A 57,671-nucleotide genomic window follows, 5' to 3' on the forward strand; every position below is an offset into this window, starting at 1 on the left:
TAGGTATATGCATTTGCAAGAGTGTGGTCATCTATTGTTTTACTATTTTCAGCTTTTTTTACAGCATCTTTTGCATAAGTTAACGCAAATTTAATATTATTAAGATTCAGGTGACAAGAAGAAATAGATTGTAAAATATAAGACTTATTAAATTCACATTGATAGATATCTACTAAATATAAAGCTTTTTTATAGTAAGATAGTGCTTCCTTTATATCAAGATTTGAGTCATAATACTCTCCTACATTACAAAATGCCTTAATTTCTTCAGAACTTTTTTTGAGAAATTTATTACACACTTTTAAGGCTTTTCTAGCAAATTTATATGAGTATTCATAATCAGCATTATTAAGATAAGTTTTAGAGATTTTATTATAACATCTTGCAACCCCCTCCCAATAGGTCACTGATTGGTATTCTTCTTGTGCTTTTTTATAAAAATCAATGGCTTCTATGTATTGATAGCTGTCGTCAAGTTCTTCTGCTTGTTTATAGAATTTATAGGCAGCGAGCGTATCAATAGCAGGTTTTTTATTTGCAGATAGGGTGGTGCAAATCATAAAAACCAAACCTAAAAATAAAAATGCTTTCTTTTGCTTCATAGATTAATAATGCATTTCTTATTTAATTAGTAACAAAGAAAGTAAAATTGTTACTTTTATACCTGTTAAAATATAAAATTCGAATTGTAGTGTAACGTTTACTTGCTACAACACATTAATTCATGAAGGGATATACCGAAGAAGAAATAATTATTGGTATTAAAAATGGGGATGATCGTATTCTACGAATGTTTTATGACCGTAATTACAAGACAATTCGGAAATTTATTAGTTATAATTCAGGTAAAGAAGAAGATGTAGAAGATATTTTTCAAGATGCATTAGTATTAATTTTTCAAAAAATTACAAATGATAGTCTTGTTATCAATTGTTCAATACATACTTACTTCTATGCTATTTGTAAAAATCTTTGGTGGAATAAATTAAGGAGGTTAAATAAAGTAATTTATGATGAACATAAAATTATAACTTCAGTCGATACGGAAGATGTGAGTAGCTCTTTTAATTATGATGAAAAAATAAGAGAAGGTTTATACCGAAAACATTTTTTAAAATTAAATGAGGGTTGTAGAAAAATTCTTACTTTAATTTTTGAAGGGAAAAGTACCAAAGAGATTGAGCGTATAAGTGGATATACTGAAGGAAATATAAGAAAGAAAAAATTTGATTGTAAAAAGAAACTTATAGAGGCTATTGAAAAAGATCCTTTATATAAAGAGTTTGCATATCCCCAAAATGAAACATAATTGTATGGAACATATATCATCATTATATGAGCAAATAGAACGGTATCTATCCGGTGCAATGAATACTTCGGAAGAATTAGAATTTGAAAAGCAAATTCAAAATAATATGTTACTCCAGAAAGAAATTGAGAAGCATAGCCTATTACACAAGATACTCAAAGATAAAAAGTCGCTTGACTTTAAAGAAAAATTAGTTAAAATTAATAAGGATTATAAAAAAGATATTAGCACTTCAAATAATAAATATTTTGTACTAAAGATTGCTGCTTCCTTATTACTTATTGTTGGTTTAGGTATTATCTTTTGGCAATCTTCTTATAGTAAGGATAGTTATGATGATGTGTATCAATTATTTTATACACCATATGCTAATGATTTTGTTACCCGAGGAGAAACAAATTCTGCTAATTATATTCTAGATCAATATCAGAACAAAAATTATCAAGATGTTTTGTCTGGATTAAAAAAGGTTGTGGATACTGCAAAAAGTAAGAAGTGGAGGATTTATTTGGCTAATGCTTATTTAAATACAAACAATGTAGATAAAGCTATACTTCTATTAAATGATATATCTACTGAAGATGTACATTATGAAGTGTCAAAGTGGTACTTATCTTTAGCCTACATAAAAGAAAAAAATAAAGAAAAAGCTACTCAAGCCCTTACTGAAGTTATTGCGTATAACGGAATTTACAAGGAAAAAGCTGATGAAATTCTAAAAAGAGTTTCCTTATTATAAGCGCTACATTTTTTTATAACAAACCGGTAAAATCTCATTAGGATTTAAGCAGTAACGAGTGACTTCTTTGGGGGATAAATTGGAGGCGAGGTGTACTTCTTTTACTGTGAAACCAACAGCTCTTAATTTATCAAAATAATCTCTTCCGTAGATCCTGACATGGTCGTACTGGCCAAAAATCTTTGCTCTTTCTTTAGGGTCTATAATGGAGTCATCCTGGAACGTAATTTCTAAACTTAAATCTTGCGGGATCTGAAGAATAGCCCATCCTCCTGGTTTTAAAACCCGGTACAACTCCTGCATTGCCTTCTGATCATCCGGAATATGTTCTAATACGTGGTTACAAAAAATGATGTCATACGTATTGTCTGCAAAAGGTAAATTACAGATATCTGCCTTTACGTCTGCTAGGGGAGAGTTTAAATCTGTAGTGGTATAATCTAAATGGTTAAGTTTTTTAAAGCATTTATGGAATGCTTGTTCGGGGGCGAAGTGTAGTAATTTTGCCGGGGTGGTAAAGAAATCTGTTTCTCTTTGTAAGTATAACCATAGTAACCTATGCCGTTCTAGGGATAAGGTAGAAGGGGACAACACATTCTCGCGTTGTTTTTCGTATCCGTAAGGCAAAAACTTTGAGAAACTTTTACCATCAATCGGATCGGTATAGGTTTTACCTCTTAAAAACCAGGCAAGAATAGGTCGAACTAAATAACTAATTCGAATCAAAAAAGTACGCGGAACACTATTAAGAACAATTTTGAAGAGTTTCTTCATGAAAGGAGGTTGTTTACAAACCAGGTTTTGTTGAATTAAAAAATGGCTAAGTACTATTTAGAATAAACTCAGGCGTTAAATCACTAAAGCCTCTGTGCGGAACGCATCTTCTTCATCAGTTTCAATACCTAAAACTTCGTTTACATATTTAAAAGTAGATAAGATTTCGGGTTTACCGTCGATAATGGCAACATCATGTTCAAAGTGAGCACTAGGCTTTCCGTCTGCGGTTAAGATCGTCCAGCCGTCACGTAATTGCTTGATACGCCGGGTTCCCATATTAATCATAGGTTCGATGGCAACGACCATACCTTCTACAAATTTTTTACCTCTTCCTCGTTTTCCGTAATTCGGCATTTCGGGGTCTTCATGCATTTTTTGTCCCAAACCATGACCTACTAGTTCTCGTACAACTCCGTATCCATGGGCTTCGGTGTAATTCTGGATGGCAAAGCCTACGTCTCCCACTCGATTTCCTACTTTTAATTCTGCTATTCCTTTATATAAAGATGCTTTGGTAACCTCTAATAGTTTTTTAATATCATCGTCAATTTCGCCAACGGCAAAAGTATAAGCATGATCCCCGTAATACCCATTTTTATAAGCACCACAGTCGATAGAAATAATATCTCCTTCTTCAAGAGGAGTTAGGTTAGGGATCCCATGTACTACCTGTGCATTCGGACTCATACATAAACTATTAGGAAAATCATACAGACCTAAAAATGCGGGTTCTGCTCCATGGTCCCTCAGAAAAGTTTCAGCTAATTTATCTAGATGAAGGGTAGTGACCCCTGGTTTTACTTCGGCAGCTAACATGCCTAAAGTTTTAGATACCAGTAAGGCACTATGCCTCATTAATTCAATTTCTTCCCGTGTTTTAGTAACAATCATACAATCTGCTTAACGTTGTAAATTTACAAATAAATGATTAGCTAGATAAATATTCAAAAACCTGAATCTTTGCGTTAGAAAGCCTTGTTTTAATATTTGATTCTTATAAAAAGCACTTGTCACACTTTTACGATCAACATAGGTTCTCATAAACCCCTAATCTTCATAAGAATGCTTATAAGGTTCACCGGAAAGGATCGCTAACATATCTTCTTCAAGACTTTTACGGGCGTATTCTACATAACGTCCAACTTCTTTACCATTTTTATAAAAGATAAACGTAGGAACTCTTTCTATTTGTAATCCTTTTTCCAAACCTTCCGGAGTATCTTTATTTCTGGTTACTGTAACCAGTTCAAGATTATCACTATCATAGTCAGTAGCATCCAGTATTTTATAAAAGGTAGGGGTTTCTCGTTGACTATCACTACACCAGGTTCCCATAAAAGCTTTAATTTGCGTATTCTTTAATAAAGGGGTTAGTTGTGTTATTACATCTGACTTAGGTTTATAGTTTGTATAATTGGACGTAAACCAGTTGCTATACGGCGCAACGGTAAAGGCTTCTCTGGTTTGTACTCCAATTAAGACATCAGCTTCTTTTTTGGCTAATTTCGAATCTGAAACTTCAGGTACGCTCTCAGGGGTAGTGGTAGAAACCTTGCCTGAAGTTCCGCAGGATATCCATAACATACCGGAAATAATAATTAGTATTATATTTTTCATTGCATGTGTTTAAGTGTATAGAATTTTAGTCGAAATTTTTAAGGTTTTCTTACTATTAACGGATCATACCAATAATGAATCCCGGGTCATTGCTTTAGGTTTTGTTACTCCGATTAATTCTAAAATGGTTGGGGCCATATCACCTAAAATTCCATCTTTAATCTTTAACTGATCGGAATTGATAAAAATACAAGGTACGGGGTTTGTAGTATGAGCGGTATTAGGGGAGCCATCCGGATTAATCATGGTCTCACAATTACCATGATCTGCAATAAGTAAGGTGTCATAACCATTTTCCAGTCCGGTTGTAACTACTTCTTTTACACAGGTATCTACGGTTTCACATGCCTTAATAGCTGCCTGCATGTCTCCGGTATGACCTACCATATCTCCATTTGCAAAATTCAGGCATACAAAATCCACTTCTCTCTTTTGCAATTCAGGTAGTAAGGCTTCGGTTAACTCATGAGCACTCATCTCTGGCTTTAAATCGTAGGTAGCTACTTTCGGAGAATTTTTTAAGATTCGAATTTCACCTTCAAAGGGTGTTTCCTGCCCCCCGGAAAAGAAGAAAGTAACATGCGGATATTTCTCGGTTTCAGCAATCCGAATTTGTTTTTTTCCGGCTTTGGCCAGAACCTCGCCTATGGTTTCTGTTAAGTTATCTTTATCGTATACTACCTTTATATTTTTAAAATTATCATCATAATTAGTCATAGTGACATAATACAAATCCAGCTTACGGGTATTGTACTCAGGGAAATCCATCTGTGAAAGCATTTCTGTTAACTCACGACCCCGATCTGTTCTAAAGTTGAAAAACAATACAACATCCCCTTCTTTAATGGTAGCAACATCAATACCATCTTTTTGTATTGCCACCGGTTTGATAAATTCATCGGTAATATCTTCATCATAGCTTTTTTGTATACTATCCTGAGCGCTTATACTTTTCTCTCCATTACCGTTTACTAATAAGTGATAGGCTTGTTGTACCCGTTCCCAGCGTTGATCCCTATCCATCGCATAATACCTGCCGATTACGGAAGCAACCTGTCCGGTAGTTTTTTTCATGTGAGATTCTATTTCTTCAATAAAAGCTTTTCCGGATTTTGGGTCCACATCCCTACCATCAGTAATAGCATGTAGGTACACATTATTTAAACTATTAGCATGTGCTGCATCGAGCAATCCTTTTAAGTGGTTGATATGCGAGTGTACACCACCATCACTAACCAGTCCAATAAGATGAATACTCTTTCCATTTTCTTTAGCATATGAGAAGGAATCCTTAATTACTTCTTCATCTTTAAGCGTATTGTTTTGTATGGCAAGATTTATTTTTGTCAAATCCTGATAAACAATACGGCCGGCACCCAAGTTCATATGTCCAACTTCACTGTTTCCCATTTGCCCTTCGGGTAAACCCACGTGTAATCCGTCTGTCCGTAAGGTAGCATTTGAGTATTTGTGATATAAAGAATCAATAAAAGGAGTGTTGGCATTATCAATTGCAGATACTTTAGGATCCGGCGATAAGCCCCAACCGTCTAGGATCATGAGAATGACTTTTCTATTCATAGGTCTGACAAAGTTTATGTGGTTGTTTTTATTTGAACGATTTCAAAAATACATATTTAAGCGGGTTCAGACCAGGTGATTTTAGCATAAATTAGAAAACATTAAAAAATCTGCTATCTAAGGTGTTAGGGCAGTACAAACAATTTTTTAATAGCATTATTTCTACTAGCCGTATTACTTTTTACGAATCTTATTCTAGTTATAAGAAAATGTGATTTTAACTTTAATATGTGTAGATAGGAATTGCTTATAAAATCATAAATTTTGAAACCTACCTTAATAAACGATTATCAAATTTATTGTAGTTTTTTAAAAGCAGTAAAGAAAATCTTTGAAATAGAGAGATACACCTAATATTTTCTGTTAAAATAAGTGGTTTAGTTGAATTTTGATTTTCTGTGTCTAAATCGAATTTTTATTAATTATTTAACCAAATGATTATTTGAAGGTTAATTTTTGGTTATTCTTATAAATATATGTTTTTAAATACGAATATATTAATGATCTTTGTATCGCCTTAAATTAATAAGTGGGTAAAATAACCTTTTTAAAAATCAATAAAAATGAAAAAATTATTTACAGTATTTGTTGTTTTTGCTATTAGTATGACTACAATGGCAAACACTTCTTTTGAAGATTTATTACCATACAAAGTTGCCAAAACAGGTATTACTAATGTATCTCCATTATGTATAGCAATTGCAAAGGGTGACTATGATATGGTCAAAGGAATGATCGAATTAGGCTCTGATGTTAATGAGATTTCTAATAAAATGACTCCATTAATGTTTGCTGCCCGGTATAATCAGACAGAAATTATTAAATTATTAGTGGCAAATGGTGCAATTGTTAACAAAAAAGACAATAACGGAAAAACTGCTTTAAATTATGCAAAGAATTCAAATGCAAAAGATGCTATGGTTCTTCTTGAAGAATTAAAATAACATATTTGAATTAGTCAATTTCACTTTTATAAATGCCATGATTACTTCTGTTTTCATGGCATTTTTTATGTTGATTTAGCTATTTTATAAAAAGAAGTTCTACCCTATGCTTATTTAGTACTGACCTTCGGCAGTAGCACCATAGGTTTCGATTGCTTCTTCAATTTTTTCAATACGGTTATCAGGATCAGGATGGGTACTTTGGAATTCTGGAGTTCGATTGGGTCCGGCAGCTTCTTTTAGAATTTTCATGACTCCAATCATTTCTTCAGGGTTGTAACCTGCATTAATCATAAATAGTACGCCCAGGTTATCACTTTCTAATTCATCTTCCCTTCCGTTACCTAGTAGTACATTTTGTCCGATCCCATTGACCAATCCACCTGCATCTGCACCTACTGAGGCTCCTGCAGAAATGGTTTTCCAGAAATCGTGCTCTGCGATACGTTCGGCGGAATGCCGTCCTAATACATGACCTATCTCATGACCTAGCACTCCGGCCAATTGGTCTTCGTTTTCTAATTTAGAAAGTAAAGCGTAGGTTATAAATACCTGTCCGCCCGGTAGGGCAAAAGCATTAATGGTATTGGCATCTGCAAGCAGGTGAAATTCAAAACGGTATGGAGATTCCCTGGCCATTGTTGCATTGACCAATTTGTTCCCTACCATATCTACGTATTTTTGTAGCTTTTCATCCGGATATAACCCACCATGCTGTTGTGCTATTTGCGGGGCACTTTGCAGGCCTATGGCAATTTCCTCTTCGCTAGTCATGCTGATATTTTGTACTCTATCCGTATAAGGATTATGTGTTTTATTTGCACATTTCTTAAAGAAAGCAAAAGCAACAATAGCTAATCCGATCAATATTCGAATTTTTAAACCACCTCTTCTCAACATAACAGAATCCTTATTTATTAGTGTGGTAAAGTACTAATTAATTGTACATACGGATGTATCTAAATAAGATTAATACTAACTGAACCGTAATAAGTTGATATGAAAAAGGTAATGTAAGTAACTTATTTTTTAAGGAAAATTTGGGTATAGTAGTATCTGCCGTTACTGTCTCTTATTGCAGCTATGCCAGTATAATTATAGTCTCCCTCAATATTTACTCTGTGCCCGGGGCTATCCAACCATGCTTGTACTACAGATTGCGGAGTGGGTTGCCCGACTGCTACATTTTCTGCGAAAGCACGCGCATTTTCATTATCTCGTAGTACTTTAGAACGTTCATCAAAATTATCATGATTTATCTTCTTGATTGAGATCATGTAATCCGTATGCTCTTTAGCTAATTGAACTGCAGTTTCATTTTTTTCTAGAATACTTAAATTAATACTGCTACGATGCTCATTAATTAATGTTAATATTTGATCTTCTATACTCTGGTTTTCAATTATTTCTTTTTTGGTTTCATCCGGTTCAATAACATCTTCTGTATCTTTATTTGTACAGGAAAAAAAGAATATACTTATTAAAAGAAAGTAGGCTATATTATTAAAATATTTCATTGTATACAATTATTTTAGGGTTCTGTATACAACGAAAGTTACTAAAATTTAGTGTATTATATAATAATTTTACAACAGGTTCCTAATCATTTTATCAAATCAATAATATAATGTTACTGATCAGGGAGTAATATAGGATTGATATCTAAAAGATTATTATTACGATATGAAGCTATAAATTCAGTAGTAAATGCCTCCTTACCCTTTATGGAAGATGATCGGATCAATTCGTCTAACGCTATTTTTTTATACTGGGCTAACAACGGTACTGAGACCGGAGCGTAGGAATAATGCCAGGGTTCGTATTTAAAACCTTTACGATCCGTTTTATTAGTATACACCAAAAAATATCCGAAAGTAGCTGCATGCTGATCCATCCACTCTTTTAACTTGCAAAACACTCCATTTGGTTCATAGTTTTCAGCAAGTAATAAGCCTTCCGGTTGTTTAGGTTTTGCATCAATAAGATCAATATCTGTTCCCCAATGATGCCTTGAGGTCCCTGGTATTGTAGAATATTCTACAATTTTAGTAACCGCTTCGGTAGGAGTTAAGCCATTTTTTGTAAAACGACGGTATTTAGCATCCCAAATCTCCTGTTGTCTTTTATAACTTCGGTGGCCCGAAGCTATACTTATCAAGATCCCTTCTTTTTTTGCAGCTTTCTTCATCTGTTCAAAAGCTTCTGCTGCTTTTGGGTGTAAGGGGTTTTTAGTTTTTGTAAGATGACTACGGTCTTTGCCTAAAAGCTGTTCTGTGCTATAGTCCTGTCCGGTTACTTTTGTTACCAGTATGGATACTAATAAGAAAAGCAACCGGACATTTGGTTTTTTATAAACCATTAGTTTAAAGACTTTGTATGTGTTTTAGAAATCATACGTACACACTATTCTAAAATTCCGTCTACAATACCGTAATCTAAAGATTCCTGGGCATCCATCCAGTAATCCCGATTAAAATCTTTCATTACTTTATCAAAATCCTGTCCGCAATTATCAGCCAGGATACGTGCACTTAGTTCCTTTGTTTTCAAGATTTCCGAAGCTTGAATCTCAATGTTTGATGCCTGACCTCTGGCACCTCCACTAGGCTGATGAATCATTACCTTAGCATGCGGTTGTATAAATCTTCTTCCTTTCTCTCCTATACTTAATAATATAGAACCCATAGAGGCAGCTAAACCGGTACAAATTGTAGATACTGGACTTTTTATAGAAGTGATAGTATCATACATAGAAAATCCTGAAGTTACATATCCTCCGGGACTATTAATATAAAGTTTAATTTCTTCGTTACTCAATAAATCCAAATACATTAACCGGTCGATAACATGCTTTGCAGATTTATCATCTACCTGACCCCATAAAAAGATCGTACGTTCTTCGAGCATCTTTTTATCAATAGTATCTTGAATCTTGTTTGTTTTTTCTTTCATTACTTGTATTAAATTATTTTTGTTTTAATGATTGTAAGCAAAAGTGGTTTAAACTACCTTAAAATCATAATTGTTTGATAAGAATATCAATCGAGCTAAATGTATAATTATTTTTGCAAAGAAAAAGGTTAATTCGAACAACAAATTACTTCTTTCCTACGATGACTTTAACTTTTAACAGGATTTTAAAACCTGACTTTAAAAACGTACTTCCATTTATACAAGAATTGACCCAACATCAGAATACGGATGAAGTCCTACTCAGTCGATTCGACGAAATGTTTACTCAAAATTACGAATGTTTTGAGATTAAATATAATGAAGAGAGTATAGGAGTTTTTGGACTATGGTTTATGACCCGTCACTATATAGGTAAGTCCTGCGAACCAGATCATATTTATATTGATCCTTCTTATCGCAGACAGGGGTTCGGAAAAAAAGTGTTTCATTGGATTTATAAGTATGCTTTAACTAAGGGGTGTGAAGCTATGGAATTAAATACTTACGTATCTAATTTTGCTTCACATAAATTTTATCATAATGAAGGTTTTGAAACCTGGGCTTATCATATGGTTAAAGTCCTAAAAGACAAAGGGTAAAAACTTACATGTTTTAAAAATTGATGTTTTAATATTTTCTTAACAATGTATTTCATCGATTATTTAGGTTTTTAAACGTTAATGTTAAAATGTATTAACAGTTTATTCGTAATAGAAATTCAAATAATTAAGAATATTTCAACCTTCTATACCATAATTCATCACATCATTGATAATTCCATACTTAATTGGAATTTTTTTGTTAACTGAGGTAATGCCGTAATATTTTAAAAATACATATTTATACATTTGAGTATGTCATTTAAAAAGCATTACACTTCATGTTTTTATTTTGAAATAAGCTTTCAAAGTTTATAGATGAAATAACTTTAAGACTTTATTGATCTTCACATATCATATCATCTACAACAGGAGCTATTTACCTAAAAGTAAAATTATAAAATACTGATAAATAATAAAATATAGAATAATGTTTAATTTAAATACTTTTATGAAACTGTTTACCATCCTACTTATAGTACTTTTGTTTGTTGCGTGTGCTCCAGAAGATGATTATGTTCCTACACAAATAGAACCTGTATTTACTACTAATTATGATAGGGAAATAATAGTGGATATAAAGTTTGTAATTTCCGACGATTTTAATTCAAGTAGCTTATATGATGTAAACGAAAAAAATCTTATTGAAAATCTGAATGGTAGTTATTTTCATCGAAATAATATTAATTTAAAACTAGGAGAAGTGGGAACTTTTTTGAATAATGAACTTTTTGATCTGAAGGATGATAGGGGAAGAGAAAAAGAAGTTTTAAAATATGTGACAGTAAATTCTTACAATAATGAGAGGTTAACTATTTATATCATAAAACGATCAAATACGATTGCTCTGGGTGGTGTTGCCATCTCACAACGTGCGTTAATTACTGAAGAAAAATTATTTGAAAGCACTACACCCCACGAAATCGGACATGCTTTAGGTTTAGAGCATACCCGGACAGAACATAATATTATGTCAGAATATAACCCAAACCTTAGAACAGAATTTGATCCGTTTCAGGTGGCTATCATGAAAAGAACTATCGGTAGAATTGTAAGATAGGGTAGAAGGTTTTGTATCATAATGATACAACTAAAACAACATAAAATAACATGCATTTTAATATAAAAAAAGCCAAATTAACTTTCTGAGGCGTAAAAGAAATTTGACTTTTTCCTATTTAATTACAGGGGCTAACTTATAACTAAATAATTGTAAATAGCAATATGGGCTAAGTATATATAATATATTACATATGATTCTATTTTAAACTTTTACCAAATTTGTAGCTATAAAAACAAAAATCTAAAAGTGCTACTAATGGTTTATAATCTAATACTTTCTATAAATTTATGAAAAATTTATATATTATTTACTTTAAAACCGTAAAATTTAACAATTTTCCTTTTTGTTTCCTATAAAATCTCTTTTATGTTATTCAATATTCTACAAGACTATTATGGAATTGAAAGTATGAGTTCCCTGTAAATTATACAAAATTAAAGTTATCTTTTTACAAATGATCTATAATTTTCGACATATATATTGACATTATAAGTCACAATAATTTTTTATAGGATGGGTTTAAAGAGATAATTTTAGAATACGCTGGAAAAATAAATTTTTCTTCTGCTTAGTAACCGTTTTAATTCAAACTATCTTTATATAATTTTCATTATTTTTGCCCAAAATAATACCGTACTTCAGTTTAATGCCCCCTCGATATTTTGAAAATAAAGCCAATTTACATAGCGCTGTTTATTTTATCAATACTAATTATATTATTTGGTTTAACCTTTTTGAGTGAGAAAGAAGCAATTAAAAAGGGTCAGTATAATGAAGATGGTTTTGTTTTTCAACAGTTATCTTTAAAATATCCAAATTATGATCACTTTATACAGTCATCAGTCAATATAAACATCAGTAAGAATGACTTTAAAAAGGTAACTTCTAATGTAGTACCAGTAGAAGAAACTTCCCAATCTGTACAAGAAATAGAATTAGATTCTATGGCTACCTTAAAACAAAGGTCAACTAAAAAATTGGATGTAAAACATATTGATACCACTTTAATTACACGCATACAATATCCTCATAGTGCTTCTTCCTTTGTTAGTGAATTATATGAGAAATTGACTTCGTCCCGTTGTCGAATCATTCATTACGGAGATTCACAACTAGAGGGAGATCGGATAACTTCTTATTTACGTAATCGATTACAAACTACCTTTGGTGGAAACGGCCCGGGGTTTTTACCGGTAATGCCGGTATATAATCAATCCAGTGCTATTATTGAGCCCGATGAACATTGGTTACGTTATGCCCGTTTTGATCCGGCTCAACCTAAATTTAATCATAAGAAATACGGGGCTTATCTATCTGTTTCACGCTTTACTCCTTATTTTCAAGAAGTTGATAGTTTAACATTAGATTCATTACCTGTAGTAAAAGCAAGTTTAACCATACGTAAATCAAATCATACTTACACTACATCCAAAAGGTTTACAAAGATCGGATTGCACTACGGTCATGCAAAAGCTCCGGTACATATCTTTGTATTTAATGATGAGCAATTAATACAACAGGATACTTTATATGCAGATGGTAATTATCATAAATATGCAATAAATACATCTGTTACCCCTACTAATTTGAGAATTGAATTAGAAGGTAAAATTAGTCCGGACTTCTACGGTTTGACCTTGGATGGGTGGAGGGGCGTTCAAATGGATAACGTAGCTATGAGAGGTTCTTCCGGAACTATCTTTGCCAGTACAAATGCTGCTAATTACAGCCATATGGTTAATATACTTCAACCTAAAATCGTGATGATGCAGTATGGTGGGAACACGGTACCCTATCTTAAAGACTCCGTAGCAGTCCGTAAGTATGCCAAGTATGTAGTATCTCAGGTAGCATGGATGCGAAGAAGAACCACCGAGAATCCTAGTTTCGTATTTATAGGGCCTTCGGATATGAGTACTTCAATTAATGGCAAGATGACTACGTATCCCTTACTTCCATATCTTAACAACACCTTACAAACTACTTGTCTTGAAAATAATATAGCTTACTGGAGTATGTATGATGCGATGGGTGGCGAAGGATCTATGTCCTACTGGGTAGATCAAAAATTAGCCGGAAAAGATTATACCCATTTTACCCGAAGCGGAACTAAAATTATATCCGAACTTTTTTTTACCGCTCTTTATCTGGATTTAAAACAAAACAGCCCCAATGAATTGTAATAAAACCTTTACTCAAAAACTAGTTGTTTTCTACAACAGTCCCCCTCGTATTCCTATGTTGTCTTTACCTAAACTATGGATTGCATTAATTTATATCATATGTCCGGGCAATACTTTGCAAAGTCAAGAGTTTACACTGGATACTTTAAAAGATACATATACTTTTATTGATTGGAAGGCAAATAGGTTTATTGGTGCCGAAGCGTCTCCCTCATTTAAAAAATTGTTCAAAAAATTTCAGCAGGTAGCTGATGGTAAAGCCAGAAATATTCATGTTTTTCACATTGGAGGCTCACATATCCAAGCGGATATTTACCCGAACCGATTACGCACTTATCTTCAAAATATGAATGAAGTTTCAGAAGGACAGCGGGGTTTTATATTTCCCTTTCGCGTAGCAAAAACAAACAATCCCAGTAACTATAAAGTAGCTACAGATAGTCAATGGCAAGGCTATCGATGCTCTATTAAAAAGGATAGTATTGCCTGGGGATTAGCAGGTATCACTGCGGCCTTTCGGGATAGTACGGCGTCCATAAATATTCAAGCAAATTACAGGGGATATGATCAGCAGGATTATAATTTTAATCGGATTCGAGTATTTTATGATAATTGGACGGATGATTATCAGATTGAATTTGAAGATAAAAATATAATAAAAGCACAAAAGGATAACCTTAAAGTACATTACCGCGAGTACCAACTCACTAAAACGGTAAAAGAACTACAATTTTGTATAAAAAGAACAGGTGATTCTCTTACTTCTGAGTTTCTGTTAATGGGATTGGAATTAATGAATGATCAAAAGGGCATAGAATATACTTCTATTGGAGTAAATGGGGCTAGTTTTGAATATTACAACCGCTGTGCATTCTTTGACAAGCAATTACAATTGTATAAACCGGATCTTTTTATTATTTCTATTGGAACAAACGATGCGTATCACCCTGATTTTGAACCGGAAAAATTTGAAGAATATTACAGAAAATTAATAACAACGATTCAAAAAGCCAATCGGGATTGTGCTATTTTATTAACGGTACCTAATGATTCTTATTATAAACGTAAAGTACCTAATCCCAGAACCAGGGTAATGGAAAAAATAATTTTGCAATTATCAAGAGAATACAAGATGGCGGTTTGGAATTTTTATAAAATTATGGGTGGATTTAATTCTTCCCAACAGTGGTATAAAAATCAACTTATGCCTAAGGACCGAATCCATTTTACCCAATTGGGATATCGTATTAAAGCTGATTTATTATTAGAGGCTTTTACCCAGGCCTGGGAAAAAGAAATGCGACTACCAGAAAGATCTATGTTGAATACTATTTTAAATGAATAGACTTAAAGACATATTTACTTTTTCTGAAGAGTACCCCCTGATTTTTACTCAGATAAATTTTTGGATTTTCTTTTCAGTAGTTTATTTTTTGTATGCATTATTATATAAAAAAAGACACCTGCGTAGTGCATATCTTCTTGTGATAAGTCTGTTTTTCTATTATAAAACCAGTGGTTTATTTATAGGGATACTTTTGTTTAGTACGGTTAATGATTTTTTTCTGGGTAAAGCCATCTATCATACAACATCCATAATTTTAAAAAAGGTATACGTAGCTATAAGTGTAATACTTAATTTAAGTACGTTATGCTATTTTAAGTACGCCTACTTTTTTACGGATTCTTATAATACCCTTTTTAATTCTAATTATCAGGTTGTTAATTATTTGGCAAGTTGGGCAAACACCTGGGCAAGTGTAGATTATTTTACTGTTGACAGTATTATTTTACCTGTTGGAATTTCGTTTTATACGTTTCAAACCATTAGTTATAGTGCGGATATTTATCGTAAACAGATTAAACCACTGAATTCTATAATAGACTTTGGTTTCTTTGTTAGTTTTTTTCCGCAATTAGTGGCAGGACCCATCGTTCGGGCTTCTGAATTTATTCCTCAAATTTCAAAAAAAATTGAAGTAACGCATCAAGAGTTTGGTAAAGCTACTTTTATGATTTTGAAAGGTCTGATTAAAAAAATGATTTTTGCAGATTTTATAGCGGTCACTTTTTTAGACCAGATTTTTGATATGCCTGGCATGTACACCGGATTTACTAATATTATGGCAATGATTGGGTATTCACTACAGATTTATGGAGATTTTTCCGGATATACGGATATTGCAATCGGACTTTCTTTATTAATGGGGTTCAAATTACCGGTAAATTTTAATGCTCCCTATAAAGCTCTTAATTGCGGAGATTTCTGGAAACGCTGGCATATATCTTTATCCAGTTGGTTAAAAGATTATTTGTATATACCTATAGGAGGAAATCGCAACGGTACCATTTTCTCGTATGTGTTTGTACTTGTCTTTTCCTTTTTAGGAACATATGCAGCCTTCGGTCATAAAGTAGCTTTTTTAACTACTATAGCCTTAGCTTTCATATTAATTATAACCGTATTTAATAAACGTTTAGCCTGGCATTTTAACCGTAATATTAATATTATGATTACTATGTTAGTAGGAGGTTTGTGGCACGGTGCTTCCTGGAAGTTTGTAATTTGGGGTGGGTTAAACGGAGTAGGGGTGGTAGCTTATAAATATTGGAGAAAAATAAGTCCGTATGAGCATAGTACAAACAAGTTAATAGTTGCCTGGAAGGTCTTATTTACTTTTACGTTTATTACGTTTACCAGAATATACTTTAGGGGAAATAGTATGGAGCATATACAGCAGTTTTATGATACTATTGTACAAAATATAGGCTGGTCTAGTGCCTGGGTTGTTTTAACGCAATACAAAGTAGTATTTATTACAATGGCTATTGGGTATATAACCCATTGGTTACCGAACACCTTTAAAGAGTTTATTGAACACACATTTATTAAAAGTCATGTAATACTTAAAGGACTTGCTGCGGTAGTAGTGGCTATTTTATGTTATCAAACCTATGCAAGCGATTTTCAACCATTTATCTACTTTCAGTTCTAAAAGTTTAATTGCTTTATCCATAATAAATGGCTGCAACGTATTTATGATGGTGTATTTTTATTTTATATCACAAGATTAATTTAATATGTTTATATATTAGTGTTTGGTTGAAGTAAATAAATGTATAGCTAAATGCCTATAAGTGACATGGAATATGTATATGAAGATTGATATTATTGTATGTTGGTTTAGCCATAACAATTAGTATTATTTCTTGATTCCAAAAGCGATAAAGATTTTGAATCTTTACCGGACACTTATGATAATTATTACGAATTTTCACATTATTACACACCCATGAAGTTTCAGGAAGATTTTAAAAAAGAACTATTAGCATTACCTGTAAAAGAAAAAGATAGATTATTACTTCGGCTTTTAAAGAAAGATTTGGATTTAGCTAATAAGCTGTACTATGAATTACTGGATGATACTTCAGTTGAAGAATATCGCGATCAGTTAGAACAACATATAAAAAATAGGATAACGTTTCATACCGCTAAGTTCTGGTCACCAGGATATTTAATGATGGAATTACGTGACCTAAGTGGGGAAATTACAAATCATGTAAAGATTCGGAAAGATAAATTTGGGGAAATTTATTTAAATTTAATTATGTTGACGGAGACTCTCCAACAGAATATGGAAAATTTAAAAAAGGCAACAGCTTCTAAACGAAAAAAGTTTGATATCTATGTAATTGCCAGATGTTTTAAGATTTTACTGCTTGTTAAGAAATTGCATGAGGATTACTTACTGGATTTTGAAGAGTTACTGATCTCCTTAGGAAATTCTTTGGGTAAAGATGATTCGCTTATGAAAGCCGCAATATATCATGGTTTTAATGTAAATTGGCTGATTCAACTGGAAATTCCAGATGATATTGCTGACATACATAAAGACCTCAGAGCCAGAGGATATTTAAAATAAAAAAAACTTATTACAATATTTAAACACATACATCCTTATCCACCCTTTTTTCCGGAAGGAGCTACAAAACTAATTGTAGGTACGCTACCACCACCCAGGTTTACTACAGGTGAACTAAAAGATCGAGATGTAAATTTTTGCTATGGTAGTCAAAATGGTTTGCTTTGGCCTATTTTAGACCGAATTTTTGACCTTAAACTGATTTATAAAAATACAGAAGAAGCCATTCAACAACGCAAACAGTTCTTAATGGAAAGAGGAATTGGTATTTGTGATATCGTTTCCAGCTGCAATCGGGTTAAAATAGATGCGTCTGATCTTGGAATGCAAGATATAAAATTAAGGGATATATTAGTATATCTGGAAAAGTATACTACAATCCATACGCTTTTGTTCACCGGTGGGAATAGTAAAAACGGACCCGAATATTTATTTAGAAAACTTTGTAAAAAACAAGAAATAACCTTGGAACTGATTTCTAATCAAATTCCCAGAATCCATCAATTTAAGCTTCCGGATTCTAGAAAAGATAAGAATTATACTTCCAGAATCATTAAAACCGTATCCTTAACTGCACCTTCTGGTGCCGCCAACCGCTCTATCGGAAGTTTAACATATTACAAGCAAAAAAAGCAAAAAAATCCGAACTATACTACTATTGATTTTCGTGAAGAACAGTATTGTAAATATTTCTAATCAAAAGGCGTTTTCTCGTTTTTCACAGAATTAATTCCATGTTAAAATTTATAATAATTACGGTAGAATAAATCACAACATTTAGTTATAAAAAGTGTACATAAACGTATTACTATATCCTATTTCCAAATTTATTCGTGAACAATATTATATTTTATGTTAAAATTTAACATTTTATTTTATGGTATTTTGTAAGTTTTTATTTTCTCAGTAAGGGGAAAGTTCAAATTACTATTAATAAGCAAGATATTGATTTTAAGTTTTTTATAAATATTGGTCTATAAATTGTCTAGTTTATGATTTTAAAATAAGTTTTATATCGATCTTGTTTTTCAGCAGAAAATGTTAATTTACATGAATTATTTTGATAAAACGTAAAAAGTTAGTAATCAAAAGAATGTAAAGACTAAAAATTTAGAATAATCACAAACTATATAAAAAGCTAAATTAAATATGAAAAAGAATACTAAATGGTCAATACTTGCCGGAAGCTTACTACTTGCGGCAGGAACCCTCTCTGCTCAAGTAGAAGTGGATGTAAATATTGACGTTAATCATTCTGTAGGATCTTCCAATTCGTTCGATCGATCAAAATGGATGACCATTCATTCTTCACAAGGAGAGAATGATTGGAATGGAGACTTGGATAAGTTAGATTATATTATTAACGATCTGGATGTATACTTTGGAAGAGATACGGGACTTTTAAGATTCTCTGCTTCCCTTACCAAAGAAGATCCTAACAAACCTGGATTTGCCAGTGTTAGTGATATAAAAGCAGAAGGGAATAAATTTAAAAACAGGTATATTAGTGAAACTAACAAGCATGCTTTTGAAAAAGGAGATGTGATGATGGCTTTTCAACAAGTGCCATTTTACCCTAATGGTCAAAATGCTTTAAACATAAATGATCGGAATAGTCCTAATTGGTTTTTTTCTAAAACTGACACGGCAGCAGAACCTTTCGGAACAGCTACCGGAGATTTCCTGGTTGAATTTTTAAACGGATTTTTTGGTGATGGAGGTACATCCGGTCATAAAAAACCGGAATACTTTGAAGTTATGAATGAGCCTATTTGGCCATTGGTAGAACGTAATTTATACGGTGGAGGGAATATAGATGATATATTCAAATTTCATGAAACCATTGCGGATAAAGTACATACCGGTTCTCCGGGGGTTAAAGTGGGTGGTTTTTGTACTGCTTTTCCGGATCCTGACTTAAATAATTTTAATCAGTGGGGGCAAAGATGGAAACGATTTATTGATCAAGTAGGCCCTAAAATGGATTTCTATTCGTACCACTTGTATGATTTCCCTATTTTTCCAAACCGCCCTTCTTACAGAAAAGGTGGAAGAAATGAAGTGACTTTTGAAATTATCGAACAGTATAATTATTTGAAATACGGAGAGGTTAAACCCTCGTATATATCAGAATACGGTGCGCAAACCCATATGCTTAATAACAATCAATGGTCTTCTTTGAGAGATTGGTATAATGTAGAAGCTTTTAATGCAATGCTTATGCAGATGTTGGAAAGAGCCAATACCATAGACCGGGCAATACCTTTTGCGGTAGCAAAAGCAGAATGGGGTAAAAGAACTGTTAATGGTAGAGTGGTACCTTATTCTTCACGTTTATTAAAAAAGACTACCGAGCCTGCTTCTTATAACGGAAATGACTGGGAATGGACAGATTTTATAAAATTCTATGAGTTATGGTCTGATGTTAAAGGTTTACGCGCAGATTCTTTTACTACCGAACTTAATTTACAGGTAGATAGTTATGTGGACGGAAATAAAGCTTATGTTATTCTGAATAATATAAAACCGGAAGCTATGAATTTTAAACTTAATATATACGGTACTAACAATAATTCAATCCAAAATATTGAAGTGAAGCGTATGTTTTTAAAGAATAACGCTATTACTGCTTTAGAAACTACTAATGTTTCTAATTTTTCCGGTGTTCAAACCATAAGAGATAACGAAACCATCATCTTAAAGTACACTTTTGCTTCTGATGTCACTATGAATAGAACTTCAGAAGAGTTTAAATATTATGCTAATTCCTATAATCAGGCGATTGGTAATAATAGAACCGTCAACTTTACTTTTGATCAAACTTTTAATCTAGGAACAAATGGCGAAGCAATGCTTAGATTAGGTATTTACAGGGCACATAATAAAATGAAAAGACCTGCTTCTATCCTTGTAAACGGTACACAGATTCAAAATATCCCTACTACAGTATACCGAGGAGATAATCAAAACAGAAGACCAGCATTCTTTAGTATGTTAGAAATTCCCATAGACTATAAGCTTCTAAAATCTACAAATAATACGGTACGTATTATTTTTCCGGATAGTGGTGGAAGTTTAACTACGGCAGCTTTACAAACCTTTAAATTTAGTAGTGCTATACCTCGTACAAAAGACGATGCTACACTAGATGTAGAGACAATAGAAGCACCATCTGCTTTGAGTTTGTATCCTAATCCGACAAGTTCGATAGTTAATATTACCGGTTCGTTTGAAGAGTGGGAAGTTTTTAGTATCACCGGGAAGTTTTTACAAAGAGGAACTGCAAATCAGTTAGATTTATCTTCTTTATCTAGTGGTATTTATTTTGTAACCTTTGATAAAAATAAACAAACTAGCAGAAAGATAGTAAAGTTGTAAAAAGAAATTCTTATTTCCTAAACCTACCAAACGAATAGTTTTATAGGTAAGTTTAGTTTTATAAAAATAACCTGATAAAAACACCTTTCAATTTAGCGAGGTGTTTTTTTGTTTCTAATTGTGTTGCAAGGTAAAACCTGTTTATGCTGGTTTTAGATTGATTAAAGTTGAAAACTATTAATCAATTAAATCGCAATGTTTTAAGAAATAAGTTTGTCCTTAATCAGGTAGTGAAGTTTAACATTTTCAGCGATAAGTTAAAGCTTTTATAATTGAAGAAAGTCAATTGCTGCAGGGTAGCCTAGTAAAAAGGAACAGTAAGGTGTTTCTTATTTACTTAGAATTAATTAGAAAGTCATCCTGCTAGGTAAAAAGGGACAGAACTCAAACAATTGAAGAGAGTGGGTACATTTATTTTCAGATTAGTTCAAAAATATTTACTAGTGTCCGGTTAAAATTTATAATAACTTGTAAAGCATAGCAGAATATGGTAATTCCAAACTTTAAAGTAGTTAGAGGTTGCTTTTTTGCTTATTAAAAGTGATTTGTTTTTTTGACATGGATAATTATAATATTGATTTTCAAAATTATAGCAATTAGTCTTGATTCTTGATTCTGGAAGCGATAGCGATCCTGAATCTTTACCGGTCACTAATGAAAAATATGATATAATTATCAAGTAGACAAGTAGTAGTATAGTGAGAAGTGGTAAAAGAATTCTTTATTACTTGTACTTTCAGAAAAACGTAACTTCATTAAAAAAACCCGCTTCAATAGCACTCAAACATACTAATGAAACGGGTTCGCAAAATTAACTAATTCTCACTTCAGAATTTTACTAATTTTTAATAAGCTTTAGTGTTTTTCTTTCTTTTCCTTCTTGTGAAACACTTAGAAAATATATTCCTTGGGACAGGTTTTCAATATTTATCTCATTACTATTATTCAAGGTGGTATTGATATACGTAGTACCTTTAATATCATAGATACGGATATGACTATTAGTCGCAGTATCTAAACCATTAAGATAAACTGTACCTGAAGATGGATTAGGATATAATTCAACCTGATTTAAATCGTTTTCATTCAAAGCACTTTTAAGTTCAGCTGGTACTATATTCATTGTTCCCAAATTAAAGCCACCTCTATCTATATAGATTTTCATCACTTGTCGACCAACAGTCAGTCTAACTCTATCGATTCTAGTGTTTACAAATCTATTCATACTACCAGTTGATTTTACCCTTTGTAATCCGGTAGCATTGAAACCATTAAATTCGATATGAAAAGCACCGTTGCTATTTGGAGAAGCTGTTTGTATATCAAATGTATAGAAACCAGGTTTAGTAATGTTCACTGTATATTCTAACCATTCCCCTTGTAAGATCCAACCAACATTACCTGCCGGCGTTCTTTTTTCAGTATCTACATCAGTATCTTGTCTTTTTCCAGGACCTTCATTTCCAGGTGATCTATCAAAATAAGCAACATTCTGACCTCCAATGTCAAATTCTACTGAATTAATAATTCCAGGGATAATACTTGGCTTACCGGTATAAGGCATTTGTCCGCCAGTTGCTGGCTTTTTAATAACTCTTACCGTTGTTGTGGCTTTAAAACCTCCATCTTTAGTAGTTGCAGTAATAACGGTTATACCTACTTTTAGTGCTCTTACCACACCATCAGAATTTACTGTGGCGATGGATGGAATAGTAGATGTATAAGTAACTCCTTTTTCCGTAGCATTGGCTGGAAGTATAGCCGGCGTTAACTTTTTAGTAGCTCCTGTTTTAAGTGTTAGACTATTAGGAGTAAACCTTATTCCGGTTACAGGTATTTTTGTAGTAGTTCCACCTTTAGTTACGGTAACCGTTGATGTTTTAGAGAAATTCCCATCTACAGATTTAGCAGTGATCACTGCTCTACCAGCCTTTACAGCTCTTACCATACCGTCTGCATTTACTGTAGCCACAGAGGGATTACCTGATGTAAAAGTAATTCTTTTTACGGTAGCATTAGCAGGAGTTACATTTGCTGCTAATTTTCTGGTAGTTCCCGCTCTTAAAGTCATAGTAGCAGGTGCAAGGTTAATTCCGGTTACAGGTATTTTTGTAGTAGTCCCATCTTTAGTTACGGTAACCGTTGAGGTTTTAGAGAAATTCCCATCCACAGATTTAGCAGTGATCACTGCTCTACCAGCTTTTACAGCTCTTACCACTCCATCTGCATTTACTGTAGCCACAGAGGGATTACCTGATGTAAAAGTAATTCTTTTTACGGTAGCATTAGCAGGAGTTACATTTGCGGCTAACTTTCTAGTAGTTCCTGCTTTTAAAGTCATAGTAGCAGGAGAAAGGTTAATTCCGGTAACCGGAATTTTTGTATTATCATTACCTTTAGTAGGCTTATATACTCGAAGCCAATCTACTTTCATAGTATTTTTAGCAGGATCTTTTAAATCTTTATCGCTAGGTGTACGTCCTGCATCTACATGCCAGTTTTGAGATTCCACATTAATGATAATATCCATAGCCTTATTAAACCCAGCTCCTTTTTGGAAATTATACGGATCAATAATACTAACTGAAGAAGCATTACTAGCTTTCTTTAAAGTTTGTAGCGAATAAGACTTACTAGTTTGAAATCGCGTCATTGCTTGGAAACCGTCCTTTTTAAAGTTCAACCTTCCGTTAGTCATCGTAGGATACTCATAAGTCCAGGTATTGTTTCTATTAGTTGCTACTGCTTTGTCATAAAGCACGCGTACTAACTTACCATCGATGTAATATTCAAAATGGAAAGGACTAATCCAGTTAACTCCAATACGAACATATCTTCTGTTTCCTTTGTTCCAGTGATATTCTCCCCAGTTCTTAACAGTAGGCGTACCCCACCAGCTATTAAAATCACGTGGTTGATAGTCTGTAAAAGGTTGGCGAACAAAAGAATGGTGGCTTAAGTGAATAAATTCGGCAAAAAATGCATTTCCATGTTCATTACCCCCGTAACATTCGATAACGTCAATTTCTTGTGTATCATCAGGACTTAATAACCAAACATCGGATGCTAAAACAATATCAGCAACACTTACCCGTGCCTCTACAAATACCGGATATTTAACTCTTGAATTTGAAGTAATACAACCGGAACTAATACCATCTTGAGGCCGTCCCATTTTATTAGGAAGCCGTGTAGGTGGCAAGTCTTCTTTATTACGATTCCATCGAGAGGCTTCTAATACAAGGTCATTTCCATCTACAGATACATGGTTGTATTTCCAATAGGTTGTGCCTGGTCCGTCCCAACCATTGTGATAAAAATTGTACCACTTTTTTCCTCCGAAATCACTGCGTTTATTCGTTTTCTTAAAGACATAATTAAAGTCATCTGAGGGTGCTTCTAGTAATTTCCAGGTTGATCCAGGGCTAGCTTGAGCCGGAACCGGAATTCCCTTCCAATCCTGGGCAAAAAAGGAAAATGTGCATAAGAAGAGCAAAAGCGAGAGTCGCTTTCGGGTCACAAATAATAGATTTGTTCTGTGCGTTAAAAATTTCATAGTTTATAATTTATAATTTATAGTTGAATTCAAATTTTGATAGCTATACAATTTTAAGAGTATCCCATTTTTCTTAATTACATGCAAACTATTCGCTAGGATTACCAAGTAATTAGAAATATTAATATTACTTTAACTGTATGTTCCTTAGCTTTTAAAATGATTTTGTGTTATAAATAGTTAGTTAAAAAACTATTATTTCTAGTAGACCAAAAATATTTTTCTTTAGTTTTTCGAAATAAAAGTACAGGTTTTTTAATAGAATGACAATTAAATTTGGTTGTTATAAGTGTCATTTTTCATAATCGTAAAAATTTCTAATTTGTTATATTTTTAATGAATGAATAAAACTACCGATTGAAATACCATATCGTGTTTCAATCGGTAGTTTAAAAATTTAATTATTTTTTAACTAATTTTAAAGTTCTGTTTCCTAAGGCTTGATTGACAAGCGTAAGGAAGTATATTCCCTGTGGTAAGCTGTCAATGTTAAGGATATGATCTTTGCTAAGTTCCTGATCTAAATATTTAGAACCTTTAACGTCATATACCTTTATCATATGTGGCTCATCCTGTGCTAATCCTTGAATAAATACTTTACCTGTAGCAGGATTTGGAAATAAAAGGATATTTTGCTCTGGTAACTTATTAACTATATTACCAGAACTTCTAACAGAAGAACCAGTACTTAAAATAATTTTATCTAAATTCCACTGCCAGGTAGCATTACTAGAAGCCTCTATTCTAATAGTATGAGGACCAGCAGCTAAAGTTACCGTACCGTCTGCAAATGCTGTAAAGTCATCCCAGTCTCCGTTTGTAGGAACATTAGAAGTAGAAGCTACTACACCATCTACTAACATTCTGATTTGAGATCCTCTAACAGGCGTAGAAATTAAATAGTTAATAGCATAAGTTCCGGCTGTAGCAATATTTATCTCATACTCTGTCCAGTCACCATTATTCACATAATTGATATTAGTTGCTGTCCTATTAACTCCTGATCCAGGTCCACCTGCAAAAGCATCATCAAAATCTCCACCGGTACGTACAAAATCTTCAGCTTCAATAATTAAAGTAGTTTCCGTATCAACAGAAGTAGTACCTACGGTAACTACACTAGATCCTGTAAATCCACCATCAACGGTAGTAGCTGTGATAGTAGCTCTACCAGCACTTACTGCAGTAACCACACCACCTGTGCTAACGGTAGCAATGCCAGGATTTGATGAAGTCCAATTTAATCCCTTGTTTGTAGCATTAGAAGGAATCACATTAGCCGTAACTGCAGCGTTCTGACCTGGTGCTAATGATAAGGTGCTTACAGGCACGTTAATGCCAGTTACAGCAATCGGATCAGTATCTGCATCTGATCTTCCCGGTACTTTACTGAATTCCCAGGTAAGTAAATTCACTACGTTTACTTCCCCGTTATGACGGAAATCGATTACAATGTCATTGTTTTGCTTAATCAGATTTGTTGGAATTGGGATTTCTAAAGTCCCGAACCATCTACTTCTGTTCTGATCCCCACCTCTCCAGTCAATAGGGGCTTCTATCTCAGTTCCGTTGAATACTAATTTGGTGATACTTAGAAAGCTATCCGGATCGTTATCATCATCGTTAAATAGGTTTGCTGTTACTTTTAGCATCGCTTCAGCCTGTGCCGGGTTGGAAGGTACGGTTACCCCGTTTACAGAAAAACTATTGTCCCCTGGTTTAATCTCTACTCGCTCGTTATTGCTAACTGCTTCACCATAGAACTTTTTCTCAATAGAATTCTGGTTGATGCTGATGTCACTAGCATAGGTATATTTGATAATCATAGTCCCATCTGCTGCTAACTCTACAGAACCTGGGGCAGTAGTACTTGTAGTATTGTCTAGTTTTACGTCCCTTATCCCGGATAAGTATAAATGCTTGGTATTTACACTTTGCAGGTTAGGGGTGTTACCAAAGAAGTTAAGGTTAAGGTCCCTGGCTATGGGTTCTAAGTTGTTTAAAATCAGGTAAACATCATTCCCGTCAATATAAGCATCTACTTGGATATCAGGATCGGTAGACTTTGTATCTACCCGGGTACCTTTTACTTCTGACCAAAGTTCGAACCATTTAATATAGTCACTCCATTCCCATTCACCATCACCGTCATCATCCCGTAGCATTTTGTACTGATACCTGTATTCAGGTCTACCGTCTCCGTTGGTATCTGTATCCCCCCACTGTGCTTTGATAGGGGTAAAGGGCATTGATAGTTCGATGTAGTCCGGTCTTTCTAAGAACTGCATTAGCATGGCACTAAAGGGCTTCATGATCTCCCAATCATACCGGGTATCATGCGGTCTGAAATCCCAGGAACCATTTACCCCTCCGTATTCTGAAATTACGACGGGTTTTCTATTTTCTGCTCCGTTTTTAGAAACATCATACCATTCCAACATTTCCAGGGTAGCTTCTACATGTCCACCCCTTCTGGTCACCCCTCCGTTATTATCATAACTAGGCCAGTCATATAAGTGTACTGCATAAAAGTCCATATTCTCACCGGCAGTATCCATAAAACCTTTCCAGATAACATCCCACTGGAACCATGGTTGCTTTCTGTCAATAAAGAAAGAAGGTTTGTCCACCTGACTGATTGCATAGTTGATTGCTGCCTGGTCACCGGGTGTATCCCCGTAGAAATTTTTAGGATAATCTACATTTTTAAACCTGGAAAAACCGTCTCCTCTAAACAGGTCATGAAGCCCCCAGGTCATACCCCCAATCTTAGGTGCCCTGCTACCCAACTTCTCTTTAACCCCTTTGGCAACCAGGTTATGGTATTCAAAAATATCTTCCCAACTGGACATCATAAACTGTCCTGTGTTCAACACAAAGTCAGGTTCGTTGATTACCTCCCAGTACTTTGGTAAAGGCATTTCATTGTTATCTTCTGTTGAAAAGAATTCGTCCATATATTGAACTACCCATTCCGCAGAAGTTTCAATATCTTGTGGAAGCCAGGTAGCTCCATTGGCACGTCCCCAAGTGGAACCACTGGGGTGACGATAGGACAAAGTAGGATAGGTAGGGTGGGGGTTGGTACCCATGATCATACTTTGTATCTTATCTTTAAATTGCACGCGGTCCTCATCAACGAGGCGGTCTTCAAAAAAACCACGCCAAAACCCTAACATGTTGGATAAGCTATCCCTATCGTGTTTGTTACGCCTGTCCGGATCTGCCGGGGTAAACCCAAACAAAAAAGATGCGTTACCGTTATCCCTACCAAAATAAGCATCCAGGTCATCAATAAGGTATTTCGCTTTGTCCATTTCTCCTTCCCAGTCACCTTCGTATAGGTTGGAATGGATGGTAATGTGTCGTTCCCTCCCGAAGTCCGAAACTCCGTTTACCGAATGTTTGATATCGACGTTTACATCGACCTCAACATTTTGGGCTATACCTGCTATCGGAAATAGCATCAGGAGCCCGATAAAATAAAATAGTCTGTGTTTTTTCATAGTTAAAATTTAAAATATTGTTTATGTAAATTATGTTGGTTAAATAAAGTCATAAGTATATTTTTTAGCTCAAATTGGCTTACATCATAATGCTTTCAAAATGCCTTAATTTTAGAAGACATTGAGCAAGTTCAACCGGTAGTTAATTGATTACATATAGATGTAACCATAACTACTTATGAGATTTTAAATAAATAAAGGCTAAGAGGTGGTAAAATTCTTTATAATAGTTTTTATAAAAAGATTCTTTACCGAGTTTGTGTTAACTGTCGTCATAGTTATTAATTGTTAATTAAAATGTAAAGGAATTAAGAATTCCTCATATTGTTTGTGTTCTTTAATGTCAAAATATTTTTGAATCAATTAAACCTTATGATCAAAATCAGTTTAAACAATTATCGATTTAAAAATATCTAATGAACATATAATTAATAAGTGAAATGTTATTCTGAAATATATGGTTAGTTCTACCTATTCCCTAAAAAAGCAATAACACTTATAACTTGATGGTAAAATTACACGATGTAAGTAATTAAAATTTATTTTGACGTAGACTAGAACTGAACAAATGCTAATTATGCTATTTATCAACTAGACAATAAGTATACTGAATCCTGATGATTTAAGTAATAGGTAATAATTTAGTTATTTTATTATTCATTATTCATAAATATACTTCCAAAAATAGCATATTCGGTTTTACTATAGATTTTTTTTAAAAACAACGTATAAATATGTTTTTATAAATTTCCCTTCTAAAATTGAAAGAAAAAGACTACTTAATGTAGGAAAAAATTATTCTTAAAATGTAATATTTTAAATTTCTAAAGTTTAGAATATCCTATTTGTATGTGAAATTATAAGATGTAGAGGTAACACCTACTATTCATTTTATAGCTATTTACTATTAAATAATGGGTAGTTAAAAAATTCGTTGATCTTAAATAGAATTTTCCGATTAGGAACAGATAAGTGAACTATGACCTATAACATATCTAAAATGATATTTCATCCTTCTTAAAGAAATAACAATAAAATTTAATGTTCAACATTCTTACTATGATCGTTTTTAGCGAAGTTGAGAGAAATAACAATTCAATTTTTGTATTATTTAATGTTTCTTTTGCTATTTAAAACTGAATAGTATGTTTATTCCTTTTCGAATGTCTCCAGTTTCTCATATTAAGATGATACTTCTTAAACCTACAGGAATTAGTATTATCCATATTATCATTTGCTAACTGTTATTGTATTTTTGTTCTTCTTTGTAGCAGAAATCTTATATAATATAGTTTTATGATCGCCTTCTCCAATCTCTATCGTATAGGTTCCTTTTTTAAGAACCTTAGGTTGATATACATCTCCTTTTACACGAATAGAAGAGATCAAAGAGTGGGTATAACTATCCCTTATAGTCACAACTTGATTCGCTTTATGAAGTAGTAATCGTGGAAGTTCATATCCTTCGGAGATATTAAAATTATCTAATTGAGAAATTGTTATTGGCCATCCTTCATACTGCTTACTACTAGTGTTTGTAATGTCAATATTTCTAGGCCAACATTCGAAGGTAATGGTCCGGTTATTTTTATGGAATTTTACAATACCAATTCCGGCAGCTCTTGTGGATAATAGTTTTCCTTTATTAATTTCGTTTTCCGTAGGATTGGCTACCGCCATTACGGTCATTTTGTTACCAAAACCATCTAGAAACTTACCAGTATAATCAGGGGCAGTACCGTAGTTTTTTTTGATAGTTGATTCTTTTGAAGGTTTCCACCAGCGTAACCATAAATTAGCAATGGCAGGAGTGGCAAATGAGTATCCTGCATCTCCAAAGTTATCAATTCCATGTTGAATAAATGAAGCTAAATGCTGATCACCGGCAATCATCGGTGAAAAACTTTTACGAATAACAGATAATGCTTTATTTCTGGCAGATTGTGGCCAGGCATTACTATCAAAATCCTGAGTAATTTCTCGAGTTGATTTTCCTGTATAGTTACTTACCTGTGCAAATATGGTTTGAGAAAGCACTGCTTTCATTTCACTATCCGACCAATCTGTAGTCCATTCTTCTAAAAAATCCAATTGTCTTTTCCCTAATAAAGAAGCTCCTTTTATATCTAATTTATTTACATCCAGAGTTCTATTAAAAAGAACTTCTGATGGACCATTTTTAAAAATCTCCGGATTTTGGCGAGCTACTTCGGTTAGACCGGACTTGAATTTGCGATCCTCAAGAATAGCAAAGCTAATACCTCCCCATTTTAAATCCGTATAATATACTCCTATCCCCCTGGCAATAGGGGTAGGGTCGTAAGGATCCGGTAGATGACTGGTTTGAGCTCTTTCTACTTCATTTATATACGCTATTGGCATATAGTATCCACCGTGAATACCGCGTCTGGAATTTGATTTAATTCCGCCCTGACCCCAAATATTACCCTGACCGACGTCATGATCATCCGTAATACAGATCGTAGGTGTATTACGAATAATATCCCCAAAGTCCCGTCCGAACTTTAACCAATGTAAAAGATGTTCACTATGTTCGTATACCTGGTCTCCGGCAAAAAATAATAAGTCGGGTTTAATTTTTTTAAAATTGTCAACAATATCCTTTCTGGAAATATCACCACCATGTTCGGCATACGAAGAATTGCATGAAAGTACCCCCATTACAAAGTCGTTTTTATCTACCGGATTCTTTCTTATGATACCTTCATAGGTAGCTTTTTCATTGTAAACTACACGATAGGTTACTTCACGAGTATCATCCCAGTTCTCTACGCTAAAGGGAGCGGTATATCCAGGGTAGATAATATTGGTTCTAGCAATTTCTTGCCATTTATTATTTTGCTTTATTTCTAATGTAGCTTCAAAAGGCTCAAAATTTTTAATCGGATAGAATTGAGCGGTGAGTTTCAATTTTTTTTCATGAACCGTATACATCGCAAAACATATCCTGTCCTCTAGCTCGTTCGTAGCAATATAAGAATAAACATTTTCTGTTTGTGCCCCTGAATAAAGCGATTGGATTAAAAGTACAATGAGGAAGAATGATTGCTTTAATCTATAATGAGTTGGTTTGTTTTTTTTCATCTTTAAGAGTATAGTTTTAATTGATTGGTAAAATAGGTATAATTGTAGGTTCAACATAGAAGAATCTTGCCAATTGTATATCTATTATACTAAAAACTACATGAGTTGTCTCTACGGTTTACTATCGTTTTACTTTTATTTTTATGTAGCAATATTATTAACCTAATTTTAGTATAAATTAAAAAACTGCGGGCTTGCCCGCAGTTTTCGACTGTAAATGTAATATATAAATAAATTAGAAATTTTAGACCGAACTCATTTTGTTTAAAATTTAATTCAACTTATATAATTATTTACACGCTCGTTTATTCAACTTCCCGTTAGGTGAGTATACTCTAATCCAGTCAATAAACATTTTTGTTTCAGGTCCAGACTTGATATCTTTACTTCTGAAGAAAGCATCAGTACCTCCGTATCTCCAAGGTTGTGCCGCTTGACTGATTAACATATGCATTTCTCTGGTAAGACCTTTACCACAAGTAGTATAACCTCTTGGATCAATACCATCTTTTCCTTTTAACCCTCTTACCGTTTTAACCTTTTTACCATCTACAAAATAGACCAATTCAGTAGGACTTTTCCATAAAACTCCGAAAGTATGAAATTTCTCACTCCAGACCACGTCATTCAATCGGGAACAACTAGCATTTGTCTTTTTTCTGGACATCCAGGTATCTTTCTTGGGTTGGTAATCAAATCTTTGCGTAGCTGTTTGTCTAAAAGTATGATGACTTAAATGTAATCTGTTAGCAAAATAAGGATTATCTACCTGCTTGCCGTCTACCCTAATTCTTGGACCGTAGGCTTCTAAGTTATCAATTTCTTCTATTTGCGTTTGTTTACTAATCATCCAAACGGCATTAGCCAATTGAGAATTACTGATTCTTACGCTTGCTTCTTGAAATAGCGGATAACTACTAGTTTCAAGTGAAGAAATCATTCCACAAAGCAGTCGTTTTTGATTTCCCTTATCAATTTCAGCTTGAAGAACTAATAACCGATTATTACCTCTGCCACGATAATCATCCTCAAAAGTTACCTGTTTACCAGCTCCAGTCCATACGGTAGGTAATGGAGTAAAAGCATTAACATACCCTAACTTCCATTTTTCCTGAAATCTAGGTGATGCCTTACCACCCTTGTAGTTGAATTCATCAGATAATTCGCTTACTATTTTCCAGCCTCTCATTCCGTTTTGGGCTAAGGGAGTAGCTCGTACCGCCCGGTTTACCGGGGCATCAAATAGATTAATGTCTCCCAATCTACAATTAGATAAAACGGGAATTGAACCCTGATTTTTAAAGTCCGGTTCTTCTGAATTGTCATTGCTGTCTGCTGATAAAATATCTTCATCTACTTGCTCGCAACTCACACTTAGAAGCAGAAGAAATACTGTTAAAATTTTGAAATTTGTCATAATTTGTTAAGATTAGTTTTTGTTAGAGAGTTCGTGCTAAAAAGTTTTAAATAGTTATTAGCTATTCAAAAATTTTTAAGTATTACTAAAATAGTTAGTCGTTATCAAGAAAGAATAGGGGTAGAATACCCTTGTAAAGAATGATTTTCAACATCACTTTTACGTACGGAATTCTAATTTTATTCCTTTTTCTATTCTATTATTGTAATTATTTAGAAAAAGCCTTACAAATAAGTTATAAAGTTAAACCTGCTATAAAGGATAAGCTTTATTTAGTGCGAAGTCGTTGTCGTATACCTTCGTTAGATGTTTGCAACTCACAAGATAAAGATGAAATACGAATAGAATGTTAGAAGTTGTCATAGTTTGCTAAGATTAGTTTTTGTTAGAGAGTTCGTGCTAAAATGTTTAAAATAGTAGTTAGTTATTTTAAATATTTTAAGTATTACTAAAATAGTTAGTTGTTGTTATGAAAGAGAGCAAGTAGATTTTACTAAAAGACAAATATCTATTGTTGCTTTTATCTAATAAAATACGGTATCTCTTTCTAATTTATTATATACTCGTTATAAAACAATTATATAATATTGTGCTAGTGCATAAGCCTAAAGTATACTAAACTTATTGGTTAAGATTGGCAAGCTTACCTAATAAAAGTTGTCTGTATTTACCTTTGCCACTTGTTTGTAACTTACAGTAAAAAGATCAGGTGTAGTCAATGTTTTAAAAGTTGTCATAGTTTGCAAATTTAGTTTGTTAGAGAGTTCGTGTTAAATAGTTATAATTAGTCTCTATATTTTAATAGTATTAAGCTATATTCTAATATTTAGTTAAGATAATAAAAAAAAGAGAAAAAAAGCGTTAATATTTAATGAATTTTACAATTATTCAAAATATTAGCTTTTTTTCTCTCTTCTAAGGTGAAATCTATATGTAAACCATCGTTCGATAGTTAGATTTCATAGGCAAACTAACACTGTATGCCTTTAAGGTCTCAGATCAACTTCACTCATAAATATATCATCAATAAAAATCTTAAGTGGCATATCATTAAATTCATTATCACCTCTGATCAATAATTGTTTTCCTTCGGTCTCATTAGGAGTTACCAGGATAGAACTATACACCCATTGATTCGTTGGGAATGCAGAAGTATATGCCGGATTAGGTCCAGTAGCAAAATTAGGATTCGGTCTTAAGTAAATTCTGAAATCAGGGAAATTAACTCCGGCTGGAGTATTGACCTGACTTTCTATATAAGTCCAGGCACCAATTTCATAAGTTTGTCCGGCTTTTACATCAACTGTACCAAGAATGTGTGCAATAACTGCGCCTCCGTTAGCTTCCATATCAAGTACACCGCTATTAGTTCCGGTTCTTCCACGACCAAAATTTATAGAGAAATCAAACAATTCCCATTTTCCTCCCCAGTTCTGATTGGGCCATTGCGCGAGGTCGGTATTTTTTTCAAAACTATAAGCTATAGGCGTTTTTTCTAACAGATTTTCTCCTTGTTCAAAAGCATCCATAGTAATATCTGTAAAGCTATCTGCTTGTACCGCATCCGTAGTAGTTAAAGTTCCGGCTGTATAAGATACCTTTACCGTATCATCTATATATACTTGGTCATCAGCAATTTTAATAACTAGGACGTTTTGCTTTGCCGGATCAAGGGTAATACTTTCAATAACAGGAGCAGGAGTGATTGGCATTCCGCCATTTTCTATGCTTATTGAGAAATTATCAGGTTCTATTGTATCTTCATTTAATTCTCTACTAAAATTTAACTCTAAAGTTCCATCTTTTTTACCTCTTATCTCATCCAAAGTTACAGGATCCGTAGAAGGGATCACTCTAATTAAATTGGGGATATTGGCAATAGCTTCACCAAATGGTCTTCCGTTAGCGGCTTTTAGATTCAAACCATAAACTCCTAACCGTTTATAAGTTATATCTACCTCATTTACATTTTCTTCTGTTTCCGGATCACCGCCTTCTAAGGTCCAATCAATATCTTGAGGTTCACCTGCGGTCTCTAAAGTATATCTAATAGATCGACCAGCTAATATTACGTTTTGTGCATTGCTAGCAATATTTAAGGCAGCACCCAGAGTACCATCTGGATTAATATAATTAGCTTTCAGATCAATAGCAACTGGTTCCAATACGGTTACTGCGATAGTCGTATCTAACTCTCTACTTCTTTTTTCTCCACCCACAAAAGCCTCTTCTTCAAATACCTGGTTTAAGACAACGTTGTGCCTACCTACCTTAGTAAATACAGCTTTAACTATGTCAGAAGTAGATTCTGTAACATTAGCAACTCCTTCCGGAAAAGTCCATCGTCTCGAGACGACACCAGTAGAAACATCACCAAAAGTTAAATCCGTATTCAATCTAATTTGATTAGCCTGATCTTGTTCAGAAGTAAATATGACTCTTTGACTAGGGACACTTATATCAACATCATCATCCTGACAACTTATAATGGTAGAAAAAACCAGTATAGGGGTAACTATATATTTAAATAACTTTTTCATATGTGTTAAATTTTTAATTTCCAACTTCATCATTTGTTTGTAGTTCTGCTGCCGGTATAGGTAAGTAATTATGTAATTCCGGACTATAATTTTTACTTGCCTGCGCAAAATCCTGACGGATTTTTCCTCTTATAAATAAAGGTGCTACACCGGCACCTGAGCCCATTTGACCATCAATAGCATTCACATCTAAAATACCATCCTGATTTTTTAATCTCCACTCTTCATCAGCGTTTAGTTCACTAATAACATCCCCTGCAATACCCCATCGTACTAAATCTTTCCAGCGATGTCCTTCCAAACAAAGTTCCAATGGCCGTTCTACTCGTCGCAAATGTGTTCTTACGGACTCAACAGAAGGGGTTACCTGGGTTTCTACACCACCATTTACTTGTTTGCTTATATGAAATGCAGGAAAGGTTCCGTTGGTATCAATGTAATCTCTTAAGGTAATTACTCCGGCTCTTCTTCGCACTAAATCTATAAACTCAATAGCAGTATCCACATCCCCGTTAGCTTCCAAAACTGCTTCTGCATACATTAAGTAAACATCTGCCAGTCGTATATGACGGTAGTTTATTTCAGAACGAAAAAGACCATCTTCGCTTTCTAAATGATACCAATTAGAATATTTTTTGGCATATGAACTTTGTCCGAAAACCCAACCGGGTCTTTCACCTATAGGTAATCCGTAATATAAACCATCCCCGTCTATAGGGACAATACTGGCACCCATTCTTTTTGACTGCATATTATCATCATTAACCGGGTTATCAACATCAACTGAATCCCTTACAAAAAGTTCATGAAGGTAGTAGGTAGGTAACACTACATTAAAACCTGCAAAATTTAATTGCGCTATAGATCTTGCAATAGCACTAGCCTCAGCTCCGGTTTCATTATTATTATTATCAACTATCTCACCTCTAACTCCTGGATTAATATCTATATTATAAGGAGTTTCCAAGATAGATTCTGAATTAAATTCCGTTAAATGAGAAAAGTTATCCAAGTTGTTAGGAGCCAATCTATAAATATTAGAATCTATCACTTCTTTTAATTGCGTGGCAGCCTGAGACCACTGTTGTGTGTACAAATAAGATTTACCGAGTAATGAAGTTGCCGCACCCCAGGTTACTCTTCCCAAATCACTCTCCGGCCAGGTTCGTGGTAAATTTTCTTTTGCAAACTGAAGGTCAGGAATAATTATTTGATTCGTTACTTCTTCTATATTGCTTAAAGGAGCTGATATTTGATCTGATGTTTCAGGTACTTCTGTTCTAATAACGGCTTGTCCGTACGTATGAATCAATTGGAAGTAGTAAAAAGCTCGGAAAAAACGTGCTTGAGCTTCAATAGAAACAGCATTTTCAGCATTGTCAAAGGCTTCAGGATTAAGCGGAATTTGCGCAAGTACTTGATTCGCTCTAAATATTCCTATGTATAATTCATTCCATTTATCTACTACTTGTTCGGTAGCATCTCCAAAGGTTAAATTAGAAAAAACAATTTGTCGATAAAAGCTTTCAGTACCAGCTTCATCTCCAAGTAACATTTCAAAAGCAAGTCCGCTTCCACTAATACTTTGAAACTGAAGCGCACCATATACGGTATTTAACGCCCTTTCAAAATCATTTTCAGTTCTCCAAAAGGTGCCGTTATCTACGGAGTTAATATTTTCCACATCTAAGTCACAACTTGTGAGTACTAAAATGCTGAGCAAAAAAGTAATGTGAACATGTAATCTTTTTTTAATCTTCATAATAAAATCTGTATAATATATTTTAAAAACTAAGTTGAACACCTAATAAAATTCTTCTGGAAACAGGATATGTTATTCGATCTACTCCTCTTGTAAAAATTCCATCTCCACCTATTTCCGGGTCAAAACCAGTATACTCAGTAAAAGTAAATGGGTTTTGAGCAGCTGCATATACTCTGGCTTTTGTAAAGAAGTCAGGTAAACTCTTGTTAGGAATAGTATATCCTAAGGTAATGTTTCTAATTCTTAAATACGTTCCGTCTTCTAAGAAGTAATCTGATCTCGCTCTCGTATTCTCATTGGCTCCTGCTCTTCTAGCCGGAATATCCGAATTAGGATTCTGAGGGGTCCATTGCCCTAATTGTTCCTGATGCCTACCTAATCTATAGGCAAGTAGTCTAGCTCCGTTATATACTTCAGCACCATAAGAAAAGTAATTTTGAACGAATAAATCAAAACCTTTATAATTTAAATTTATATTTAAACCAGCTTCGAATTCTGCTTGTCCGGAACCAGCGTATACTCGATCATCATCCGTAATAACACCATCCGTAGCATCTGCAATGCCGTCACCATCAGTATCTACATTAACCTGATCAACATATGCAATATCTCCCAATCTTGCATTAGGCACAAGCTGCTGGTATTCCTGTAATTGTTCTTGTGTTTTGATTACCCCATTATTTTCAAGTAAAAAGAAGGCACCAGCCTCAAATCCTTCTGCCAGGAACGTAGTATTATCCACATTTCCGGTGGTAAATAAAGGAATACCTCCTGAGAAACCTCTACTGGTTCCGTTGAGATCGGTAACTTCATTAACATTTCTAGTAAATGTACCTGCAATATTCCATTCTAAGCCAAAATTAGTTTGACCTTTATAAGATAGAGATAATTCTATTCCTTCATTTGTTAAATTTCCTGCATTGATAATTCTACTACTAAAAGAAGGATCTCGAGGAGCATTTGTTCCAGCAGAAGGGGGAAGTCTTTCTTCTAGCAAAAGATCTTCTCTATTGTTTATGTAGTAATCTGCAGTAAACGTAATCTGATTATTAAATAAGGATAAATCCAAACCTACGTTTCTTGAAATTTTGGTTTCCCACTGGATATCCGGGTCAATAATCCGTCTTCCGATTTGTCCAAAGGCTAAATCTTCATCCGGACCAAACAAGAAGTTAACACCCGATTCGATGATAGGTACATATGGAGTAGGGTTGTTTCCTGCTATAGTTTGATTACCTACTTCTGCAATACTTCCTCTTAATTTGAAGTTTTGTATAAAATCGATATTAGCATTTCGGAAGAAAGGTTCTTCACTTATATTCCATCCTGCAGAAACTCCGTAGAATGTTTTAAATCGGTTATCAGGTCCAAAATTAGAAGATCCATCCCTTCTGATACTTGCGGATAAAAGGTATCTGTCGTCAAAGTTATACTGAATTCGACCTAATAAACCACTTAATCTGTTTTCACTTTCAAATCCGGTAGGATTAATTGGTTCTTCTCCCTGACTTAATACATCCGTATCATTACTGGCCAATCCGATAACTCCAGTACTTAAAGTTTTATTCTCAAATTGTTCAAATGATGACAATGCCAGTAACTGAATATTATGTTTTCCGATATCGAAATAGTAATTTAAAGAATTTTCAATAGTATTTCTTTGACTAAAAATAAAACTCTCCTGTAGTATAGCATCTTCTCTTGAAGCACCAGGTGCAAACTCTCCTCTAAAATTAAAAAGTAAATATTGAGGCTGAAAAGATTTTCTTCTAAAGTCAAAAGAGTTTCTACCCAGGTTAACTTTATAATTTAAACCCTCAAGAATTTCATAGTCCAGACTAAAAGCGACATTTGTACTTTTTATTGTTCTGTTATCTTCATTATTAAGAAGTCTGGTTAAGAAACTTAGTAACTCCGGTTGTCCGGTTCCTACTCCTAAATTAACGATACCATTCACCGGCTGTACATCTGCGATCGGAGGTTGAAATGGTCTTTGTGAAACTGCTTGTTCCAAAAGTGCAAAGGGTTCTTGCTGTCTAAGTTCATCTGTAATACCAAGACTCGTAAATATTTTCAATCTATCCTTTGTATACTGTCCGGTAACCCTTGTACTTAATCGGTTAAATCCGGAATTAATCAAAACACCTTCCTGATCAAAATACGTAGCATTAATATTTAAAGTTAAATCACCTACACCTCCGGATATGTTTAAGTTGTGGTTTTTGATCAGAGCATTATCATTTTGTACGTCTCCTACAAAATCACTATCAAAATCAAGTGCGTTGGGATTTAAGAAAAAGATATTATTATCTAGATTATCCGAATCAAGTAGTAACTGATCGGAAAATAACTGCTCACTGGTGTTTAATAAAGGAACTCCGGAAGTAATATTTTGAACCGCAGTATAGGTAGCGTAGTCAATACTTAGTTTACCTCTTTTTCCTTTTTTAGTGGTAATAAGAATTACCCCGTTAGCTGCTCTTACCCCATACACTGCAGCAGAAGCTCCATCCTTTAATATATCAATAGATTCAATTTGTTCGGGGGCAATGTTTGGATTTCTTTGATATGGAATTCCATCTACAACAAATAGTGGTCCTAAAGAACCAGGACTTAAAGATCCTACACCCCGTATTTGTATGTTTGCCTCTTCTCCCGGTCTACCATTACTAGCCTGAATATTTACTCCTGCTACCTGTCCCTGTAGGGATTCTGCTACATCAGATACCGGAGCTTTTGAAATAATTTCTGCACTTATCGTGTTAACAGCACCAGTAACTTCGATTTTTCGCTGGGTACCATATCCAATTACGACAACCTGGTCTAATTCCTGACTATCTTCGGCCATGACAATATCTACTGTAGTAGCATCTCCTACTACGACGGATTGACTTACAAAACCTACAGAAGAAAAAACAAGAGTTTCTCCTTTTGACACATTAATAGTATAGTTTCCATCAAAATCGGAAACTGCACCTTTACTAGTACCTTGTACTAAAATGTTTACTCCTAATAAAGGCATATTACCTTCATCCGTGATAGTTCCTGAAAGGTTAAATTCTTCCTGGGCTTTTGTGCTAATGGAAACTAACATTAAAACACAAATTAAAAGCCAATGGTTTTTGTTGGCAATAGTTGCTATTTTGTTTTTCATAAATAAATAGGAAACTTAAGTGAAATTAAAAATGTTGACGATTTCTTATTTTTTCAAACGCAAAACGTTTAAATCGTTAAAACAAACATATTAATCTTAATTATTTATTAAAACAATTAGAACTAGACAAAATATAGACAAGTATATTTTTTCCTTATAAAATGTTAAAATTTAACAGATTTCTAAGCTAAATAGTAAAATTTTGCCTTTGATCTGATTTATTTTTGATTTAAACCATAAAAAACAAATTGCTTTGAAGTCTATTTTATAGATAATTCAAAAATTTTATCTTCCAATATGAATTTAAATTTAATTCTATCAAACAATTGTTAATATATCCTAAAGCAATAAATTACTACTTTATCTTTATTAATAGTCTATACAAATAAAATTAGATATGTACTACCTTTTATAGTTTTTAAGGTACCTTAAAATTTGAATGCGAAGTACTTAGCGTTTATGTCAAGTTGTTGTCTAGTTAAAATTTAACTATGTTAACCTTTGCTAATAATAGTTGGTTGCATTTCCCAACAATTAATAAGTACATCTGGGTTTAAGCTCCTATGATCATAAAAAACATCGTTTTAATTTATTTTTTACTTATCAATTTTATTACATTATCGTAAGCTATTACCTAAAATAATCTGACAACAGTAGTGTTTTATGGTCAAATTCTTAATATGGATTTATCCTATGATGCTACTCTGAAAGATTTTTTCTCGATGATTATTCAAACACAAGAACTGAACGCTACAGATAATTTTGTTAATAGTTATAGTTCTTGGGTTATTTTAATTCTTAAATTCAACAAGGAATACGCAACCAAATAAACAGGATCATTTTATTTTTAAGCACACAATTGATTCTTCCATTCCAGTATCTTCAACAATACCTTTTGGTTGTAGATACATCATTAGAGTTTCTATATTGACAAAAAGAAGTGATGCTACAGTTACAATTGTTGATACACCAATTATTGTTGAACCTACCTTATCTATAGGAGACTATATGCTAAAGAAAAAATTTACTGCCTTTTATCCTAATCCGGTAAGAGAAATATTATACGTTACCGATAGTGTAAGATCTCAAGAATACAGAATTCTGAATATATCCGGTAGCATGGTAGAATCTGTAGAAGCAAGTACTACCTTAGATATATCTGATTAAATGTAGGCACCTACTTTATAGAGATAAAAAGGGGTATTGCGGAATTCCTTACATACTAAAAATTTATTTTATAATTTTTACTATTAGTGTCCGGTTATACTAAATGATAGTTTATAAAGCTAAATAAAATAAGGTAATTCCAAACTTTGAAGTGATTAGAGGTTGCCTTTTCACTTTATTAAAAGTAATCTGTTCTTTAATATAAATATTTATTACGATATAGATTGGTCTTGATTCTTGTTTATAGAAGCGATAGCGACCTGTCCGTCCGCAGGCGGGTCTTGAGTCTTTACTAGAGATTAATGAATTTTATCTATTGGAATGGTTAGATATAATAATATGTCTGACCATTTAGTATATCATCCCTAATAAGAAACAGATCTGTAAACTGAATTGATATAATTAAACGGGGGAATTGGGAAAGAAGCCTTTATTTAAGAAATCTAATAATGTCTTTTTTTTCTATGATAGTCTTATAACGAATGTTTAAGATTTACCTTTTTTAATTCTATATGATTAAAGTTACTGAAAGAGATCAGTCGTCTTCTTAAAGTAAATATTGCTTCAAAAAATTATATGATACCAAGGATTTATAAGAAAATTCCTATGTATTTCTTACAGTAATAAGAATAAAATTTTTTTGGATTTTTATATATAGATTAAAATTTGCCGAATAAATAATATAAAATTATAAATATATAGTGTTGTTTTTTTAAGTATTGGTATAAAATTTATCTACATAGTAAATATTCTATATTCTTATTATTATAAATAATTAATTATTCTAAATGTACTTATTAATACAAAAGATAATTATTATAACTTGATTCCTACATTTTTAATAATTCTTTATTGGTTGATTTCTATTTAGTTGTAATTTATGTCTATATTTAGTCTAGTTGTTATTTTAACGTGATAAATAGTAAATTCTTAGTTTTAAGTCTAAATCTTTATAATTATGAAAAAAGTTACGTTAATTTATTTTTTACTTATCAATTTTATTGGATTTTCTCAATCCATTACTTGGAATAATCCGGTAACTTCAGCTGCACCTGGTCAAACACTTAGCATGGATATATCCTACGATGCTAATCCGGAAGATCTTTTTTATGTTCTTTTTGAAATTAGAGAAGTAGATGATACGTTCGCTATTGTAAACAGTTATAATACTACTTTCCCTGTTAATGAAACCAACGGTCCGGAACCAAATCAACAGAGTAATATTACTTTTGATTATGAATTAGATGCTTCCATCCCCGCTTCTTCCACATTGCCTCCGGGAAATCAATATTTAATCATTGTTGCAATGTCATTAAATAATGATGCTATATTCCGGAATGATAATAGGTCTATCAATATTGATCCTACTCTTTCAACTGGTGATTTTGGTACTAAAGAAAATTTCTCTGCCTTTTATCCCAATCCGGTTAAAGATGTATTATACTTTACAGATAATGTGAAATCCCAGGAATATAGGATTTTGGATTTATCCGGTAGAGTGGTAAAGTCTGAAAATGCTAGTACTACATTAAATGTAGCGGAATTGAATGCAGGTACCTACTTTATAGAAACAGAAAATGGAATCGGAAAATTCCTTAAATACTAAATTTTCATTTGTACCTTTGTATACTAAAATGGTTAGACTATTATGACGTCTAACCATTTTAGTATATAACTTAACGAGTTTTTCAATTGAATAATCTACTACAAATTAGCACCCCAATTTTTATGAAAAAGAAACAAATGAAATTAAAAAATACCATAAGGTCAATTGCTATTACAATGCTAGTCTTTAGTTTTAGTGAACTACAGGCACAGGTGAATGTTGATATTAATTTCGATGTAAATCATACTTTAGACGTAATTACCTCCTTTGATAGAGAAAAATTTATTACCTGCCATTCCGATCCAAGTGACAATGATTTTAACGGAGAGTTAGACAAACTGGATTATCTGATTAATGATCTGGATGTGTATTTCGGAAGAGAAACCGGTCGGATGCGTTTTCAGGTAAATCAGGTAATAGAAGATCCCGCACGACCTGGGTTTGCAAGTCCTAGTGATATGACACGAAGAGGGAATCAATCCCGAAATAATTATGCCCGTAATACAAGTCGGCATGCTTATGAAAAAGGTAATCTAATGACTGCTGCTCAAGATGTTCCTTTTTATCCTAATGGAAATAATGCCACTAGTAGAGGTTGGGTTTTTTCTCAGACGGATACACCTTCTGAACCTTTTGGTACAGCTACAGGAGAGTATATGGGAAGATTTCTTAGAGATTACCACGGTACGGGTGGGGCAACAGGTGATGTTAAACCGCTCTGGGTAGAAGTGATGAATGAACCGGTTTGGCCATTGGTAGATGTTAATTTACATGGGGGAGGTACTATCGAGAATATCTTTAAAATGCATAATTCCGTAGCAGATGAGATTAAGAGATTTTCTCCGGATACCAAAGTGGGTGGTTTTACTACTGCTTTTCCGGAATTTGAAAAAAACGGACGCCAGGAAAATGCTATATTCGGACAATGGGAAGAGCGATGGAAACGTTTTATTGATGAAGCAGGACCAAAAATGGACTTTTACTCTATTCATTTATATGATTTTCCCGGAATTAGAGGCGGATTGGAACAGTATCGTAAAGGAGGTAATATGGAAGCCACGATGGATATGATTGAACATTATAATACGATAGTATATGGTGATGTCAAACCATGGGTTATATCTGAATATGCATCACAACTACACGATTGGTTTAACCAGCCTTGGTCTGCATTTAGAGATTGGCTTTTTCTTAAAGCGCAATCTTCTATGCTTATGCAATTTATGGAACGAGCTAATGTTATAGAAAAAACCATTCCTTTTACCGTGATGAAAGCAGAATGGGGCTTTGGTAATTTTAGTAATAATGGATTTCCTTATTACTGGCGTATGATGCGAAGAGCAAATGAACCTAATGACTATAGCGGAGATTGGATATGGACAGAATATATTAAATTTTATGAACTATGGTCAGATGTTAAGGGAGTTAGAGTGGATACCCGAAGTACAGATCCGGACCTTATGGTAGATGCCTACGTAAATAATAACAAAGCTTATCTTATTTTAAATAATATTGATGAAACCAATCTTAATGTTAATCTGAATGAATTTGGATTAAATGGAAATGTAGTGAGCGAAGTAAAAATAAAGCATTTGTATCTGGGTTTGGATAATACTCCCAAATTAGATACCGTTATATTATCAGAAATTCCGGACGACGTTACGGTAAATAAAGAAAGCTGTATGATTGTAGAGTATACATTCAATACCCCGGTCGTTGTTAATGAATCGTCTACTGAGGTCAAAACCTATGCAATGACCTATAAGCAACCTATTGTTGCTAATACAGCTATTAGCTTTACCATTTCAAATATTTCTAAAGGAAGTTTTGGAGAAGGTATTTTACGTCTGGGAATCGGAAGGGAAAAGAACAGGGTTAGAATACCCGTAGTTTCTGTAAATGGTAACGCAGTTATCGTATCATCAGATTACAGAGGGGATGATCAGAAAGATAGGAATAGATTTTTCGGAATGTTAGAAATTCCGGTTTCTAATAACGTATTAAATAATGGAAATAATATCATTAATGTGACATTTCCGGATAATGGAGGTTTTGTAAGTAGTTGCGCATTACAAATTTTTGAATTTTCTAAAAATATTGTAAGGACTAGTAATAATGTACAAAGGGATAGGTCTATTACATTCAACAACCGAACGTCTTTTAATAGGAATGGTTCTTCGGATCCTCTTGTTGAATTTGGACAGGTAATGGATATCAACGTAACTTATAAAACGGGTATTACCGGAGGAACGGAAGAAGATTTAACTTATATAGCAACTCAGGTAAGACAGGTAGATGGCTCAGGCAATACGGTTAATAATAGTGCTTTTACATCTTCCATTCCCGGTACTGCAGATAATACAGGTACTTTTACCTATCAGTACACTGTTCCGGATAAATTTAGTGATGATACGGATATTCCTTCCTTCAATGATCTACCTTCGGGACATAGACTTCTATTGTTAATTTTTATGTCGGTAGACGGAGATAGTAATTTTGCTAATGCTAACGACACCATTATAATTACTGATAACGTATTATCAGTAGAAGAAGTCACTGATATCAATACTACTATACAACTGTATCCGAACCCTGCTTTGGATAATGTGTATCTTAAGGGTGATTTTGATACTTGGCAATTATTTTCTGCCACGGGTGCATTATTGCTAAATGGTAAGGATCAGAACATAGATACTTCAAATCTGGCATCAGGACTTTATTTTATTAATTTTGATAATACCAAGCAGTCTATTAAGTTCGTAAAGTATTAACTTTTTTAGTATTCTGTACACTCTATGTTTTAGAGGATGTATATAAAAATTTAAAACCACTTTCTTGTTTACGATTGAGAAGGTGGTTTTTTTATTATTGATTTTTCCGAACGTAATTTCCTAATAAATTCTTTCACCTTAGTTTACATACTTTGTAGTGCAGATGAAAACAAAGTACCAGGTTTAGAAAGTGCTTTTCTGCAATTCCTTTTTTGTTAAATTAGTAAAAGACTACTTTAAATAGTTAAAGAAAACTATATAAAGTATTAAAAACTAATGATTCTGGTAAAGAGCGCTACTATATTTACCTTCTCTCTAAACAAAAATTCATTTTCTTTTATATATTTGAAAGCATGCAACTATACTAATATCAAATAATATGAACTTAAATAGGAAAAATTTTAATCCTTACATTAAAAATCTAGTTTCAACTAGCAATATATCTAATCTTTCTTTAAATACCTCCTTTACAGGTAAATAGTCAGTTAGCTGTATCTTAATTTTATACCAATCACTAATTATTAGAAACTATCCCTTAAAATGTATTCTATATGTTTACTAAAAACTTAATATACTCGATAATTCTTTCTATGAGTCTTAGTGTCACCGGATGCGGAAGTGACGATCCGGAATCGAAAGATAACCAAACTGATAATCAACCCGTGGCAAAGGGGGATGTGTTAATTGTAGAAGAGGATAGTACCTCCGGAGAAGCAAATAGGGTAAATGTATCTGAGAATGATGACTTAGGAATGAATGGTGGGGGAGATGATAATTATGCGAAGGCTACCAATCCGTTGCATGGAAATATTACTGAAATCAGTGACGGTGTATTTGAGTATATACCGAATTACAATTATGATGGGGAGGATAGTTTCTTATATACCATAAATGATAGCAAAGGTAATGAAGCAGTGGCAAAAGTAGATATTATAGTAAATCCTTATATACCTACTAAAGAGGATTTTAATAATATAGACCCTGATCTGCCTTCTTTCGTATCCATAGATAATACTACCCCTTTAGATAAGAAATGGACAAAAGTGGAAGCAATGTCTGATGAATTTAATACCTGGGATTTGAATAAATGGTTTAAATCTACCTGGAATTACGGAGTTCCTGTTTATATGTCGGCATCTATGGACAACTCAGGAGTATCTGATGGGAATTTATGGATTAAAGCTACTTTAAATGAAAATAACCCGGAGCAAAGGTGGTTTCAGTCGGCTAGAATACATTCAAAGGCAAAAATAAATTATCCTATGTATACCGAAGCCAGAATTAAAACGGCTCATATATCTGCTTTCAATACTTTTTGGTTGAATAATGGAGATGCTTCCAATAGGGATGAAATTGATATTATAGAGAATAATTCCAAACCTTCCTGTGGGTGTCGAGATAAATTTCCAACAATTATGAATTCTCAGTATTTTCATGCAGATTCAAAATTAACTCCTGTAGTTATAAGAAATAGTAGTAACTATAACAATACTGATTTATCAGAAGCCAACCCTCTTAAAGGAGTACCGTGGAATATGGAATATCATACGGTAGGAGTATGGTGGAAGGATAGTAAGAATATTCAATTCTATCTGGATGGTGAACCTGCCGGAAACGTAGTGGTAGGTAATCACGAATCAGGAGATGATTACCCGAATCGGTTATTTACCAGAGACCTGGAGATAATTTTTGATTTATGGACAAAAGATGAAGATTGGTTAGGAGGACTTCCAGCCAAAGCAGATTTAAATGACAACACTATAAATACAATGAAAATTGACTGGGTAAGAACCTGGAAATTAGAGGATATCTAATGTTTTCGTTATATATTTTATAACTATAGCTAAATGAATATTCATGTTATTTTATGTTGATTTAGCTATATAGGCTAAGTATAAACCCTCGCATGCATAAAGAAAGTATGAAAGGTATCCTATGAATTTACGGATTCTAAAATTAGTAAGGCTAAAAAAGGATGATCAATAATCCTTTTTTAGCCTTACCTTTTTAAACTTATTAACAATGATTGACTTCCTGCGAGGAAGTTGTAGTAAATGCCAATCTACTATAAAACAGTTTTATAAAAACAACATTTTTTGTCGTATTAAACTTTATTCTTTTATCAAACTAAATGATTTTAATACTTCTGATGATGCTCCTTCAAGCATTACAATATAGATTCCTTTATCTAAAAAGTCAATAGATATCTTACTATTGGATTTTATTTGTTGAGAATACAATCTTTGACCTAATATATTATTAAATGTAACTGTATAATTCTGATTCTGAAGTCCTGAAAACGAAACAATATCTTTGACCGGATTAGGATACATGGTAATCTGGGTTTTGTTCGGAACTATTTCATTTGTAGATAAAGCGTTTGCAACTATAGTAATAGGCAAAGCAGAAACGTTAAAGGAATCTCCATTACTCGAACTAAAGCTTGCAAACAAGAAGTAAAATTCTCCATTTTGTAAATCAGCAGATGGGAGTATAGGATCACTACCAGGTGGGAGGTCATCCAGGTTAATATTTAAAGTAGCCGTTGAAGTACCTGACTCTGTATTTAAAACGGAATTATCAATGACAATATCAAAATCACGAATTAAACTAAACGTTGATGTAAGATGACGTAAAAAATAACGTATTCCTCCGTTATTACCTGCAATTACCGTATTGCCAGTACCGGCGTGATAATCAACGGTGACTTCTATCGTTCCACCAATTTCATATGCCGTATTGATATATGTATCTCTGTTATCAAAAGTGATGCTTGGAGCCACTAGATCGGTAACGGTTACAGTAGCTTGATCATTGATGTCCTGATCTGTAGTAGAAGCAACGGTTATAGTAGCTACTCCAGCAGCTACCGCAGTAACTACACCATTTTGATCAACAGTACAAATTGTTTCATCACTACTGGACCAAGTTAAGGACTTATCATCTGCATCAGCAGGTAATACCGTAGCCTTTAAGGTAGCGATGTTTCCTGCTATAAGATCAACCGTTTCAACGTCTAAGGTTACAGATTCTACCGGTATAGGAAAAAAAGCAACTACACTTACTGCTACGGAAGCTGTTACGGAGGTATCTCCTACGCTAGTAGCAGTAATAGTTGTACTACCACCTTCTAATACCCCGGTGACTAACCCGTTTTGATCTACTGTTGCAACAGACGGATCAGCAGAACTCCAGGTTACTTCACGGTTAGCAAAGACCGGTTCAACCTCTAAGTTTAACTGGGTATCAGTTCCTACACGAACCTCAACCGGATCAGGGGTAATAGTAATACTTGTAGGATCTAATAAATTCGTGTCAAAAATTTGATTGACGGCTTCATCCGTAAATTCTGCCACTTCACCGTTTCTCCATCTAACCGTAATGTTAGTAATCCTATCATCAGTTCCTATGCCAAAATGAATCATATTTAACAAACTCTGAGAATAAGAGGCTCCTGATGATCCTACTCTTTTAAACAAAGATTTACCTCCGTTAGTAGTTAATGTAACTTCCGCAGAGATAGGATCGACATTATTAGCAGGAGAATATCCTACTTTTACAATAGCATAATTACCAGTATCGTTTTTTTGATTTTCAAATAGATACCAGGTTCCTTTCATATCATCCCCATTTAACAGGTCTACATCACCGTCCAGGTCATAATCAAAAGCCTGTCCCATATCTCCGTGCGACATAGTTCCAACTACCGTAGCAGCATGATTAGTGGTAATCTCAAATTTGCCCTGACCGTTATTCATTAGGATATAATCCGAAATCCGGTTTCTCAAATATCCGTATCGATGTACAAAAATATCCTGGAAACCATCATTATTAAGGTCTCCTGCAGTTACTCCCCAGTGATTTCCTCCTTTTGGGATATTCCATTGCTCAGAAACATCTACAAAACTAACCTCCCCAGTACTAGGGTTTAAATCATTTCTTAAAAGTAGATCCTGTACATTTCTATTTTGAGCGGGTGGGGTTGCGGAAGTAAAACTACTTACTCCGTCAATTGTAAAACCAATGCTAAAAGAAATATCTCCGCTTCGTACCGATTTTAATCGCCACTTTCCTCCCCCTAAATGTCCAATATACAGTCCGTCTGCAGTGGTGGTTGCAGGAAAACCATCTGCGTTTGCTTCGGTGGCTTGTATATCCGGAATAGTAATCGGATCGTTTCCTATATTTAAATTATCAATAGCTACATCCATAGCGCTTCCTAAAAATACCGGGAAGTTACCTGTAAATTGATTTCTACGGGCAAAACTTAAGTTTGATAAATCCAGCACATCGTTTTCAGCTTCAAAATCGATAGTTAGCGTTCCGGTACCTCCGGTAGTTCTTCCGTCGATTACCTTTCTAATAGGGTCATAATCCAAAGAAGTATCATCAGAAATTAAAAAAACCTCCTTACCTCCGGTAATATATAAATCTAAATCTCCATCATTATCGATATCTACATCCAGGGCACTTAAATTATCAAACTTACCTGCAGCACCCGTTCCGGCTAACCAGGTATCCGTAACATTTTCAAAGGTAAAGTTTCCATTACCTTTCCATATAGATAGACGGTCTATAAAAACGATATCATCAATGCTATCTTTATTTAAATCCGTTATAACTACTCTTGAACCGGAAGCATTTTCTAATCCCGTAATACCAACTTGGGTAAATGTTCCATCCCCTTTATTAGCATAAAAAATGTGTTGCGCATTGTTTCCTCCGTTTATACCGGGAGCATTAAATAAAGCTAGATCTAAATCTCCGTCCAGGTCAAAATCAACCCATCTCGGTGAACGACCTCTGGCTCCGGATATGATTCCTACATCCGCATCACTTCTTACCAAAGTTCCATTGTTATTTTTATAAAATAATGGTGGTTTTGGAGTAGTTCCGTTTCCTCCTCCCAAGGCAATAACAATATCAAGATCTCCGTCATTATCAAAATCGCCTGCAGCTGAACCATGCAAATCCATTAACCTGAATAAAGAAAGACGTGTTTCATCAGTTACATTACCACTAGCACTCCCAAAGAATAATTTACTTGGTGAATCCACATCATTATGATTATTTAGAATCATATCGTAATGTCCATCGTTATTAATATCTGCAATTGAAGGCCCTCCGTACTTGTCTCCTTCTTCTATACTTAAACCAATAGTACTACTTACATTAGTATAAGCAGGGATGTTTAAACCACTAACGTCTTCCATACTAAGAGAAGAGATAGTAACGTCCTGATTGCTAGAGAAAAAATCTAATGAAACATCTCCCGTAGCAGGAAAATTTACCATAAAATTTAAAGACTGAACTCCAGTAGAAGGAATATCAATATTATCAATTAACCGTTCCCCTCCCACTTCCATAGTTAAATTAGCATAATCAGATGCTATGCTAACGTCCATATTTACGCGTTTTAATAAACTTCCGCTTACCGTATAATTTATAGAAACGGGGGTTCCAGGAGAAACTACCGTAGGTGAAGTAATAATTTGTCCAAAACTGTTAAACGATATGCTTAAAAAAAACATAAATAGTACTAACGCTTTGGTTTGAAATAATTTTCTTTTCATAACCTGATTGAATTAATTTTGATCTTTTAATTTTTTTATTCTTACTTTCTTACATACTAATGTGAATAGAATTTTAATTTATAATATTTTAAATATCAATGATTTGTGATTTTTTAGTGTGTGAAGGAATAGTTGAATTATAAGTAAGTTTTATTATATCTAAAGGAGGTAATCCTTTGTTTAAAATGTATTAAGAACCACGCTATCATGGTGTAATAAATCCGTAGTTCATTTATCTGATTTATATAAAAGCAGTTTAATCGAAGCAATCCCTAGCCTAAAAATTTTAAATCTTAATAAGCTACTTTTGCTGCTTAATATATAATTGGTAATATATTAACTATAAATTATCAATTAGTTTAAAAATTTAACCGCAATATAATGATTTTTTAAAATATAAATAGTTTTAAAAAATCATTTCTAAAGAAAAATAAACGAAATAAATAATAAGTAAACAAAACTAAATTAATTGTTAATTGATATGGTTGGGTTATTCTCAATATGGTAAGGTTTATGAATTTACAATTACCGGTTTTGTTGATTAAGAGTGCTATATTGTTTAAGTAATTTTTGCAGAAATTTCATAAGATCTTAAGAAGTGTATATATTAGAAAAATGAATGGCTCAAATAATTTTCTACAAAGAGTTTAGTTATTTATTATAACATACTTAGATTTATAATGACTAACCCCCAAGACTCTTTTTTTTCTGAAGTTAAACCTGAGGCTATATTTTAAGATCCGAAAGTAGGTTGTCCGAACTCACCTCGACTTACTTACTTTATTAATAATAAAGAAATTATAATTAATGATAGTCACTGTTTGAGGCAGAAAGTTCAGTGTAACAATTAAGTAAATCAGACTTGACAAAAGAATAAAATAAAGAGCTATTTATCGATTTTGACAATAGGTAAATGAACTTTCAATTTAAATAATTGATTTATGATAAGAATTTAATATAGAGGATTACAATAGATTTAAAAACCTAACTATTCTGCTATAATTCTTTAAATTTTTGGTAAATTACTGATATTCAGTTAAAAGGAGTTTTAGCATAGATAGTTATATAAAGAACACATCTTTACTTATAGTTGAAAGCCTCTTTAAAGAACGTATTTATACTTATAGGATAGTAGAACACCATAATTTTAAAAACTAGAAACAATTTTATAATATTTGGAATCAATGTTCAGTGTAATACGAGTGATTGTTCAGTTATTGATGAGTTAGTAAATGGCACTATACAATAGTAATATTATAGTTTTGACCTAATAAAGTTATCAATTAATTAATAAAAAATGAGAAAAAGTTCATTTTTAATAATATCACTTATTTTAAGTCTGGTAGTCGGTTGTAAGCAATCGCTACCTACGGATGTTGCTGAAGCCTATCAGTCGCTCCCGGAAAAGGTAGATTATAATATACATGTAAAGCCTATTCTATCTGATAAATGCTTTATATGTCATGGTCCGGATAAAGCAAAAATATCTGCGGGTTTACAATTGCACGCTCCTGAATCGGCTTTTGCAGAGTTACCGGAATCTCCTGGTAAGTTCGCTATCGATCCGGGCAGTTTAAAGAATTCGGAAGTTTTTCATAGAATTTTATCAGAGGATCCTAAATTAATCATGCCAACTCCGGAGTCTTATCTAACCTTATCTCCGGAAGAAAAAGCAACTCTTATAAAGTGGATAGAGGAGGGAGCAGAATATAAAGACCACTGGGCTTTTATTGCTCCTAAAAAACCTGAAATACCTAAGCTTAAAAAAGATCAAATCAAAGAAAATCCAATTGATAATTTTGTAGGTAAAAAATTAGAACAACATAATTTACAATTAGCTAAAAAAGCAAGTAAAGAATTATTATTAAGGAGGGTATCACTAGACTTAACTGGATTACCTCCCACTAAAGACGAAGTGCTAAATTTTTTAAATGATGATGCACAGAACGCGTACGAAAAACAGGTAGATCGTTTATTATCCTCTAAACATTATGGAGAAAAAATGGCGGTAGACTGGCTGGACGTAGCTCGTTATGCAGATACTCATGGTTACTTTGTAGACCGTTACCGGGATATGAGTCCCTGGAGGGATTGGGTAATTAAGTCTTTTAATGAGAATATGCCTTACAATAAGTTTATCACATGGCAGCTGGCTGGGGATTTACTAGAAAATCCTACTAAGGAGCAGATATTGGCCACAGGTTTTAATCGATTACATCCCCAAAATCTTGAAGGTGGAATTATTGATGAAGAATTTAGAGTAGAATATGTTTCGGATCGAACCAATGTAGTAGGGCAGGGAATCATGGGATTAACCGTAGCCTGCGCTAAATGTCACGATCATAAATACGATCCTATCTCACAAAAAAATTATTTTGAACTTTACGGCTTTTTCAATCAGGTAAATGAATCCGGTCAGATTCCCTGGGATTGGTCTATGCCGGTTCCCACAATGTTGCTACCTACGGAGGAAGAAGAAAAAATGATGGCATATATTGAGGATTTGGTGGCCACTACTGAAAATAAGGTGATAGAAACTGTTGCTGTAGAAAAAGATAAGGTGGCACAATGGATACAGGATGAGAAATATAAAAAGGATGCTTTTACGGACTCTAAACACTTAGTAGCCCATTACAACTTTGAGAATAGTAGCTTACGAAACACTTTAAATGCAAAAGAAAAAGGAGTAATGAAAACTCAGTTTGCTAAAAACCAGAAAATCGTTTTAAAGAAAGGTTATCAGGGCAAGGGCTTAGAGTTTGACGGTGATGCCTGGCTGGATTTGGATAAAGTAGGAATCTTTCAGAGAAGCGAAGCCTTTAGTATAGGTATACGGGTATTTATTCCAAAGGATTTAAAAGAAGGCGTTATCTTCCATAAAGCATACGGTACCAGGTTACATAGTTATAGAGGCTACCACCTTTCAATCACAAAAGACAATACTTTTGAATTATTGTTGGCCCATGTCTGGCCGGATAATGCCATCGTAGAAAAAACAATTAAAGAAGTACCACGGGAACAGTGGATTCAGTTAACACTTACTTATGATGGTTCCAGCAAGGCAAACGGTTTAAAACTCTACATGAACGGAGACCCTATGCAAACAAAAGTAGAAATTGATAACCTATACAAGGATATTATCTTTCATGATTTGGATGACTATATTTATCCTAAACCTATAGAACCGGGATTACAGGTAGGTGCACGATGGAGAGGTAAAGGAATTGCTGGTGCTATCGTTGATGACCTAAAGGTTTTTAATAAAGAGCTTACTCCTTTAGAAATTTTAAAATTAACAGATCCCAAATTATTAGAGCCTATTATCTCAAAAGGATATGCAACGCTTACGGATAAAGAAAAAAATAAGTTACGGTCATATTACTTATCGTCAAAATCTGTTCCGGTTAAAAATGCACTTTCTTCCTTGCAAGAAGTCAGAACCATGCAGGCAGATAGTGTAGATAATATCCAGGAGATTATGGTTATGAAAGATTCTACCGGAATTCGAAAGACCTATGTTTTAGAACGCGGTCAATATGATGCACATGGAGATGAAGTTTTTCCGGATACTCCCGGGAGTTTACCTGCCATGTCTGCGGACTTGCCCAAAAACAGGTTAGGATTGGCCACCTGGTTAACTGACCCAAAAAATCCTTTGACGGCAAGAGTAGCGGTAAATCGATACTGGCAGAATTTTTTCGGTAAAGGAATTGTAGAAACTTCCGAAGATTTTGGAAATCAAGGAAGCTTACCTACACATCCCGAATTGTTGGATTGGCTGGCAACGGAATTTATAGCTTCCGGATGGGATTTAAAAGCCTTAAATAAGCGTATAGTCATGTCTGAAACCTATCAACAGGACTCCAATGTATCTGATGAATTAAGAGAACTGGATCCTGACAATACATTATTAGCTCGCGGACCTTCTAAACGATTATCCGGTGAGATGCTTCGGGATAATGCTTTATTGGCAAGCGGATTGCTGAATCCTAAAATAGGAGGGCAAAGTGTAAAACCTTATCAACCGGACGGACTTTGGCAAATGACACATGCGGCTTATGAAAGAGATACCGGAGAAAAGCTATACCGAAGAAGTTTATATACCATATGGAAAAGAACGGCTCCTAATCCTACAATAGCCACGTTTGATGCCTCCACAAGAGACATTTGTATGACTCGTAGACAGGAAACCAATACACCATTGCAAGCACTTGTATTACTAAATGACCCTACTTATATAGAAGCTTCAAAGGTAATAGGTAAAAATATGACTGCATTTTCTTCCATAGAAGAAGGAATTCGTGATATTTATATCCGCTTAACTGGTAAGCGAATAAGTAATACAGAACTGGATTTGTTAACAGAACTACAGAAAGCAGAGTTAGCAAAGTTTAAAAATAATCTCAACAAAGCAGAAGGATGGTTGGCATCCGGAGATTTTAGGTTTGATGAAAACGATAATCTTCCGATGATTGCTGCAAATGCGGTAGTAGCAAGTACCATAATGAATTCCGATGCGACTATAACTAAAAGATAATTGTACTATGTGTGATCACCACGATACCTTACGATCTAATAATAAAGACCTTCAACAGGTAGAAAAGATGTTTGACAGAAGGTCATTTTTAACTAAAACCTCTTTAGGTTTTGGTGCGCTGGCTTTGGGTTCGTTGCTAAAAGCAGATAAAGCCTGGAGTTCGGTAAAAAGCAATGTAAAACCGGACCTCGAAATGTTTAGCCGAAACGATTTGGGACTACCACATCATGTGCCTAAAGCAAAACGAGCTATTTATTTATTTCAAAGCGGCGGACCTTCACAAATTGAACTGTTTGATTACAAACCTAAGTTAAAGGATTTATTCGGAAAAGAATTACCGGAATCCGTTAGAAAAGGGCAACGACTTACCGGAATGAGCGCGGATCAAAGTTCCCTGCCCATTGCACCTTCTATTATTGACTTTAAGCAGTATGGAGAGTCAAGAGCTTGGGTAAGTGATGCTATGCCATATTTATCAGAAGTAGTAGATGATATCTGTTTTATAAAGTCTATGCAAACTGATGCCATCAATCACGATCCTGCTATTACCTTTTTCCAAACCGGTAGCCAGCAACCAGGGAGACCTTCTATGGGTTCATGGATAAGTTATGGGTTGGGTTCAGATAATGAAAATCTACCTACGTTTATTACCTTGGTTTCTAAAAATGGTAAAGGACAACCTCTGTATGCGCGTCTTTGGGGTAATGGTTTTTTACCTACTGAACATCAGGGTGTACAGTTCAGAAGCGGAAAAGATCCGGTACTTTACCTAACAGATCCTGAAAATTATGATGGTCACGATCGTCGTCATATGTTAGACTATCTAAGTAAATTGAATGACGTACAACATAGTTTTTATGGCGATCCTGAAATCAACGCACGTATGTCGCAATACGAAATGGCATTCCGTATGCAAACTTCTATTCCTGAAGTAACCGATATGAGCGATGAACCGGAATATATCTTTGATATGTATGGTAAAGACAGTCGTGATCCGGGTACCTATGCTGCCAATTGTTTATTGGGGAGAAAGCTACTGGAAAAAGGAGTTAAATTTGTGCAATTATACCATCAGGGTTGGGATCAACACATCGGATGCCCCGGCGGAGTATTAGGAAATGCTCGAAAAACCGATCAGGCAAACGCTGCTTTAATAAAAGACCTAAAACAACGGGGTATGTTTGAAGACACTTTGTTAATTTGGGGTGGTGAATTTGGGAGAACAGTATATTCTCAAGGTAAATTAACGACCACAAATTATGGTAGGGACCATCACCCAAAGGCCTTTACAATGTTTATGGCTGGAGCAGGAGTAAAACCCGGAATGACTTATGGAGAAACCGATGATTTTAGTTATAACGTAGTAAAAGACCCGGTACATACCCATGATTTTCAAGCTACCTTATTACACCTTTTTGGTATTGACCACGAGCGTTTAACATATAAGCATCAGGGAAGGAGATTCCGGTTAACAGACGTCCACGGACATGTAGTGAAAGATATTTTAAGCTAATCTTTGAGGAAAAATAAATAATGGCTTCAAGAAGAAAATTCATTAAAAATACATCCCTGGTAGGAGCAGGGCTTGCTTCTTCCACCACCTTTGGTTTTCATATCATAAAGAAGCCTCCGGTAAAAAAAGAAGAAATTGTAGGCCACGGGGAATATCAGTACAGGATTATTAGGGATTGGGCCACCATGAGTACCGTAAGAACTCCTATCCTTAACTGTCATGAAATGCAAATGGATAGTAAGGGCAGGTTAATCATGATGGGGGATCATACGGATAATAATATATTAATTTTTGATAAATCCGGTAAATTATTGGATTATTGGGGTACAGCCTATCCGGGCGGACATGGGTTGACGCTGTTTACTGAAGGAGAAGAAGATGTTTTATTTCTTACCG

At 33.9% G+C, this 57,671-nt stretch carries 35 protein-coding genes (2 of these 35 running past the window's edge); 18 read left to right on the forward strand and 17 right to left on the reverse strand.

Going from position 1 to position 57,671, the window contains the following annotated elements; genetic code table 11:
• Positions 1 to 602 carry the beginning of a CHAT domain-containing protein gene (locus NBT05_RS08880; protein WP_265773134.1) on the reverse strand. 2,677 nt of this gene lie to the left of the window's left edge, so only the first 602 of its 3,279 coding nucleotides appear in the window; its start codon is at positions 600 to 602; its stop codon lies beyond the left edge, outside the window.
• 122 nt (positions 603 to 724) lie between these two features.
• On the opposite strand from NBT05_RS08880, the gene NBT05_RS08885 reads away from it, so the two are divergent.
• Together NBT05_RS08885 and NBT05_RS08890 are read left to right on the forward strand one after the other, a co-directional pair.
• The gene (locus tag NBT05_RS08885; RefSeq protein WP_265773135.1) at positions 725 to 1,309 is read left to right on the forward strand and encodes an RNA polymerase sigma factor; all 585 of its coding nucleotides are present in this window, start codon (positions 725 to 727) and stop codon (positions 1,307 to 1,309) included.
• A 4-nt stretch (positions 1,310 to 1,313) separates the two neighbouring features.
• Positions 1,314 to 2,048 carry a tetratricopeptide repeat protein gene (locus NBT05_RS08890; RefSeq protein WP_265773136.1) on the forward strand — a complete coding sequence of 245 codons (735 nt, stop codon included), beginning with the start codon at positions 1,314 to 1,316 and terminating at the stop codon, positions 2,046 to 2,048.
• A gap of 3 nt (positions 2,049 to 2,051) precedes the next feature.
• On the opposite strand, the gene NBT05_RS08895 is transcribed toward NBT05_RS08890, so the two are convergent.
• From NBT05_RS08895 to gpmI, 4 genes are all read right to left on the reverse strand, one after another.
• Positions 2,052 to 2,822 carry a class I SAM-dependent methyltransferase gene (locus NBT05_RS08895; protein WP_265773137.1) on the reverse strand — a complete coding sequence of 257 codons (771 nt, stop codon included), beginning with the start codon at positions 2,820 to 2,822 and terminating at the stop codon, positions 2,052 to 2,054.
• A gap of 75 nt (positions 2,823 to 2,897) precedes the next feature.
• Positions 2,898 to 3,716: a type I methionyl aminopeptidase gene (map, locus tag NBT05_RS08900; protein ID WP_265773138.1), complete on the reverse strand. Its 819-nt coding sequence runs from the start codon at positions 3,714 to 3,716 to the stop codon at positions 2,898 to 2,900.
• Positions 3,717 to 3,872: 156 nt separating this feature from the next.
• Complete coding sequence (locus NBT05_RS08905) at positions 3,873 to 4,442, reverse strand: thioredoxin family protein (RefSeq protein WP_265773139.1); 570 nt, start codon at positions 4,440 to 4,442, stop codon at positions 3,873 to 3,875.
• Between the two features lie 63 nt (positions 4,443 to 4,505).
• The gene (gene gpmI / locus NBT05_RS08910) at positions 4,506 to 6,023 is read right to left on the reverse strand and encodes a 2,3-bisphosphoglycerate-independent phosphoglycerate mutase (RefSeq protein ID WP_265773140.1); all 1,518 of its coding nucleotides are present in this window, start codon (positions 6,021 to 6,023) and stop codon (positions 4,506 to 4,508) included.
• Positions 6,024 to 6,586: 563 nt separating this feature from the next.
• Between gpmI and NBT05_RS08915 the strand changes: the two genes are divergently transcribed.
• Entirely contained in the window at positions 6,587 to 6,967 is a 381-nt protein-coding gene (locus NBT05_RS08915) for an ankyrin repeat domain-containing protein (protein WP_265773141.1), read from the forward strand.
• A 114-nt stretch (positions 6,968 to 7,081) separates the two neighbouring features.
• Here NBT05_RS08915 and NBT05_RS08920 read toward each other — a convergent pair whose 3' ends face one another.
• The 4 genes from NBT05_RS08920 to NBT05_RS08935 all read right to left on the reverse strand — a co-directional run bounded on the left by NBT05_RS08920 (position 7,082) and on the right by NBT05_RS08935 (position 9,919).
• Positions 7,082 to 7,864 (reverse strand): M48 family metalloprotease, encoded by a 783-nt coding sequence (locus NBT05_RS08920; RefSeq protein WP_265773226.1) that lies wholly within the window; start codon positions 7,862 to 7,864, stop codon positions 7,082 to 7,084.
• A gap of 125 nt (positions 7,865 to 7,989) precedes the next feature.
• Positions 7,990 to 8,484 carry a CAP domain-containing protein gene (locus NBT05_RS08925; RefSeq protein ID WP_265773227.1) on the reverse strand — a complete coding sequence of 165 codons (495 nt, stop codon included), beginning with the start codon at positions 8,482 to 8,484 and terminating at the stop codon, positions 7,990 to 7,992.
• Positions 8,485 to 8,597: 113 nt separating this feature from the next.
• Positions 8,598 to 9,326 (reverse strand): M15 family metallopeptidase, encoded by a 729-nt coding sequence (locus NBT05_RS08930; RefSeq protein WP_265773142.1) that lies wholly within the window; start codon positions 9,324 to 9,326, stop codon positions 8,598 to 8,600.
• A 44-nt stretch (positions 9,327 to 9,370) separates the two neighbouring features.
• Positions 9,371 to 9,919, reverse strand: coding sequence for a ClpP family protease (locus NBT05_RS08935; RefSeq protein ID WP_265773143.1), 549 nt, complete (start codon positions 9,917 to 9,919; stop codon positions 9,371 to 9,373).
• A 161-nt stretch (positions 9,920 to 10,080) separates the two neighbouring features.
• Here NBT05_RS08935 and NBT05_RS08940 point away from each other — a divergent pair, with 161 nt between their 5' ends.
• From NBT05_RS08940 to NBT05_RS08975, 8 genes are all read left to right on the forward strand, one after another.
• Positions 10,081 to 10,518 (forward strand): GNAT family N-acetyltransferase, encoded by a 438-nt coding sequence (locus NBT05_RS08940; RefSeq protein WP_265773144.1) that lies wholly within the window; start codon positions 10,081 to 10,083, stop codon positions 10,516 to 10,518.
• A gap of 451 nt (positions 10,519 to 10,969) precedes the next feature.
• A complete protein-coding gene (locus NBT05_RS08945; RefSeq protein ID WP_265773145.1) occupies positions 10,970 to 11,578 on the forward strand; it encodes a matrixin family metalloprotease in 609 nt (202 codons plus the stop codon).
• 737 nt (positions 11,579 to 12,315) lie between these two features.
• Positions 12,316 to 13,764, forward strand: a complete 1,449-nt coding sequence (locus NBT05_RS08950; protein WP_265773146.1) for a lipase — start codon at positions 12,316 to 12,318, stop codon at positions 13,762 to 13,764.
• Positions 13,754 to 15,109, forward strand: coding sequence for a GDSL-type esterase/lipase family protein (locus tag NBT05_RS08955; protein WP_265773147.1), 1,356 nt, complete (start codon positions 13,754 to 13,756; stop codon positions 15,107 to 15,109). Before NBT05_RS08950 ends, NBT05_RS08955 begins: the two co-directional genes overlap by 11 nt.
• Entirely contained in the window at positions 15,102 to 16,760 is a 1,659-nt protein-coding gene (locus tag NBT05_RS08960) for an MBOAT family O-acyltransferase (RefSeq protein ID WP_265773148.1), read from the forward strand. Before NBT05_RS08955 ends, NBT05_RS08960 begins: the two co-directional genes overlap by 8 nt.
• Before the next feature lie 297 nt (positions 16,761 to 17,057).
• Positions 17,058 to 17,687, forward strand: coding sequence for a hypothetical protein (locus NBT05_RS08965; protein ID WP_265773149.1), 630 nt, complete (start codon positions 17,058 to 17,060; stop codon positions 17,685 to 17,687).
• A gap of 159 nt (positions 17,688 to 17,846) precedes the next feature.
• Positions 17,847 to 18,383 (forward strand): uracil-DNA glycosylase family protein, encoded by a 537-nt coding sequence (locus tag NBT05_RS08970; protein ID WP_322874203.1) that lies wholly within the window; start codon positions 17,847 to 17,849, stop codon positions 18,381 to 18,383.
• Positions 18,384 to 18,836: 453 nt separating this feature from the next.
• Complete coding sequence (locus NBT05_RS08975) at positions 18,837 to 21,065, forward strand: T9SS type A sorting domain-containing protein (protein ID WP_265773150.1); 2,229 nt, start codon at positions 18,837 to 18,839, stop codon at positions 21,063 to 21,065.
• Between the two features lie 838 nt (positions 21,066 to 21,903).
• On the opposite strand, the gene NBT05_RS08980 is transcribed toward NBT05_RS08975, so the two are convergent.
• From NBT05_RS08980 to NBT05_RS09010, 7 genes are all read right to left on the reverse strand, one after another.
• A complete protein-coding gene (locus tag NBT05_RS08980; protein ID WP_265773151.1) occupies positions 21,904 to 24,621 on the reverse strand; it encodes an Ig-like domain-containing protein in 2,718 nt (905 codons plus the stop codon).
• Between the two features lie 401 nt (positions 24,622 to 25,022).
• Positions 25,023 to 28,127, reverse strand: a complete 3,105-nt coding sequence (locus tag NBT05_RS08985) for a carbohydrate-binding protein (protein ID WP_265773152.1) — start codon at positions 28,125 to 28,127, stop codon at positions 25,023 to 25,025.
• A gap of 1,230 nt (positions 28,128 to 29,357) precedes the next feature.
• Positions 29,358 to 31,232 (reverse strand): alkaline phosphatase D family protein, encoded by a 1,875-nt coding sequence (locus tag NBT05_RS08990; protein ID WP_265773153.1) that lies wholly within the window; start codon positions 31,230 to 31,232, stop codon positions 29,358 to 29,360.
• 289 nt (positions 31,233 to 31,521) lie between these two features.
• Entirely contained in the window at positions 31,522 to 32,649 is a 1,128-nt protein-coding gene (locus tag NBT05_RS08995) for a family 16 glycosylhydrolase (RefSeq protein ID WP_265773154.1), read from the reverse strand.
• A gap of 986 nt (positions 32,650 to 33,635) precedes the next feature.
• Positions 33,636 to 35,189, reverse strand: coding sequence for a hypothetical protein (locus NBT05_RS09000; RefSeq protein ID WP_265773155.1), 1,554 nt, complete (start codon positions 35,187 to 35,189; stop codon positions 33,636 to 33,638).
• 13 nt (positions 35,190 to 35,202) lie between these two features.
• Positions 35,203 to 36,951, reverse strand: coding sequence for a RagB/SusD family nutrient uptake outer membrane protein (locus NBT05_RS09005; protein WP_265773156.1), 1,749 nt, complete (start codon positions 36,949 to 36,951; stop codon positions 35,203 to 35,205).
• 22 nt (positions 36,952 to 36,973) lie between these two features.
• Complete coding sequence (locus NBT05_RS09010; RefSeq protein WP_265773157.1) at positions 36,974 to 40,108, reverse strand: SusC/RagA family TonB-linked outer membrane protein; 3,135 nt, start codon at positions 40,106 to 40,108, stop codon at positions 36,974 to 36,976.
• Between the two features lie 927 nt (positions 40,109 to 41,035).
• On the opposite strand from NBT05_RS09010, the gene NBT05_RS09015 reads away from it, so the two are divergent.
• The 4 genes from NBT05_RS09015 to NBT05_RS09030 all read left to right on the forward strand — a co-directional run bounded on the left by NBT05_RS09015 (position 41,036) and on the right by NBT05_RS09030 (position 47,466).
• Entirely contained in the window at positions 41,036 to 41,275 is a 240-nt protein-coding gene (locus tag NBT05_RS09015; protein WP_265773158.1) for a hypothetical protein, read from the forward strand.
• 958 nt (positions 41,276 to 42,233) lie between these two features.
• Entirely contained in the window at positions 42,234 to 42,881 is a 648-nt protein-coding gene (locus NBT05_RS09020) for a T9SS type A sorting domain-containing protein (RefSeq protein ID WP_265773159.1), read from the forward strand.
• 122 nt (positions 42,882 to 43,003) lie between these two features.
• On the forward strand, positions 43,004 to 45,652 hold the full coding sequence (locus NBT05_RS09025; RefSeq protein ID WP_265773160.1) for a T9SS type A sorting domain-containing protein: 2,649 nt from the start codon (positions 43,004 to 43,006) through the stop codon (positions 45,650 to 45,652).
• Between the two features lie 551 nt (positions 45,653 to 46,203).
• Entirely contained in the window at positions 46,204 to 47,466 is a 1,263-nt protein-coding gene (locus NBT05_RS09030; protein ID WP_265773161.1) for an Ig-like domain-containing protein, read from the forward strand.
• 297 nt (positions 47,467 to 47,763) lie between these two features.
• On the opposite strand, the gene NBT05_RS18390 is transcribed toward NBT05_RS09030, so the two are convergent.
• Positions 47,764 to 51,225 (reverse strand): Ig-like domain-containing protein, encoded by a 3,462-nt coding sequence (locus NBT05_RS18390; RefSeq protein WP_322874204.1) that lies wholly within the window; start codon positions 51,223 to 51,225, stop codon positions 47,764 to 47,766.
• A gap of 1,297 nt (positions 51,226 to 52,522) precedes the next feature.
• Between NBT05_RS18390 and NBT05_RS09050 the strand changes: the two genes are divergently transcribed.
• The 3 genes in view from NBT05_RS09050 to NBT05_RS09060 are tightly spaced (at most 20 nt apart) and all read left to right on the forward strand, a layout consistent with a single transcriptional unit that may run on beyond the window.
• Positions 52,523 to 55,762: a DUF1553 domain-containing protein gene (locus tag NBT05_RS09050; RefSeq protein WP_265773162.1), complete on the forward strand. Its 3,240-nt coding sequence runs from the start codon at positions 52,523 to 52,525 to the stop codon at positions 55,760 to 55,762.
• 7 nt (positions 55,763 to 55,769) lie between these two features.
• Positions 55,770 to 57,275: a DUF1501 domain-containing protein gene (locus tag NBT05_RS09055; RefSeq protein WP_265773163.1), complete on the forward strand. Its 1,506-nt coding sequence runs from the start codon at positions 55,770 to 55,772 to the stop codon at positions 57,273 to 57,275.
• 20 nt (positions 57,276 to 57,295) lie between these two features.
• Positions 57,296 to 57,671: the 5' end (the start) of a 6-bladed beta-propeller gene (locus NBT05_RS09060; protein ID WP_265773164.1), read on the forward strand. The gene runs 740 nt beyond the window's last position; only the first 376 of its 1,116 coding nucleotides appear in the window; it begins with the start codon at positions 57,296 to 57,298; its stop codon lies beyond the right edge, outside the window.

The sequence above is a fragment of the Aquimarina sp. ERC-38 genome, assembly GCF_026222555.1.
GTDB lineage: Bacteria > Bacteroidota > Bacteroidia > Flavobacteriales > Flavobacteriaceae > Aquimarina.

Coding starts and splice junctions, on each gene's coding strand:
- NBT05_RS08980 (WP_265773151.1), bottom strand. CDS start 24,621: ATGAAATTTTTAACGCACAGAACAAATCTATTATTTGTGACCCGAAAG.
- NBT05_RS08945 (WP_265773145.1), top strand. CDS start 10,970: ATGAAACTGTTTACCATCCTACTTATAGTACTTTTGTTTGTTGCGTGT.
- NBT05_RS08985 (WP_265773152.1), bottom strand. CDS start 28,127: ATGAAAAAACACAGACTATTTTATTTTATCGGGCTCCTGATGCTATTT.
- NBT05_RS08975 (WP_265773150.1), top strand. CDS start 18,837: ATGAAAAAGAATACTAAATGGTCAATACTTGCCGGAAGCTTACTACTT.
- NBT05_RS08955 (WP_265773147.1), top strand. CDS start 13,754: ATGAATTGTAATAAAACCTTTACTCAAAAACTAGTTGTTTTCTACAAC.
- NBT05_RS09055 (WP_265773163.1), top strand. CDS start 55,770: ATGTGTGATCACCACGATACCTTACGATCTAATAATAAAGACCTTCAA.
- gpmI (WP_265773140.1), bottom strand. CDS start 6,023: ATGAATAGAAAAGTCATTCTCATGATCCTAGACGGTTGGGGCTTATCG.
- NBT05_RS09005 (WP_265773156.1), bottom strand. CDS start 36,951: ATGAAGATTAAAAAAAGATTACATGTTCACATTACTTTTTTGCTCAGC.
- NBT05_RS08895 (WP_265773137.1), bottom strand. CDS start 2,822: ATGAAGAAACTCTTCAAAATTGTTCTTAATAGTGTTCCGCGTACTTTT.
- NBT05_RS18390 (WP_322874204.1), bottom strand. CDS start 51,225: ATGAAAAGAAAATTATTTCAAACCAAAGCGTTAGTACTATTTATGTTT.
- NBT05_RS08940 (WP_265773144.1), top strand. CDS start 10,081: ATGACTTTAACTTTTAACAGGATTTTAAAACCTGACTTTAAAAACGTA.
- NBT05_RS09010 (WP_265773157.1), bottom strand. CDS start 40,108: ATGAAAAACAAAATAGCAACTATTGCCAACAAAAACCATTGGCTTTTA.
- NBT05_RS08960 (WP_265773148.1), top strand. CDS start 15,102: ATGAATAGACTTAAAGACATATTTACTTTTTCTGAAGAGTACCCCCTG.
- NBT05_RS09020 (WP_265773159.1), top strand. CDS start 42,234: ATGAAAAAAGTTACGTTAATTTATTTTTTACTTATCAATTTTATTGGA.
- NBT05_RS09000 (WP_265773155.1), bottom strand. CDS start 35,189: ATGAAAAAGTTATTTAAATATATAGTTACCCCTATACTGGTTTTTTCT.
- NBT05_RS08935 (WP_265773143.1), bottom strand. CDS start 9,919: ATGAAAGAAAAAACAAACAAGATTCAAGATACTATTGATAAAAAGATG.
- NBT05_RS08995 (WP_265773154.1), bottom strand. CDS start 32,649: ATGACAAATTTCAAAATTTTAACAGTATTTCTTCTGCTTCTAAGTGTG.
- NBT05_RS08905 (WP_265773139.1), bottom strand. CDS start 4,442: ATGAAAAATATAATACTAATTATTATTTCCGGTATGTTATGGATATCC.
- NBT05_RS08930 (WP_265773142.1), bottom strand. CDS start 9,326: ATGGTTTATAAAAAACCAAATGTCCGGTTGCTTTTCTTATTAGTATCC.
- NBT05_RS08990 (WP_265773153.1), bottom strand. CDS start 31,232: ATGAAAAAAAACAAACCAACTCATTATAGATTAAAGCAATCATTCTTC.
- NBT05_RS08915 (WP_265773141.1), top strand. CDS start 6,587: ATGAAAAAATTATTTACAGTATTTGTTGTTTTTGCTATTAGTATGACT.
- NBT05_RS08890 (WP_265773136.1), top strand. CDS start 1,314: ATGGAACATATATCATCATTATATGAGCAAATAGAACGGTATCTATCC.
- NBT05_RS09030 (WP_265773161.1), top strand. CDS start 46,204: ATGTTTACTAAAAACTTAATATACTCGATAATTCTTTCTATGAGTCTT.
- NBT05_RS08885 (WP_265773135.1), top strand. CDS start 725: ATGAAGGGATATACCGAAGAAGAAATAATTATTGGTATTAAAAATGGG.
- NBT05_RS09050 (WP_265773162.1), top strand. CDS start 52,523: ATGAGAAAAAGTTCATTTTTAATAATATCACTTATTTTAAGTCTGGTA.
- NBT05_RS09025 (WP_265773160.1), top strand. CDS start 43,004: ATGAAAAAGAAACAAATGAAATTAAAAAATACCATAAGGTCAATTGCT.
- map (WP_265773138.1), bottom strand. CDS start 3,716: ATGATTGTTACTAAAACACGGGAAGAAATTGAATTAATGAGGCATAGT.
- NBT05_RS08925 (WP_265773227.1), bottom strand. CDS start 8,484: ATGAAATATTTTAATAATATAGCCTACTTTCTTTTAATAAGTATATTC.
- NBT05_RS08965 (WP_265773149.1), top strand. CDS start 17,058: ATGAAGTTTCAGGAAGATTTTAAAAAAGAACTATTAGCATTACCTGTA.